The sequence below is a fragment of the Nocardia sp. PLKS1-43 genome, assembly GCF_059510335.1.
This window is the reverse complement of record NZ_JCAJZQ010000015.1, coordinates 114,939-172,346: the sequence shown is the minus strand read 5'-3', so window position 1 is coordinate 172,346 and position 57,408 is coordinate 114,939. Positions and strand designations below refer to the sequence as shown.

51 protein-coding genes and 2 pseudogenes (2 of these 53 running past the window's edge) are annotated in these 57,408 nt (G+C 68.6%); 38 read left to right on the top strand and 15 right to left on the bottom strand.

Annotated elements, in window-relative coordinates; genetic code table 11:
* Window positions 1-1,307: the 5' portion of an alpha/beta hydrolase family protein gene (locus tag AC5WS7_RS35405; RefSeq protein WP_495958989.1), read on the bottom strand. The gene continues 91 nt to the left of window position 1, outside the view; the window shows 1,307 of its 1,398 coding nt (coding positions 1-1,307); its start codon is at window positions 1,305-1,307; its stop codon lies off the left edge, out of view.
* A 53-nt stretch (window positions 1,308-1,360) separates the two neighbouring features.
* Between AC5WS7_RS35405 and AC5WS7_RS35400 the strand changes: the two genes are divergently transcribed.
* Window positions 1,361-2,611, top strand: coding sequence for a serine hydrolase domain-containing protein (locus tag AC5WS7_RS35400; RefSeq protein ID WP_495958988.1), 1,251 nt, complete (start codon window positions 1,361-1,363; stop codon window positions 2,609-2,611).
* A gap of 56 nt (window positions 2,612-2,667) precedes the next feature.
* On the opposite strand, the gene ilvA is transcribed toward AC5WS7_RS35400, so the two are convergent.
* Window positions 2,668-4,023 (bottom strand): threonine ammonia-lyase IlvA, encoded by a 1,356-nt coding sequence (ilvA, locus tag AC5WS7_RS35395; protein WP_495958987.1) that lies wholly within the window; start codon window positions 4,021-4,023, stop codon window positions 2,668-2,670.
* A 230-nt stretch (window positions 4,024-4,253) separates the two neighbouring features.
* On the opposite strand from ilvA, the gene AC5WS7_RS35390 reads away from it, so the two are divergent.
* Both AC5WS7_RS35390 and AC5WS7_RS35385 read left to right on the top strand, forming a co-directional pair.
* Window positions 4,254-4,487: a hypothetical protein gene (locus AC5WS7_RS35390; protein ID WP_495958986.1), complete on the top strand. Its 234-nt coding sequence runs from the start codon at window positions 4,254-4,256 to the stop codon at window positions 4,485-4,487.
* Window positions 4,488-4,964: 477 nt separating this feature from the next.
* Window positions 4,965-6,002 carry a LacI family DNA-binding transcriptional regulator gene (locus AC5WS7_RS35385; protein WP_495958985.1) on the top strand — a complete coding sequence of 346 codons (1,038 nt, stop codon included), beginning with the start codon at window positions 4,965-4,967 and terminating at the stop codon, window positions 6,000-6,002.
* A gap of 159 nt (window positions 6,003-6,161) precedes the next feature.
* On the opposite strand, the gene dnaE is transcribed toward AC5WS7_RS35385, so the two are convergent.
* Complete coding sequence (dnaE, locus tag AC5WS7_RS35380; protein ID WP_495958984.1) at window positions 6,162-9,707, bottom strand: DNA polymerase III subunit alpha; 3,546 nt, start codon at window positions 9,705-9,707, stop codon at window positions 6,162-6,164.
* A 242-nt stretch (window positions 9,708-9,949) separates the two neighbouring features.
* Between dnaE and AC5WS7_RS35375 the strand changes: the two genes are divergently transcribed.
* Window positions 9,950-11,107: a T6SS phospholipase effector Tle1-like catalytic domain-containing protein gene (locus AC5WS7_RS35375; protein ID WP_495958983.1), complete on the top strand. Its 1,158-nt coding sequence runs from the start codon at window positions 9,950-9,952 to the stop codon at window positions 11,105-11,107.
* A 30-nt stretch (window positions 11,108-11,137) separates the two neighbouring features.
* On the opposite strand, the gene treY is transcribed toward AC5WS7_RS35375, so the two are convergent.
* From treY to AC5WS7_RS35360, 3 genes are all read right to left on the bottom strand, one after another.
* Complete coding sequence (gene treY / locus AC5WS7_RS35370; protein ID WP_495958982.1) at window positions 11,138-13,564, bottom strand: malto-oligosyltrehalose synthase; 2,427 nt, start codon at window positions 13,562-13,564, stop codon at window positions 11,138-11,140.
* 35 nt (window positions 13,565-13,599) lie between these two features.
* Window positions 13,600-15,768, bottom strand: coding sequence for a glycogen debranching protein GlgX (gene glgX, locus AC5WS7_RS35365; protein ID WP_495958981.1), 2,169 nt, complete (start codon window positions 15,766-15,768; stop codon window positions 13,600-13,602).
* Between the two features lie 94 nt (window positions 15,769-15,862).
* A complete protein-coding gene (locus AC5WS7_RS35360) occupies window positions 15,863-16,801 on the bottom strand; it encodes a bifunctional helix-turn-helix transcriptional regulator/GNAT family N-acetyltransferase (RefSeq protein WP_495958980.1) in 939 nt (312 codons plus the stop codon).
* 172 nt (window positions 16,802-16,973) lie between these two features.
* Between AC5WS7_RS35360 and AC5WS7_RS35355 the strand changes: the two genes are divergently transcribed.
* From AC5WS7_RS35355 to bioD, 3 genes are all read left to right on the top strand, one after another.
* The gene (locus tag AC5WS7_RS35355) at window positions 16,974-18,242 is read left to right on the top strand and encodes an adenosylmethionine--8-amino-7-oxononanoate transaminase (protein ID WP_495958979.1); all 1,269 of its coding nucleotides are present in this window, start codon (window positions 16,974-16,976) and stop codon (window positions 18,240-18,242) included.
* A 285-nt stretch (window positions 18,243-18,527) separates the two neighbouring features.
* A complete protein-coding gene (locus AC5WS7_RS35350) occupies window positions 18,528-19,715 on the top strand; it encodes an 8-amino-7-oxononanoate synthase (protein ID WP_495958978.1) in 1,188 nt (395 codons plus the stop codon).
* A gap of 29 nt (window positions 19,716-19,744) precedes the next feature.
* Window positions 19,745-20,428, top strand: a complete 684-nt coding sequence (bioD, locus tag AC5WS7_RS35345; RefSeq protein WP_495958977.1) for a dethiobiotin synthase — start codon at window positions 19,745-19,747, stop codon at window positions 20,426-20,428.
* Between the two features lie 317 nt (window positions 20,429-20,745).
* Here bioD and AC5WS7_RS35340 read toward each other — a convergent pair whose 3' ends face one another.
* On the bottom strand, window positions 20,746-21,348 hold the full coding sequence (locus AC5WS7_RS35340) for a TetR/AcrR family transcriptional regulator C-terminal domain-containing protein (RefSeq protein ID WP_495958976.1): 603 nt from the start codon (window positions 21,346-21,348) through the stop codon (window positions 20,746-20,748).
* A 129-nt stretch (window positions 21,349-21,477) separates the two neighbouring features.
* Between AC5WS7_RS35340 and bioB the strand changes: the two genes are divergently transcribed.
* The 5 genes from bioB to AC5WS7_RS35315 all read left to right on the top strand — a co-directional run bounded on the left by bioB (window position 21,478) and on the right by AC5WS7_RS35315 (window position 25,524).
* Window positions 21,478-22,497 carry a biotin synthase BioB gene (bioB, locus tag AC5WS7_RS35335; RefSeq protein WP_495958975.1) on the top strand — a complete coding sequence of 340 codons (1,020 nt, stop codon included), beginning with the start codon at window positions 21,478-21,480 and terminating at the stop codon, window positions 22,495-22,497.
* A gap of 71 nt (window positions 22,498-22,568) precedes the next feature.
* Window positions 22,569-22,808, top strand: coding sequence for a biotin synthase auxiliary protein BsaP (bsaP, locus tag AC5WS7_RS35330; RefSeq protein WP_495958974.1), 240 nt, complete (start codon window positions 22,569-22,571; stop codon window positions 22,806-22,808).
* Complete coding sequence (locus AC5WS7_RS35325) at window positions 22,808-23,512, top strand: DUF2567 domain-containing protein (RefSeq protein ID WP_495958973.1); 705 nt, start codon at window positions 22,808-22,810, stop codon at window positions 23,510-23,512. The genes bsaP and AC5WS7_RS35325 overlap by 1 nt, the downstream gene beginning before the upstream one ends.
* Window positions 23,513-23,760: 248 nt before the next feature.
* A complete protein-coding gene (locus tag AC5WS7_RS35320) occupies window positions 23,761-23,946 on the top strand; it encodes a hypothetical protein (protein ID WP_495958972.1) in 186 nt (61 codons plus the stop codon).
* Between the two features lie 381 nt (window positions 23,947-24,327).
* A complete protein-coding gene (locus AC5WS7_RS35315; RefSeq protein WP_495958971.1) occupies window positions 24,328-25,524 on the top strand; it encodes a dipeptidase in 1,197 nt (398 codons plus the stop codon).
* A 45-nt stretch (window positions 25,525-25,569) separates the two neighbouring features.
* Here AC5WS7_RS35315 and AC5WS7_RS35310 read toward each other — a convergent pair whose 3' ends face one another.
* Window positions 25,570-26,229, bottom strand: a complete 660-nt coding sequence (locus tag AC5WS7_RS35310; protein WP_495958970.1) for a DedA family protein — start codon at window positions 26,227-26,229, stop codon at window positions 25,570-25,572.
* A 376-nt stretch (window positions 26,230-26,605) separates the two neighbouring features.
* Complete coding sequence (locus AC5WS7_RS35305) at window positions 26,606-27,364, bottom strand: NUDIX hydrolase (protein WP_495958969.1); 759 nt, start codon at window positions 27,362-27,364, stop codon at window positions 26,606-26,608.
* 79 nt (window positions 27,365-27,443) lie between these two features.
* Between AC5WS7_RS35305 and nadA the strand changes: the two genes are divergently transcribed.
* From nadA to nadC, 3 genes are all read left to right on the top strand, one after another.
* On the top strand, window positions 27,444-28,469 hold the full coding sequence (gene nadA, locus AC5WS7_RS35300) for a quinolinate synthase NadA (protein ID WP_495958968.1): 1,026 nt from the start codon (window positions 27,444-27,446) through the stop codon (window positions 28,467-28,469).
* A gap of 37 nt (window positions 28,470-28,506) precedes the next feature.
* A complete protein-coding gene (locus AC5WS7_RS35295; protein WP_495958967.1) occupies window positions 28,507-30,168 on the top strand; it encodes an L-aspartate oxidase in 1,662 nt (553 codons plus the stop codon).
* Window positions 30,169-30,262: 94 nt separating this feature from the next.
* A complete protein-coding gene (gene nadC, locus AC5WS7_RS35290; protein WP_495958966.1) occupies window positions 30,263-31,123 on the top strand; it encodes a carboxylating nicotinate-nucleotide diphosphorylase in 861 nt (286 codons plus the stop codon).
* A gap of 155 nt (window positions 31,124-31,278) precedes the next feature.
* Here the strand turns inward: nadC and AC5WS7_RS35285 are convergent, their stop codons facing one another.
* On the bottom strand, window positions 31,279-32,451 hold the full coding sequence (locus AC5WS7_RS35285) for a winged helix DNA-binding domain-containing protein (RefSeq protein ID WP_495958965.1): 1,173 nt from the start codon (window positions 32,449-32,451) through the stop codon (window positions 31,279-31,281).
* A gap of 310 nt (window positions 32,452-32,761) precedes the next feature.
* Between AC5WS7_RS35285 and AC5WS7_RS35280 the strand changes: the two genes are divergently transcribed.
* Together AC5WS7_RS35280 and AC5WS7_RS35275 are read left to right on the top strand one after the other, a co-directional pair.
* Complete coding sequence (locus AC5WS7_RS35280; protein WP_495958964.1) at window positions 32,762-34,321, top strand: protein kinase domain-containing protein; 1,560 nt, start codon at window positions 32,762-32,764, stop codon at window positions 34,319-34,321.
* A 367-nt stretch (window positions 34,322-34,688) separates the two neighbouring features.
* Window positions 34,689-35,276: a maleylpyruvate isomerase family mycothiol-dependent enzyme gene (locus AC5WS7_RS35275; protein WP_495959032.1), complete on the top strand. Its 588-nt coding sequence runs from the start codon at window positions 34,689-34,691 to the stop codon at window positions 35,274-35,276.
* Window positions 35,277-35,450: 174 nt separating this feature from the next.
* Here AC5WS7_RS35275 and AC5WS7_RS35270 read toward each other — a convergent pair whose 3' ends face one another.
* Window positions 35,451-35,852, bottom strand: coding sequence for a PPOX class F420-dependent oxidoreductase (locus tag AC5WS7_RS35270; protein WP_495958963.1), 402 nt, complete (start codon window positions 35,850-35,852; stop codon window positions 35,451-35,453).
* 193 nt (window positions 35,853-36,045) lie between these two features.
* On the opposite strand from AC5WS7_RS35270, the gene hisD reads away from it, so the two are divergent.
* From hisD to AC5WS7_RS35245, 5 genes are all read left to right on the top strand, one after another.
* On the top strand, window positions 36,046-37,383 hold the full coding sequence (gene hisD, locus AC5WS7_RS35265) for a histidinol dehydrogenase (RefSeq protein ID WP_495958962.1): 1,338 nt from the start codon (window positions 36,046-36,048) through the stop codon (window positions 37,381-37,383).
* Window positions 37,380-38,513, top strand: a complete 1,134-nt coding sequence (locus AC5WS7_RS35260) for a histidinol-phosphate transaminase (RefSeq protein WP_495958961.1) — start codon at window positions 37,380-37,382, stop codon at window positions 38,511-38,513. The genes hisD and AC5WS7_RS35260 overlap by 4 nt, the downstream gene beginning before the upstream one ends.
* Before the next feature lie 38 nt (window positions 38,514-38,551).
* Entirely contained in the window at window positions 38,552-39,196 is a 645-nt protein-coding gene (gene hisB, locus AC5WS7_RS35255) for an imidazoleglycerol-phosphate dehydratase HisB (protein ID WP_495959031.1), read from the top strand.
* Window positions 39,193-39,849 carry an imidazole glycerol phosphate synthase subunit HisH gene (gene hisH / locus AC5WS7_RS35250; RefSeq protein WP_495958960.1) on the top strand — a complete coding sequence of 219 codons (657 nt, stop codon included), beginning with the start codon at window positions 39,193-39,195 and terminating at the stop codon, window positions 39,847-39,849. Before hisB ends, hisH begins: the two co-directional genes overlap by 4 nt.
* 125 nt (window positions 39,850-39,974) lie before the next feature.
* On the top strand, window positions 39,975-40,097 hold the full coding sequence (locus AC5WS7_RS35245) for a hypothetical protein (RefSeq protein ID WP_495958959.1): 123 nt from the start codon (window positions 39,975-39,977) through the stop codon (window positions 40,095-40,097).
* 10 nt (window positions 40,098-40,107) lie between these two features.
* Here AC5WS7_RS35245 and AC5WS7_RS35240 read toward each other — a convergent pair whose 3' ends face one another.
* Complete coding sequence (locus AC5WS7_RS35240; RefSeq protein ID WP_495958958.1) at window positions 40,108-40,620, bottom strand: hypothetical protein; 513 nt, start codon at window positions 40,618-40,620, stop codon at window positions 40,108-40,110.
* Between the two features lie 332 nt (window positions 40,621-40,952).
* Here AC5WS7_RS35240 and priA point away from each other — a divergent pair.
* The 4 genes and pseudogenes from priA to hisI all read left to right on the top strand — a co-directional run.
* A pseudogene (gene priA, locus AC5WS7_RS35235) lies at window positions 40,953-41,678 on the top strand (bifunctional 1-(5-phosphoribosyl)-5-((5-phosphoribosylamino)methylideneamino)imidazole-4-carboxamide isomerase/phosphoribosylanthranilate isomerase PriA); the annotation flags it as partial.
* 70 nt (window positions 41,679-41,748) lie between these two features.
* Window positions 41,749-42,588, top strand: coding sequence for an inositol monophosphatase family protein (locus AC5WS7_RS35230; RefSeq protein WP_495958957.1), 840 nt, complete (start codon window positions 41,749-41,751; stop codon window positions 42,586-42,588).
* Complete coding sequence (gene hisF, locus AC5WS7_RS35225) at window positions 42,585-43,358, top strand: imidazole glycerol phosphate synthase subunit HisF (protein WP_495958956.1); 774 nt, start codon at window positions 42,585-42,587, stop codon at window positions 43,356-43,358. The genes AC5WS7_RS35230 and hisF overlap by 4 nt, the downstream gene beginning before the upstream one ends.
* Window positions 43,359-43,367: 9 nt before the next feature.
* Window positions 43,368-43,715 (top strand): phosphoribosyl-AMP cyclohydrolase, encoded by a 348-nt coding sequence (hisI, locus tag AC5WS7_RS35220; RefSeq protein ID WP_495958955.1) that lies wholly within the window; start codon window positions 43,368-43,370, stop codon window positions 43,713-43,715.
* Window positions 43,716-43,754: 39 nt separating this feature from the next.
* On the opposite strand, the gene AC5WS7_RS35215 is transcribed toward hisI, so the two are convergent.
* From AC5WS7_RS35215 to AC5WS7_RS35205, 3 genes are all read right to left on the bottom strand, one after another.
* Window positions 43,755-44,273 (bottom strand): MarR family winged helix-turn-helix transcriptional regulator, encoded by a 519-nt coding sequence (locus tag AC5WS7_RS35215; protein WP_495958954.1) that lies wholly within the window; start codon window positions 44,271-44,273, stop codon window positions 43,755-43,757.
* 145 nt (window positions 44,274-44,418) lie between these two features.
* A complete protein-coding gene (locus tag AC5WS7_RS35210) occupies window positions 44,419-44,997 on the bottom strand; it encodes a permease (protein ID WP_495958953.1) in 579 nt (192 codons plus the stop codon).
* Between the two features lie 66 nt (window positions 44,998-45,063).
* Window positions 45,064-45,372, bottom strand: a complete 309-nt coding sequence (locus AC5WS7_RS35205; RefSeq protein WP_495958952.1) for a hypothetical protein — start codon at window positions 45,370-45,372, stop codon at window positions 45,064-45,066.
* 383 nt (window positions 45,373-45,755) lie between these two features.
* Here AC5WS7_RS35205 and AC5WS7_RS35200 point away from each other — a divergent pair, with 383 nt between their 5' ends.
* The 12 genes and pseudogenes from AC5WS7_RS35200 to AC5WS7_RS35145 all read left to right on the top strand — a co-directional run.
* A complete protein-coding gene (locus AC5WS7_RS35200; RefSeq protein ID WP_495959030.1) occupies window positions 45,756-47,327 on the top strand; it encodes an anthranilate synthase component I in 1,572 nt (523 codons plus the stop codon).
* Window position 47,328: 1 nt separating this feature from the next.
* Window positions 47,329-48,363 (top strand): Trp biosynthesis-associated membrane protein, encoded by a 1,035-nt coding sequence (locus AC5WS7_RS35195; protein WP_495958951.1) that lies wholly within the window; start codon window positions 47,329-47,331, stop codon window positions 48,361-48,363.
* Window positions 48,364-48,510: 147 nt separating this feature from the next.
* Window positions 48,511-49,335, top strand: a complete 825-nt coding sequence (trpC, locus tag AC5WS7_RS35190; protein ID WP_495958950.1) for an indole-3-glycerol phosphate synthase TrpC — start codon at window positions 48,511-48,513, stop codon at window positions 49,333-49,335.
* On the top strand, window positions 49,332-50,591 hold the full coding sequence (gene trpB, locus AC5WS7_RS35185) for a tryptophan synthase subunit beta (RefSeq protein WP_495958949.1): 1,260 nt from the start codon (window positions 49,332-49,334) through the stop codon (window positions 50,589-50,591). Before trpC ends, trpB begins: the two co-directional genes overlap by 4 nt.
* 213 nt (window positions 50,592-50,804) lie before the next feature.
* Window positions 50,805-51,578 (top strand): tryptophan synthase subunit alpha, encoded by a 774-nt coding sequence (trpA, locus tag AC5WS7_RS35180; RefSeq protein WP_495959029.1) that lies wholly within the window; start codon window positions 50,805-50,807, stop codon window positions 51,576-51,578.
* A 61-nt stretch (window positions 51,579-51,639) separates the two neighbouring features.
* Window positions 51,640-52,863, top strand: a complete 1,224-nt coding sequence (gene lgt / locus AC5WS7_RS35175; RefSeq protein ID WP_495958948.1) for a prolipoprotein diacylglyceryl transferase — start codon at window positions 51,640-51,642, stop codon at window positions 52,861-52,863.
* Between the two features lie 109 nt (window positions 52,864-52,972).
* The gene (locus AC5WS7_RS35170) at window positions 52,973-53,470 is read left to right on the top strand and encodes a TM2 domain-containing protein (RefSeq protein ID WP_495958947.1); all 498 of its coding nucleotides are present in this window, start codon (window positions 52,973-52,975) and stop codon (window positions 53,468-53,470) included.
* Window positions 53,430-53,917 (top strand): annotated as a pseudogene (locus AC5WS7_RS35165) (transporter substrate-binding domain-containing protein); the annotation flags it as partial. The gene AC5WS7_RS35170 and the pseudogene AC5WS7_RS35165, both read left to right, overlap by 41 nt.
* A 60-nt stretch (window positions 53,918-53,977) precedes the next feature.
* Window positions 53,978-54,355 carry a transporter substrate-binding domain-containing protein gene (locus AC5WS7_RS35160; protein WP_495959028.1) on the top strand — a complete coding sequence of 126 codons (378 nt, stop codon included), beginning with the start codon at window positions 53,978-53,980 and terminating at the stop codon, window positions 54,353-54,355.
* A 16-nt stretch (window positions 54,356-54,371) separates the two neighbouring features.
* Window positions 54,372-55,040 carry an amino acid ABC transporter permease gene (locus AC5WS7_RS35155; protein ID WP_495958946.1) on the top strand — a complete coding sequence of 223 codons (669 nt, stop codon included), beginning with the start codon at window positions 54,372-54,374 and terminating at the stop codon, window positions 55,038-55,040.
* Window positions 55,041-55,121: 81 nt separating this feature from the next.
* On the top strand, window positions 55,122-56,543 hold the full coding sequence (gene pyk / locus AC5WS7_RS35150) for a pyruvate kinase (RefSeq protein ID WP_495958945.1): 1,422 nt from the start codon (window positions 55,122-55,124) through the stop codon (window positions 56,541-56,543).
* On the top strand, window positions 56,544-57,408 hold the 5' portion of the coding sequence (locus tag AC5WS7_RS35145) for an acyl-CoA thioesterase (RefSeq protein ID WP_495958944.1). Its footprint extends 32 nt past the window's final position; 865 of the gene's 897 nt are visible here — the first part of the coding sequence; its start codon is at window positions 56,544-56,546; its stop codon lies beyond the right edge, outside the window.

Below are 57,408 nucleotides of genomic sequence, written 5' to 3'. Positions count from 1 at the left end.
CCGTACTCGGCCGGGCTGCCCGTTGTGGCGGGTTGCATGAGGTGGTTGAGGCCGTCGAAGACGCGGACATCCGCATCGGGGTCCGAGGCCAGTAGCGTGCGAGCGAGCGGGGCGTTCTGGTCGACCGGTACCTGCAGATCCTTCGAGCCGAAGATCGCCGCGACGGGTATGCGCAGCGATTCCAGCGCCGCGGCCGGATCGTAGCCGAGGAACGAGGTGAAGTTCGTGGTGAGGAACCGGTCCAGTACGGACTCGGGTTGCCGTTGCTCGGCTGGGAGGGTGGCGTTGTGCTCGATCGCGTACCGCCGGGCCCGATCCGGATCGCCGTTGAGCAGCAGCGTGGCGAGGGTGTCGACGAAGCCGATCTGCGCGGCGACCTCGTCGGCGGATGCGTTGCGCGCGGCCAGCAGCGCCTGGTTCTGTGCCAGCAGAACCTCCTTACCGGACGCCGCGGGACCGGCCATCGTGATCACGAATGCGATCCGGTTCTCCGGCCGGGACGCGACCAGCGGTGCGATGTAGCCGCCCTCGCTGTGGCCGAGCAAACCGATGCGCTCGGGGTCGATGTTCCGGTCCGAACGCAGAAAATCCACTCCCGCGACGACGTCGCCGGCCAGATCCTCGTAGTCGGCGTCGGCCAGGATGCCGCCGGTGCCGCCGACACCGCGTTTATCGGTGCGCAGCACGGCATATCCGGCTCGGGTGAGCGCGTCGGCGAGTACCAGAAACGGCTTGTGTCCGAAGATCTCCTCGTTCCGGTCGCTCTTTCCGCTGCCGTTGAGCAGGATTACCGCTGGGTACGGGCCCGGGGTCGAGGGCCGGGTGAGCGTCCCGGCGATGGTGATATCCCCGCTGCGGTACGTCACGTCCTCGGACCGGTACGGCAGCGGAGGAACCGGCTCCTGCGGGCGCGGCGGCACCGGGACGGCTCCGCGATGCAGCGTCAACGGCAGGTCGTGCCCTGACTGGGTGAACGTCCCGGTGATAACCGCACGCACGGGGTCGTAGCGGCCGTCGAAGGCGGGTGCACCGGGTAGCCCGGGGACGATGAAGGCGACCTTGTCGGACGCGGCGTGCACCTGTGCGAGCGGGTGCGCGAACAAGCCCTGAACCGGAATCGAGAGACTGGCGCTGTCGCCGTCGAGAGTGATGCCCAGTGGCAGCGGCTGTCCGGGAATCTCCAGCGTGCCGGTCCAGTCACCCGCGAGCGTATCCCGGGTCTCCGCTGTTCCTGGCCGGCGCGGCGGAGGTGCGCACGCCGCCGCGATGATCAGCAGAATCAGCGCCATGACCCGCAACGATCGCATAACTCAGCGTAGCCGCCCGTACGGAGGACACCCACCGTCGATATGGTGGATATGTGAGCAATGACGCTTTCTCGTCCGGCCTCGCGGCGCTGCCCGAGGGGGTGCACGGATCCGCCGCCGCCGGATTCGCACCGCTGGTGCGCGCCTTCGCGACCTTCGTAGGCGGCCGCCCCGGTGCGGGAGGCGGTCTGACGGTCATGCGGCACGGCGAACCTCTCGTGGAAATCTGGACCGGGGAGGCATCGCCCGGCACCGATTGGTCACGCGATACCGGCGCCCTGGTCTTCTCGGCGACCAAAGGCGTCGCCGCAACGGTTGTGCACCGGCTCGCGGACCGCGGCCTGTTGGATTACGACGCGCCCGTCGCGGAATACTGGCCCGACTTCGGCGTCGCCGGTAAGGAACGAATTACGGTGCGGCACTTGCTGTCCCACCGTGCCGGGCTTTCCTCGCTGCCGCCGATAGCGGTCGGGATCGACGATGTGCTCGACCACGAGCTGATGGAACAGCGGCTGGCGGCGGCCTCGCCCGACCGGCTGCTGGGCGTCCCGGCGTACCACGCGCTCACCTTCGGCTGGCTGGTGGCCGGGCTGGCCCGCGCGGTCACCGGCCGCCGCATGTCCGAACTGTTCCGCACCGAGGTCGCCGAACCACTCGGCGTCGACGGCATCCATCTGGGCCGCCCTCCGCAAGGTTCGACGACGACCGTCGCGGCACTGCGTGGTTCGCTGCTGTCGGGAGTTCGGGCACCGCTCGGCGCGCTGTTCTTCGGCCATGCCCACGGGATCCCGGGCACCCTCGGCGCGGTAACGCGATCGCTGTTCCTGCCGGGTGTGGAAACCATTCTCGAAGGCGAGGATCCGCTGATCCTCGGCACGGAAATGGGTGCGGGCAACGGAATATGCACGGCGTCCGGGCTGGCCACGCTGTACGGCGCGCTCGGCGACGGCATGATCGACGGCCGCAGGTATCTGTCCGCGCGCACGGTTCGTGCGCTGCGCCAGGTGCAGACCTACCGCCTGGACCGCACGCTGTTCTACCTGCCGATGATGTGGCATCTGGGCTACCACTCCATGCCGACCACCGGCTCGCGCACCGGCTTCGGCCACATCGGCCTCGGCGGTTCGTTCGGCTGGACCGACCCGCAACAGGGCCTGTCTGTCGGTTTCGCGCACAACCGGCTGGACATGAGCCGCTTCGCCTGGGACCAGATCGCCTCCACCTGGATCCTTCCCCTGGTCGTCCGCGGTGCGCACGCCGTCCCGCGAGTACGTGAGGTCCGCGAATCCCGCGGAGCCGCATAGGCTCCGCGGGGATCGGTCGTTGTTCGTGCGGAACGTGTTGTCGCGCAGCGCCTGTGTCAGGTGAGGTAGCGGTAGGCGGGGGAGTTGGGGTCCAGGCGTTCGCATTGGAGGGGAGAGGCGTGCATGCGGACCAGGAGGGGTTGCAGGCCGTCCGGGGAGCCGAGCTGGACGCCGACCAGGGCCGCGCCGGTTTCGCGGTTGTTGCGTTTGACGTATTCGAACAGGGTGATGTCGTCCTCGGGGCCCAGGACCTGGTCCAGGAAGCGGCGCAGGGCGCCGGGCTCCTGGGGGAAATCCACCAGGAAATAGTGTTTCAGGCCCTGGTGGACGAGGGAACGTTCGATGACCTCGCCGTAGCGCGAGACGTCGTTGTTGCCGCCGGAGATCAGGCAGACCACGGTGGAGCCGGGGGTGATGTCGATCTCGGCGAGCCCGGCCACCGACAGCGCGCCCGCCGGTTCGGCGATGATGCCCTCGTTCTGGTACAGCTCCAGCATGGCCGTGCAGATCGCACCCTCGTCGACCAGCATCATCCGGAAAGAGCCTGCGCCCCTGGGGGATTCGGTCGCGGTGAGCAGCGGGAGGGAAGCGTGCGAGACGACCCGGCCGCCGAAACTGGTGACCGCGGCGTAGGGCAGATCGCCGATCCGCCGCACGGCCGCGCCGTCGACGAAGGGGTCCACCTCGGGCAGCGTGACCGGGCCACCGGCCACCAGCGCCGCGGTCATCGAGGCGGCTCCCGCCGGTTCGACCGCGAGAATCGCTGTGGCGGGCGAACGTTCGCGCAGATAGGTGCCGATTCCGGCCAGGCAGCCACCGCCGCCGACCGGAACGATCACCAGATCCGGTGTGCGGCCGAGCTGTTCGAGGATCTCGGCGGCGATGGTGCCCTGCCCGGCGGCGGTGCGGGGGTCGTCGAAGGGCGGCACCATCGTCGCGCCGGTGCGGGCGACGTCGGCGGCGGCCTCCGCGGCCGCCGCGTCGAAGGTGTCGCCGATGGCGAGCAGTTCCACGAACTCGCCGCCGTGCGCGCGGATTCGATCGCGCTTCTGCTTCGGGGTCGTCGTCGGGACGTAGATGCGGCCGGTGATACCCATCGCGCGGCAGGCGAACGCGACACCTTGGGCATGATTTCCGGCGCTGGCGGTCACCACGCCCGCCGCGCGCTCGGCGTCGGTGAGTTGCACGATCAGGTTGTAGGCGCCGCGCAGTTTGTAGGAGCGCACGGCCGTAAGGTCCTCGCGCTTGACGTAGATCTCCGCGCCGCACAGCGTCGAGAGCCGATCGATCCGTTGTAGCGGCGTGGGCTCGATGATGTCGGAAATTCGCTTGGCGGCAGCATCGATCTCGTCCGCGCTCAGTTCGGGCAGCGGACCGGACAACTTCTCTGCGACATCAAGCGGTTCGGACACCCGAACATGCTATCCGGGACCCGAACCGGTGTGACGTGCACCCGCCGGCTGTGTGCCGGTGGCGGGGCCCGTCCGCCGAAGTGACGGTGACCTGGGCGGATATTCGTGATTTTCGGGACTGCGAGTGCTGCGCGGGCCGGACCGTCCGGATCGGGGCGCATCGGTCGGGCAGTGTTGGGCGGAAGAGAAGTTCGGTGGACCGAACTTAGATATGCGTGTACCCTGACGAGATGGCAGTGGTGAACCCTGAGCGAACCGTCGCCCGCGGCGCGCGGACGGTCGATATCGCCGGTGCGCAGTGGCCGTTGTACAAGCTCGAGGCGCTGGCCCTGGGGTTGCTGGTCGGTCTCGTCCTGGGGCTGGTCACCGGATCCGTGCAGGTCGCCGTGCTCGTCGCCGCTGCGGTGGCCGCGCTGCGCTGGACGGTCGCCGCTGCCGGTCGGCTGGTTCGCCCGGTCTCCTGATCTCGGCTCGGCGGCCGGGCTCACTCCGGTCGACAGTACCGGCATGATGTTCCGGGCTGTGGCGATCGCGGATTATGGCCTCGGGGCGAGCTGTGAACAGGTCCGGACATGGGCGCTGGTTCCCGGCCCTGCTCGGGCCGGCTCGATGGGACCGAATGGTCGAGTGGGCGCCTCGTGGACATATCGTGCCGACCGGACGCGGCGGCCATTCATAGTTCCGAATGGGATCGTTTGGTGCGCAGCATCTTTCGAAATTTCTCCGATTTCGCGGCCGAGGTTCGCGACCAGTGCGTCTGTGAGCGCTAACATCCATACGTCCGAAATTCTCCCGCGCGGTGAAACGAGAATTGCCGCCTCCGGCATCGCTTGAGGCGCAGGGTGATTCACCCCCAGCCGGGCGGGCAGTGGCACGGATGGATGCGGGCGCTAACCTGAGTCATGGATCGACGCCGGTAGTCCGGCACGGAAGGTGGGGATGTGAAGGACCGGAACGGGCGCTCCCCGGGAAAGCCGGGCCGTCCGGCGGTGATGACGGACGTGGCCAAGCTGGCCGGTGTGTCACATCAGACCGTCTCGCGCGTGCTGAACGACAGCCCGCAGGTGCGCGCCGAAACGCGCGAGCGCGTTCTGGCCGCCGTCGAAACGCTGGGATATCGCCCCAATGCCATGGCCCGCGGTCTGGTCAGCCGGCGTTCGAAGGTCCTGGGCGTGGTCACCTTCGACACCGTGCTGTTCGGTCCGGCATCGATGATGCTGGGCATCGAAAGGGCCGCGCGCGCAGCCGGTTACGGCGTCAGTATCGCCACCCTGGAGACCGTGGACCGGCCCAGCGTGCTGGCCGCGGTGAACACCCTCGCCGATCAGGGCGTCGATGGGGTGATCGTCATCGCGCCGCAGCAGACCACCGCCGCCGCATTGCACTCGATGCCCCGCCAACTGGTCGTGGTCGCGGTCGAGGCCGGCCAGGACGCCGGACTGCCCGCCGCCGCCGTGGACCAGTTCGAAGGCACCCGGCTGGCCGTGCGACACCTGCTCGACCTGGGACATCGCACCGTATGGCACGTCTCCGGCCCGGCCGGTTGGCTCGAGGCGCGCGACCGCGCCGAGGGCTGGCGGCGCGCCCTGGAGGCGGCCGGTGCGGAGATCCCGCCGCTGATCGGCGGTGATTGGAGCGCCCGCTCGGGCTACGAGGCCGGTCTGGTGCTGGCCGCCCAATCCGGGGTCACCGCGGTCTTCGCCGCCAACGATCAGATGGCGCTGGGCCTGCTGCGTGCCTTCGCCGAACGCGGAATCCGTGTCCCCGAAGACGTTTCGGTGGTCGGCTTCGACGACATCCCCGAGGCCGCGTACCTGACCCCGCCCCTGACCACCATGCGACAGGACTTCGACGAGGTCGGCCGCCGCAGCATGCAACTGCTGCTGCAACTCCTGGAATCCGACACCGACGTCCCCGAACCGCCCCCGGTGGTCCCCACCCTCGTCGTCCGCGAAAGCACCGCCCCGCCCGCGCGGTAGCAGCGGCGATCCCGGCCGGTTCAGCGATCCTGTCGCCAAACCTGGGAACGAGCCGGAGTGGATCCACGGCGGCCGCACCTCAATCAGTGGTAGGGAGCGGTCGACGTGGAACTCCGGGCCGGACCGAGGCGGTGCGGCCCGGGTTACCTCGCCGCCTCCTCAGCCGGCCAGGCACCCCGGGCCGAGCAATGCCTTCAGGTCGCCCATGAGTGCCGAGGAGGGGGAGACGCGGAGGTTGTCCGCGACCTTGAGGACGGTGGTCTTCTCTCGGGAGCCGACGTGGCGGATGTGGACGTCCGCGGTGCCCGGGTGGCTGGACAGGACGCGTTTGAGGGCGCTGACCTTGTCGGGGGTGCACAGCCGGGTCGGGATGGTCACGGCGAGCGGTTTCTCCACGCCGATCGCGGACAGGTCCGGCACCACCAGATCGTTGGCGATCAGCGAGATCCGATCGTCGCGCATCGAGACGCGGGCCTTGACCAGCACGACCGCGTCGTCGACGACGTCCATGCCGTACACCGAATAGGACTGCGGGAAGAACAGCACCTCGATCCCACCGGTGAGATCCTCCAATTGCGCCGAGGCCCAGGGGAGTCCGTTCTTGTTGACGCGCCGGTTCACCGAGGCCAGGATGCCGCCGATGGTGACCTGGGCGCCGTCCTTCACATCGCCCTGCAGAATCGATGGGATGGGCGTATCCGCCTGTGCCGCAAGCACATGCTCGACCCCGTTGAGCGGATGCCCGGACACGTAGAGCCCCAGCATCTCTCGCTCCAGCGCGAGCTTGTGCTTGGACTCCCACTCCTCGTCGGGAACCTTCACATCGAAGACCGAGGCCATCGATTCATCGCCGTCGTCCAGCCCGCCGAACAGGTCGAACTGGCCGATCGCCTCGGCTTTCTTGGTGGACATCACCGCGTCGATGGCATCGGAGTGCACCAGCAGCAGACCCTTGCGGGGATGGCCGAGCGAGTCGAAAGCGCCTGCCTTGATGAGGGATTCGGTGACCTTCTTGGTGCAGGCGACGGTGTCGATCTTGTTCAGGTAGTCGGAGAAGTCGGTGAACTTCGACTTCTCCTTGCGGGCGGCGATGATCGAGGACACCACGTTCGCCCCGACGTTGCGCACCGCACCCAGCCCGAACCGGATGTCCGCGCCGACCGAGGCGAAGTTGTGCTCGGACTCGTTCACATCCGGCGGCAGCACCGTGATCCCCAGGCGGCGGCAGTCGGACAGGTAGACCGCGGCCTTGTCCTTGTCGTCGCCGACGCTGGTGAGCAGCGCGGCCATGTATTCGGCCGGATAGTTCGCCTTCAGATAGGCGGTCCAGTAGGACACCAGGCCGTAGGCGGCGGCGTGCGATTTGTTGAACGCGTATCCGGCGAAGGGAAGGATGGTGTCCCACAGCGCTTTGATCGAGGCCTTGGAGAATCCGTTCTCCAGCATGCCCTTCTCGAAGCCCTCGAATTCGGCCTCGAGGACCTCGGCCTTCTTCTTACCCATCGCGCGGCGCAGAATGTCCGCTCGGCCGAGCGAGTACCCGGCCACCTTCTGCGCGACGTGCATGATCTGCTCTTGGTAGACGATCAGGCCGAAGGTCTCGCCCAGGATGTCCTTCAGCGGCTCCTCGAGCTCGGGATGGATCGGTTTGACCTCTTGCCGGTTGTTCTTGCGGTCGGCGTAGTCGTTGTGCGCGTTCATGCCCATCGGGCCGGGGCGGTACAGCGCGCCGACCGCGACGATGTCCTCGAACGCGGTGGGCTGCATGCGGCGCAGCAGATCTCGCATGGGACCACCATCGAGCTGGAACACGCCGAGAGTGTCACCGCGCGAAAGCAATTCGAAGGTGGCCTTGTCGTCCAGCGGCAGCGTGTCCATGTCCAGGTCGATGCCGCGGTTGGCCTTGATGTTGTCCAGCGCGTCACCGATCACCGTCAGGTTGCGCAGGCCCAGGAAGTCCATCTTCAACAGGCCGATGGCCTCGCACGACGGATAGTCCCAGCCGGTGATGATCGCGCCGTCCTGCGCGCGCTTCCACACCGGGATCGCGTCGGTGAGCGGCTCACTGGACATGATGACCGCGCAGGCGTGCACGCCGGCGTTGCGGATCAGGCCCTCGAGACCCTTGGCCGTCTCGTAGATCTTGGCGATCTCCGGATTGGTCTCGATCAGCGTGCGGACCTCGGCGGCTTCCTTGTACCGCTCGTGCTCGGGATCGGTGATGCCCGAGACCGAGATGTCCTTGGCCATGATCGGCGGCGGCAGCGCCTTGGTGATCTGGTCGGCGATGGCGAAACCGGGCTGCCCGTGCAGAACTCGGGCCGAATCCTTCAGTGCGGCCTTGGTTTTGATGGTGCCGAAGGTGATGACCTGCGCGACGCGGTCGCTGCCCCACTTCTCCGAGGCGTAACGCACCATTTCACCGCGACGGCGATCGTCGAAGTCGATATCGATATCGGGCATCGACACGCGCTCGGGATTCAGGAACCGCTCGAACAGCAGACCGTGCGGCAGCGGGTCGATATTGGTGATGCCCAGCGCGTAGGCGACCAGCGAACCGGCCGCCGAACCACGGCCCGGACCGACCCGGATGCCGACCTCGCGGGCATGGTTGATCAGGTCGCCGACGACGAGGAAGTAGGCCGGGAAGCCCATCTCCAGGATGACGCCGATCTCGTACTCGACCTGGTCGATGTACTTCTGCGGCGGGCCGCCGGGGAACCGGCGGTCCAGGCCGCGGCGCACCTCCTCACGCAGCCAGCTGGCCTGGGTGTGCCCTTCGGGCACGGGGAAGATCGGCATCCGGTCCCGGTGGGTCCACACGTCCTCGTAGGACTGCACCCGCTCGCCGATCAGCACCGTGTTGTCACACGCCCCGGGCACCTCGGCATCCCAGATGGCACGCATCTCGTCGGCGGATTTGAGGTAGTAGCCGCTGCCGTCGAATTTGAAGCGGGTCGGGTCCGAGAGCGTCTTGCCGGTCTGAATGCACAGCAGCGCTTCGTGGTTCGTGGCGTCGGACTCGTGTACGTAGTGGCAGTCGTTGGTGGCCAGCGGGCGGATGCCGAGCTTCTTGCCGACCTCGAGCAGACCCTGGCGCACCCGCGTCTCGATGGACAGGCCGTGGTCCATCACCTCGAGGAAGAAATTGTCCTTGCCGAAGATCTCCTGCCACTTGGCCGCGGCCTCGAGCGCCTCGCGCTCGTGCCCCAGGCGCAGCCGGGTCTGCACCTCGCCCGAGGGACAGCCGGTGGTGGCGATGATGCCCTCGGCGTACTCGGCGATGATCTCGGCGTCCATCCGGGACCACTTGCCGAGCTGACCCTCGATCGAGGCCAGCGAGGAGAGCTTGAACAGGTTGCGCAGACCGGTCGCGTTCTCCGCGACCATCGTCATATGGGTGTACGCACCGGAACCGGAGACGTCGTCGCCCTTCTGGCTCGGATCACCCCACTGGACACGTTTGGTGTTGAACCGCGACTCGGGCGCGATGTACGCCTCGATGCCGATGATCGGCTTGATGCCCTGCTTCTTGGCCGAGTTGTAGAACTCCGAGGCGCCGAACATATTGCCGTGGTCGGTCATGCCGACGGCGGTCATGCCGAGCCGCTCGGCCTCCTTGAACAGCGGCGTTATCTTCGCCGCGCCGTCGAGCATCGAGTACTCGGTGTGGTTGTGGAGGTGAACGAATCCCGAGGCTGACACGGCTAGAGATTATGCCCCGGGTACGACAGGAATCGTGGAGGTGGGCCGAGGTCCGCGCGAAAGTGCATGTGGTAGCCGTTCGGTCGTGTCGACCGGGTCCGGATCCGAGTGCCCGGTGTGCGAAACCAGTGTGTGCGGGAGGTGTTTTCGGGGAATGATGAGGCTGTGCGCGGGACGCCCGGGACGATTCGGGTAGTCGGCTACGCGCGCGGGGCTCATGCGTGGGGCGGGAGGATCCAGTTATGAAACGTCTGGTTGTGTGCTGTGACGGCACGTGGGGAACGGCGAGCAATCCGTCGGTGTCCAATGTCGTCAAGATCGCGGAATCGGTGCGGCTGGACACCACGGCGGCAGCCGGGGGGTCGGTCGGGCAGCGGGTGTTCTATACCGACGGGCCCGGCTCGCGCGGCTACCTGCTGGACAAATACCTCGGCGGCGCGTTCGGGCTCGGCCTGGACGCCGGGTTGTCCACCATGTACTGGCAGCTGGCGCTGAACTGGGAGCCCGGCGACGAGATCTTCGTCTTCGGATTCAGTCGCGGCGCCTACACGGCCCGCAGTCTCACCGGCCTGATCGCCCGGATCGGTCTGCTGTCCGCCGAAGCGATGATCGAGGGCCGGTATCCCGAAGCGATGCGGATCTTCCGCCAGCGCAAGGATGATCCGGACGATCCCGATCCGCAGGAGTGGGTCGATTTCCGCGCTCGGCACTGTCAGTATCCGGTGCCGATCAAATTCGTGGGTGTCTTCGACACGGTCGGTGCGATGGGCGTTCCCGGAATCACCTCGTGGCGTTACCGATTCCACGATCTGCGGCTGTCGCCGGGCGTGCACACCGCGCGTCAGGCGCTGGCCGTCGACGAGCGCCGGCGCATCTACCAGCCCTGCCTGTGGGAGGTCACCGACGAGGAAGGCGTCACCCAGCAGCGGCCCGATCGCGTCAAACAGGTGTGGTTCGAGGGCTGCCACACCGATATCGGCGGCGGCATGCCCGACAGCCGGCTCTCGGATCGGACGCTGCGCTGGATGGTGCGCGAGGCGCGGGAACAGGGCCTGGAATTCGACGACGACCTGCTGGCCAAGATCTTCCAACGCGGCGAATCCGCCACCGGGCCGGTACATCCGAGCAATTCGCTGACCTGGGCCTACCGGGTGACGAATCTGATCGGGACGCTGCTGCGCCCGGGTAACCCGAGGTTCTACCGGGACGCCTGGCGGCGGCTGTGCGCACCCGATGACAAGCGCGTGTACCTGGCCTCCTGCGCGAAACCGCACGGCGACTACGACCCGCCCAACCTGCGCCGCTGGGCGCAGGAGTGCAGCGACAACGTCCCCGTCGAACAGACCGCAAACCCCGCCGCCCCAACCAATCCCACCGCAGCGGAACAAGCCCTGGCCTGACCGGCGAGCCTTGAAGCGCCGAAAGTACAACTAGCGCACCAGCAGTGCGACCGGTAGCCGGGTGAACAGCTTCTCCAGGCGGACGCGGGTGGTGAAGGTGTGTCCGGTGAGGCGGTCGGTCCAGGTGCCCTGGGGCAGGTCCAATGCCGCATCGCCCCAACCGGTTTCGCTCAGCCGGAGGCTGTGGCGGGTGGCGGCCACGATGACCTGCGGCGGCTCGTCCACCGGGCCGCGGGCATAGGCGATCAGGTGTCCGGCGCGGTCGCCCGCGGCGAACAGCGGCGTGTACGCGCCGCCGACGAAACATTCGGGACGTTCGCGCCGCAGCCACAGCGCATAGGCCACGATCCACATCTTGGCCGCACCGCTGGAATCCAGTTCCGGTGTGCCGGTGAGTGATTGCAGCATCGTCAGGCGATGGCCGAAATCGACCGGGCGGCGGTTGTCCGGATCGACGAGCGAATCCTCCCAGAGTTCACAGCCCTGGTAGATATCGGGGATGCCGGGACCGCAGAGCTGAAGCAGCTTTTGCGACAGCGCATCCGACCACGCGTGCGGCGCGAGCTTGATCACCGTCTCGGACAGCCCGCCGCCGACCTGGCCGTCGATCACCGCGTCGATCCACTGGTGCAGTGCGGACTCGAACTCGAGATCCGGTTCCTCCCAGGAGGTTTTGGTGCCCGCCTCGCGGGCGGCCTTCTCCGCGAACAGATGGAGACGCTCGCGCAGGCCCGCGACCGTCGCGGCGGGCCGCCCGTCGTTCGGCCACATCCCGAACATGTTCTGCAACAAGAACAGTGCCGTCGCCTCGTCCGGCGGCGGAGTGTTCTCGAACCAGCGGGGCACCGACTCGGCCCACAGCTCCGCGGCCTGGGACAGCACCCCGATCCGGGCGCGCACGTCCTCGCCGCGTTTGGTGTCGTGGGTGGTGAGCGTCGTCATCGTCGCCGGCCACCGTTGCGCGCGTTCGGAATTGGCCAGATGGAACTCCAGCACGGACCGGCCGAACCGGGCGGGATTGCCGCCCACCTCCTGCAGTGAGACCAGTCGCGCGCCCTGGTAGTACATGGTGTCCTCGACGGCCTTGGCGGTCACCGCCCCACACACCTGATGCAGGCGCACGGCTGCCTCTCCGTTCGCGGCCAGCGCGGTGACCAGCACCGATAGCGGCGCGGTCAGTTCGCTGTTGCGCTTGCACACCTTCTGCACCACCGCGGTGATCATGCCCGCCAGCGGTGCGTAGTCGGTGCGGTAGACGGGCATGAACGAGAGCACCTCGATCGTGGCGTTGGTCAGCGCCATATCGCTGATCGGCACGGTGTCGATGCCGCTGACTCCCGCGTCCCGCTTGATCGCGGCGACGAGCCTGCGGATCTCGGGAACGAGCATCGTCTCGGCCACAGCGCGCTTGATGCGATGTTCGTTGTTGCCGATCCACGCGCCGTTGCTGCCGTGCCCACAGTACTTGCGTGACAGTTCGGTGAGGACCTTCTCCCCGTCCGGATCGATGAGTACCCCGCCCAGATCCGCCAGCGCGTCGTAGCCGGTGGTGCCGTCGATGGGCAGCATCGCGTCCAGCGGCTCGCGATTGGACAGTACCTTCTCCACCACCAGCAACCGGCGCGGTCCGATCAGCCGGCGCAAACGGGCCAGATACGCGGCGGGATGGGCCAGCCCGTCCGGATGATCCACGCGCACACCGTCGATCAGATCGTGCTCACACCAGGCGGACAGTTCGCGGTGGGTGATCTCGAAGACCGCGGGATCCTCCTGCCGGATCGCCGCCAGGCTCGACACCGAGAAGAACCGGCGGTAGGTGCAGATCCCGGCCTTCCAGCTGACCAGGCGATAATGCTGCTTGTCGTGGATCCGAAGCGCGTTCTCCCCATCGGTACCGGCGGCGATGGGAAAGCGCAGATCGTGCAGTGCCAGCATCGGTTCCGGGCCGCTGCGATCGACGGTCAGCGCGGCCGGATCGTTCTCGTTCTGCAGCACCGGCAGCGCCAGTCGCCCGCCCGCGCCGTTGTTCGAACTCCAGTCGATGTCGAAGAAGTGCGCGAACTGGGATTTGCGGCCGTGGCACAACACGTCCCACCACCACGGGTTCTGTCGCGGATCGCTCACCCCGACGTGGTTCGGCACCAGATCGATGATCAAACCCATTCCGCGACTGCGTAACTCGTCCGAGAGCGCCTTGAGCCCGCCCGGACCGCCGAGCGCCGCGGACACCGTCGTCGGATCGGTGACGTCGTAGCCGTGCGTGGAGCCGCGCATCGCGCTCATGACCGGGGACAGATACAGATGCGAGATGCCCAGTTGCTGCAGGTATTCCGCGATCGCGCGGGCATCGGCGAAGGTCAGCGCGTCCGGTCGCAGCTGCAGCCGATAGGTGCTGCGGACGTTCGTCTGCCGGAGCACCGGTGTCGTGTGTGACTCGGGGGAAACGAATTCTGTCATCTCTGTCTTGATCTCATCATGGCGTTCGTGCGGCCCTACATCCTCGCCCACACCGGTTCCGGTGTATCGGGCCGGTCCGTCCGGCGCAATACCAGCAGGCAACGGTCCGGCACCTCGACCACGGCCGGCGCGTCGTAGTCGACCGGTGCGTGTCCGGTGGGGGTCGAACAATCCAGGGCCACGGACCACCGGGTGCCGAAATCCGGTCCCGGCAGGGTGAACTCGATGGGCGCGTCGTGAGCGTTGAAGCAGAGCAGGAACGAATCGTCCCGGATGCGCTCACCGCGCGGGCCCGGCTCGTTGATCCGCGCGCCGTTCAGGAAAACCGCCAGGGAGCGGCCGAATCCGGAATCCCAGTCCGCGGCGGTCATCTCGGCGCCGGACGGAGTCAGCCAGGCGATGTCGGGCGCGTCGAGGCGACCGTCGCGGTCGTCTCCGGCGCTGGGGCGGCCGTCGAAGAAGCGGCGGCGTCGGAACACCGGATGTGCCGCGCGCAGCGCCAAGGCGGCGCGGGTGAACTGGAGCAGCTCCGAGTTCTTCTGTGCCAGAGTCCAATCCACCCAGGACAAGGACGAGTCCTGGCAGTAGGCGTTGTTGTTGCCGTGCTGGGTACGGCCCATTTCGTCACCGTGCAGCAGCATCGGGGTGCCCTGGGAGAGAGCGAGGGTGGCGATCATATTGCGCGTCTGGCGATCTCGCAGGGCCAGAACGCGCGGGTCGTCGGTCGGGCCCTCGACGCCGCAGTTCCAGGACCGGTTGTAGTTCTCGCCGTCCTGGTTGTCCTCGCCGTTGTCCTGGTTGTGTTTGTCGTTGTACGACACCAGATCCCGCAGCGTGAACCCGTCGTGCGCGGTGACGAAGTTGATACTGGCCCCGGGGCGGCGGCCGGTGGCCTCGTACAGATCCGACGAGCCGGTGAGCCGGGAGGCGAACTCGCCCAGCGTCGCCGGTTCGCCGCGCCAGTAATCGCGAACCGTGTCCCGGTATTTGCCGTTCCACTCGGTCCACAGGCTGGGGAAGTTGCCGACCTGATAGCCGCCCTCCCCGACGTCCCAGGGTTCGGCGATGAGTTTGACCTGGCTGACCACCGGATCCTGCTGGACCAGATCGAAGAAGGTGGACAGCCGGTCGACATCGTGCAGTTCGCGGGCCAGGGTGGCCGCCAGATCGAAGCGGAACCCGTCGACGTGCATCTCCAGTACCCAGTAGCGCAGCGAATCCATGATCAACTGCAGGGTGTGCGGATGCCGGACGTTGAGGCTGTTGCCGGTGCCGGTGTAGTCGACGTAGCGCTGCGGATCTTCCTGTGCCAGACGGTAGTACGCCGCGTTGTCGATTCCGCGCAAGCACAGGGTCGGCCCCAGGTGATTGCCCTCGCCGGTGTGGTTGTAGACCACATCGAGAATCACCTCGATGCCCCCGGCGTGCAGGGCGCGCACCATGGCCTTGAATTCGGTGACCGCGGCGCCGGCGCGCGGATCGGCGGCGTATTCGTGATGCGGGGCCAGATAGCCGAAACTGTTGTAACCCCAGTAGTTTCGCAGCCCCTTGTCCAACAGCAGCCGGTCGTGCAGGAATTGGTGCACCGGCATCAGCTCGACCGCGGTCACGCCCAGTCCGATGAGGTGTTCGATGATCGCGGGATGCGCCATGCCGGCGTAGGTTCCGCGCAGTTCGGGCGGCACCTGCGGATGCGTCATCGTCATACCCTTGACGTGCGCCTCGTAGATGACCGTCTCGTGATAGGGCCGTCGCGGCGAGCGGTCGTCGGCCCAGTCGAAGTACGGGTTGATCACGACACCGGTCATGGTGTGCCCCAGCGAATCCCGGCCCGGTGTGTACAGCGAAGGATCGTTGCCGAACTCGCCGGTGAACGCCTTGCCGTACGGATCGAGCAACAACTTGCTCGAGTCGCAGCGCAGTCCGCGTTCGGGTTCGAACGGGCCGTGTACCCGGAAGCCGTAGCGTTGTCCGGGGCCGACCGTGGGCACGTACGCGTGCCACACGTAGCCGTCGACCTCCTCGAGCGGAATGCGGATCTCCGTCCCGTCCCGTCCGATCAGGCACAACTCCACCCGCTCGGCGACCTCGGAGAAGAGGGAGAAGTTGGTTCCGGCTCCGTCGTAGGTGGCGCCCAACGGGTAGGCGGTGCCGGGCCAGACGCCGAGCGGCGCGACCTCACCGAGTGCGTCGGGTGGAACCATGCCTCCGACAGTAACGGGCGTTCCTGTGGACCCGGCGCGGGTGGGCGTCGAGATGTGGCGTTCGGCGCATTTCTCGCACCGCGCCGGCGCGGACTCAGCGCAGCGCGCGACGCCAGGTCTGCCCGAGCAGATCCCTGCCGAAACTGTGGTGCGGCTCGGACTCGACCAGTTCGAATCCGGCCCGCTGGTAGATGTGCCGGGCCGAGGTCAGCACGTCGTTGGTCCACAACACCATCTCGCGGTATCCGGCGGCGGTGGCGAATTCCAGGCACTGCCCGACCAGTGCGGTGCCCACGCCCCGGCCCCGGGCGGACGGTTCCACCAGGAGCAACCGCAGGCGTGCGGTGTCGTCGTCCTCGCGCATGCAGAACACGGCCCCGAGTCGCTCGCCGCCCGCCTCGGCGATCCAGGCGCGTTCGGTGTGCGGATCGTGCGATTCCAGGAAGCCGGTCACGATCCGCGCGACGAGGGTTTCGTAACTGCCGTCCCAGCCGTATTCGGCGGCGTACAGCACGGCGTTGCGCGCGATCACCCAGCCGTAGTCCCCGGGGCGCGGGTCGCGGATGCGCACCGGTGCGTCGCGGCCGTCGAGGATGGTCTCGATGGTGTGCATGGCCTCGACCAGGCGGGTGTGGTCGGCGGCCGGCCGTTCCCCGAGCAGGCCGGCGATGCCGCGGCTGGAGCGCTCGTCCAGGTCGGCGAAGACGGTGCGGCCCCGGCCGGTCAGCCGCACCTGCTGGCGACGGGCGTCCTGCTCGCTGCGTCGTCGCTCGACCAGGCCGTCCTGCTCGAAGCGGGCCAGGATGCGGCTGAGATAGCCGGGGTCCAGGTCCAGGCTCCGGCGCAGTTCGACCACGTCCGCGGTGTCGGAGTGGGCCAGTTCGAACAGGATGCGCGCCTCGGTCAACGAATAGTCGGTGTCGACGAGGTGTTCGTGTAAGACGCCGATCAAACGGGTGTACCGGCGATTGAATTCGCGGACGGCGTGGATGTGCTCGATGGCGACGTCGGTACTCGTGAGGGCGGTGTTCATGGGCTCCGCTTCCGGTTCGCTTATCTTTGACACGGTCAGAATATTCTTTGACTCCGTCAAAAGATAGCGCGACGGCCTTCCGGTGTGGACGGTTTTCGCGTGCGGATGCCGAGGGGCGGGGCGCCGATGGTAACTTGAACGACGTTCAAGGACGCCCTCGCGAAGGATTGCCGTGGTACTGACCCCCGACGAGATCACCGCGCTGGATGCCGCCCACGTCTGGCATCCCTACGGCGGTTTTCCGGCTCCGACCGAACCGCTGGTCGTGGCCTCCGCCGCCGGAACCCGGCTCACCCTGGCCGACGGTCGCGAACTGGTCGACGGGATGAGTTCCTGGTGGGCCGCGGTGCACGGTTACCGGCATCCGGTGCTGGACGCCGCGCTGACCGAGCAGGCGCAGCGGATGAGCCACGTCATGTTCGGCGGTTTGACCCACGAACCCGCAGCGCGACTTTGCCAGTTGCTGGTCGAACACACCCCGGACGGGCTGGACAAGGTGTTCCTGTGCGATTCGGGGTCGGTGTCGGTCGAGGTGGCGGCCAAGATGTGCCTGCAGTACTGGCGGGCGCTGGGCAAGCCGGAAAAGCGCCGGCTGCTCACCTGGCGCGGCGGTTATCACGGCGACACCTTCACGCCGATGAGTGTGTGCGACCCCGAGGGGGGCATGCATTCGCTGTGGACCGATGTGCTCACCGAGCAGATCTTCGCCCCCGTGCCGCCGAAGGACTACGAGCCGGAGTACGTCCGCGAACTCGAGCGCCTGCTGGCCGAGCACGCCGCGGAGACCGCCGCGGTGATCGTCGAGCCGATCGTGCAGGGTGCGGGCGGTATGCGCTTCCATCATCCGGACTATCCGAAAGACCTGCGCCGCCTCTGCGACGAGTACGGCGTCCTGCTGGTATTCGACGAGATCGCCACCGGATTCGGCCGCACCGGAACGTTTTTCGCCGCGGACCGGGTCGGTGTGCGGCCCGACGTGATGTGCCTCGGCAAGGCCCTCACGGGCGGATACCTGACCCTGGCCGCGACCCTGTGCACGTCGCGGATCGCCGAGACGATCAGCGCCGGGCACGGCGGGCTCATGCACGGGCCGACCTTCATGGGCAATCCGCTGGCCTGCGCGGTCGCGGTCGCCTCGATCGAACTGCTGCTGGATCGCGACTGGTACGGCGAGGTCGCCGGGATCGAGGCCCGGCTCACCGCCGGACTGGCCGCGGCGCAAGAGGTTCCGGGCGTGGTGGAGGTGCGGGTGCGGGGTGCGATCGGCGTCGTCGAACTCGACCATCCGGTCGATATGCGCAAGGCCACGCACGCCGCCGTGGACGCCGGGGTCTGGCTGCGCCCGTTCCGCAACCTCGTCTACACGATGCCCCCGTTCATCAGCACTCCGGACGATATCGCCCGGATCACCGCCGGTGTGGTCGCGGCGGCCGCGAGCTGAATCCGTTCGGGCGCGGACCGGTCCGCGCGGCGGGGTGCGGATCGGTTCGTCGTGGAGGAGCCGGTGATCGCCGCGTCGCAAGCGGTTGCCGCCGGTCGTACCCCGGCGCCCGGCGGTATCGCCGGGCGCTTTCCTGATGTGTGGTGTGTGCACAGCTGGATCGGCAGCGACCGATGTCTGCCGCCGCCCCGGTCCAGAGGCCGGAGGTCCGCGTCGCGGCGTATCGACGGACCGTTGCTCGGGCGGGCCTTGCTCCTGAACGGCGTTCAAGTATGCTTCTCTGCTGTGAGTAGCGATCCGTTGAGCTGGTTGGACGAGCGGGCCACCGCGCGCGTGAGCGCCGGACTGCGGCGGGAACTGCGGGCGCGCCGGCCCCGCTCCGCGGCGATCGATCTGGCCTCCAACGACTATCTGGGCCTGTCCCGGCATCCCGAGGTGATCGCCGGCGCGGTCGATGCCGTGCGCACCTGGGGAACCGGATCGACCGGGTCGCGCCTGGTGACCGGGACGACGACCGCGCACGAGGATTTCGAGGCCGAATTGGCCGAATTCGTCGGCGCGGAAGCGGGATTGGTGTTCGCCACCGGATACGCCGCCAACCTCGGCGTGGTCACGGCACTGGCCGGGCGCGGCTCGCTGGTGGTGTCCGATGCGGGCAGTCACGCCTCGCTGGTGGACGCCTGCCGCCTCTCGCGGGCACGGGTCGAAATCGCCCCGCACTGCGATGTCGAGGCGGTGGACCGGCTGCTGGCCGAGCGCAGCGAGGAGCGGGCGCTGGTGCTCACCGATTCGGTGTTCAGTGCCGACGGTGATCTCGCGCCGCTGACCGATCTGCATCGGGTGGTCAACGCCAACGGCGCGGTGCTGATCGTCGACGAGGCGCACGGCATCGGCGTGCGCGGCGAGGGCGGGCGCGGGCTGGTGCACGAGCTGGGCCTGGCCGGACTGCCCGATCTGATCGTCACGGCGACACTGTCGAAAGCTTTTGCCGCCCAAGGCGGTGCGGTGCTGTCCAGCGAGCGTGTCCGGGCGCATCTGATCGATTCCGCGCGCACGTTCATCTTCGACACCGGACTGGCCCCGGCGGCTGTCGGCGCGGCCCGCGCGGCGCTGGGAGTGCTGCGGCGCGATCCGGGCATGGGCGGTCGGGTGCTGACCCGCGCGGCGCAGATCGCCCGCATCGCCGGTGTGCCACAGCCGGATTCGGCGGTGGTGTCGGTGGTGCTGGGCAAGGCGCAGGTCGCCTACGATGCCGCCGGCGCGTGCCGGGCGCGCGGACTGAACGTGGGATGCTTCCGTCCGCCGTCGGTGCCCGAGGGCACCTCGCGGCTGCGGCTGACTGCGCGCGCCGATCTCACCGACGCCGAGATGGACACCATCGCAACGGTTCTGGGCGAGGTGCTGGCGCAGGCGCGAGCCGGGGCGGCCGATCCGCGCCCGGAGGTGATTCCCGTCGGCGCGTCCGTGTCGTAACTGTTTTCTCTTGTGGGAGTGAGGATTTCGTGAGTGTACTGATCGTGACCGGCACGTCCACCGACGTGGGCAAGACGGTCGTCACCGCGGCGCTGGCGGCCGCGGCGCGTGCGGCCGGACGTTCGGTGGCGGTCTGCAAACCGGCCCAGACCGGCGTGCGGCCGGGTGAGCCGGGCGACCTCGCGGAGATCGTCCGGCTCGCCGGTGTCACGCGCACACTGGAATTGGCCCGCTACCCGGATCCGCTCGCCCCCGACACCGCCGCCCGCCGCTGCGGCAGCCCGCTGCTGACCCTGGCCGAAACGGCCGCGGGGGTGGAATCGCTCGCCGACGCCGATCTCACTCTGGTGGAGGGCGCCGGCGGATTGCTGGTCCGGATGGGCGATTTCACGCTGCTGGACTTGGCGCAGAAGATCAACGCGCCGGTGCTGGTGGTCGCGGCCGCGGGCCTGGGGACTCTCAACCACAGTGAGCTCACCACCCGCGCGCTGTCCGCCGCCGGGGTGCCCTGCGCCGGATTGGTCATCGGATCCTGGCCGGTGGCACCGGATCTGGCCTCGCAATGCAATCGCGGCGATCTGCCCGCGGTCACCGGCGTGGACCTGGTCGGCAGCATTCCCGAGGGTGCGGGCCGATGGGATCCGGAACGTTTCGCCCAGGCCGCCTCGGGCTGGTTCGCGCCGACCTGGTCCGCACGCTACCTCTCGGCGTGATCGCGGCCTGCGCATATGCCTGTGAGCGGATCCTCCATGACGTCGGGATAACGCTGCGTTTTAGGCGGTTTCGCGGCGGCTGATGGTAGACCGGGGCCGAGGGGGTTGGCTCGCGGTTGCGCATCGCGCCGCACTGCCCGAACCACACCACGCGGCCGTCGTCTTCCCAGCAGCTGTACCCGTCAGGGTGGAGTTGGTCGTCATCGTGGTGATGTCGGGGTGGGCGATGAGCCGTGGCGTGGTCGGTTTCCGCCTCGGCTGCGAGCGGCGCCGGATTCCAAGGTATCGCGTCCGTAGTGAATCGGACGGTCGGGTGCTCAGCGCACCCGGCTACCCAGCAGGTGCCGTACGCCGCCGAGGAAGAGTTGCAGGCCGAAGTTGAAACGATCGGTGGCACTGGGGGTTTCGCCACCGGTGAGGGATTCGTGCACGGGCGAGGACTGCTCGTCCAGCGCGCCCGCGGAATCCATCTGCATGCGCGACTGCTCGTCCACCGTCCCGCCCAGGATGTAGTAGAGCAGCGTGTACGCGGCCCGATCGGCCTCCTCGCGGGTCATCCCGCCGCGAATCAGCGCCCCGGCCAAGCGCTCCCGGCCCTTGCTGGTGGTCAGGCGGGAGGCGTAGGTGGCCGAGACGACCTCGGCCCCGTCGCGATAGGCCAGCAGGCACGAGCGCAGCCGATGGGCGAGTTCGGTGACCTGCCCGGACCAGTCGTCGGCTTCCACCGTGTCTTCCATCGGCGCGAGGATCCGGTCGGCCACCGCGCCGAGCAGGGCCTGTTTGTTGGGGAAGTGCCAGTACAGCGCGCCGGGTTGGACGTTGAGCGAGGTCGCCAGCCGGCGCATGGTCAGATCGGCCAGTCCGTACTGGTCGAGAATGGCGACGGCTCCGTCGACGACGTCGGTGCGGTGCAGCTGCACGGCTGGCCCTTTCTGACGACCTTCATTTTCCGGCTTTGACTTCCTGTCTTCAGGTACCTTAGCCTGAACACCGTTCAAGTACACCGTTCACGTTGCGCGGCCGCCCCGGCCGGACGAAGGGATTGCGCAGTGACCCAGGCACCCGTCAGGACCGATGTCGATATTCTGGCGACCGCTCGCGAGCAGGTGCTCGAGCGCGGCGTCGGGCTCACGCAGGAGCAGACCGAGCAGGTGCTGCGGCTCGGGGACGACCGGCTCGAGGAGTTGCTGAGCCTGGCGCACGATGTGCGGATGCGCTGGTGCGGTCCGGAGGTCGAGGTCGAGGGCATCATCTCGCTCAAGACCGGCGGCTGCCCCGAGGACTGCCACTTCTGCTCGCAGTCGGGTCTGTTCCAGTCCCCGGTGCGCGCGGCCTGGCTCGACATCCCTTCCCTGGTGGAGGCCGCCAAGCAGACCGCCAAGACCGGCGCCACCGAATTCTGCATCGTCGCGGCGGTGCGCGGACCGGACGAGCGGCTGATGGCGCAGGTCGCCGCCGGTGTCGAGGCCATCCGCAACGAGGTCGACATCCAGGTTGCCTGCTCACTGGGCATGCTGAACCAGGAGCAGGTCGACCAGCTCGCCGCGATGGGCGTGCACCGCTACAACCACAACCTGGAGACCTCCAAGTCGCACTTCCCGAACGTGGTCACCACGCACACCTGGGAAGAGCGCTGGGGCACCCTGCGCATGGTGCGCGAGGCCGGTATGGAGGTGTGCTGCGGCGGCATCCTGGGCATGGGCGAGACCATCGAGCAGCGGGCCGAATTCGCCGCGCAGCTGGCCGAATTGGAGCCCGACGAGGTGCCGCTGAACTTCTTGAACCCGCGTCCGGGCACCCCGTTCGGGGATCTCGAGGTGCTGCCCGCGGCCGAGGCGCTCAAGGCCGTGGCCGCGTTCCGGCTCGCCCTGCCGCGCACCATCCTGCGCTTCGCGGGCGGCCGTGAGATCACGCTCGGTGATCTGGGCGCCAAACAGGGCATCCTCGGCGGCATCAACGCGGTTATCGTCGGCAACTACCTGACCACGCTGGGCCGCCCCGCCGAGGCCGATCTAGACTTGCTGGGCGAGTTGAAGATGCCGATCAAGGCGCTCAACGAAACCCTGTAGAGCGCACCACCGCAGGCCCTTTCGGGCCTGCACTTCATCGAGGTTGTCGGGCAGCCCTGCCGCTGCACTTCATGGAGGGTTTCGCGAGAGTGGTCATCGATATGGAAGAACGCTACAACCCGTATACGGGTCAGCAGGTCGTCACAGGCGTTGACGACCCGCTGCCTGTTGCCGCCGCGTTGGGCCTCGAGCCGCCGCGATTCTGTGAGCAGTGCGGACGCCGGATGATCGTGCAGGTGCATCCCGAGGGCTGGTGGGCAAAGTGCTCCCGGCACGGTGTGATCGACTCGAAATCTCTGGACCATCGCTGATGATCCATCCGGGTGCCGCCGAACCGTCCACCTCGCGACGGCGTGAGGTGCGTGCCGCGCTCTGGGTCGTGCTCGCGGTATTGCTGGTCAGCGCGCTCGGCGGCGCGGTGTGGGCGGCGCTGGCCCCGGCCGAACGGGTTCTCGTGGTACAGCCCGGACGCGGTGCGGCGCTGACCGGGGAGAGCGGTCACCGCTTCGACGCGATCGCGCTGTTCGCCTGCATCGCCATGGTGGCCGGGGTGCTCACTGCCGCGGCGGTGTGGCGGTTGCGCCGGGTGCGCGGTCCGATCATGCAGTGCGCCTTGCTGTTCGGTTCGCTGGCAGGCGCGGAGCTGATGTCCTGGTTCGGTGAACTCGTGGCCCGGTGGATGTATCCGCACCCGTCGAATCCGCCTCTGCGCACCATCGTCGCGATGCCGCCCACGGTCGACGGCTGGCGCACCCTCGTCGACCACTGGATCCACGCCGACCTCTCCGCGGGCGCGTGGACCGTCGTCATGGTGCAGCCGTTGTTCGCGGCCCTGGTGATCCTGCTGCTGGCCGCGCTGAGCACCTCCGAGGATCTGGGTGTGGGCTTGGCCGATCATCCGGATGACCGGCCCTACACTTCCGAGATCTCCTACGGCCCCTATGGCACGCCGCTGTCCAACAACAGTGTCTCCCTGGGACACACCGGGCCGTTCGAGGGCGCCGACTCCCGCTGACTCATGTGCACAGACCCGCTCGATACTCGTGCGGCATCGCGCGGTTTCCGGTTCGCCGCTCGCGCGGTTTCTGACCAGCCGCTCGGTGATGGTTCCGTCGCGGTGACGCGCCGCGATGAACCCCTTTGTCGTGAAACCGGATCGTCCTCGGAACCTCCTGTGGCGCAGGAAATTCGGTGGCCGACCCAGCTGCCGACGGTTACCGTGGGAAACGAGCAACCGAGGCGACGAGCGGAAGGAGGTCGGCGATGAACAACACCCGGGACCGCGCCCGCCCGGCGGACCAGGCGGCCGAGCGCCCCGCCGAACGCGCCGACCTCACCGCGTGGCGTGCCCGTCACGAACTACGCAGATCCAATGCGGCACAACCGATTGCGAGCAAGCGCACCTACCGCCGCGCCAGTAAGCACCGCAAGCGGGACACCGAGCGCTGACCGCCACGCGCACGCCGGCTCGACGTCGGAGGTCTTCCGATCGCCTCCGAGCCCCCCACAGGCTCGCCGCATCGGTCCCGAGGTTCGCCGGCCGCGCAGAATGGGAAGTCCGCACTGTTCCCGCGGGGCGATCGACCTCGGTGCGAGCGGCCCACCGGTACCGAGCAGATGGATCGAATCGGGTGTAGGGGGCGTGGCCGGAGTTCATTCGCGTGTTCATGCTGGATCGGCAGGTCGCGCCACCGAGTAGGGGACGAGCGGGCAGCCCGCCGGTGCCGAGCGGATGGATCGAACCAGGTCTCGGGGGTGCGTGGCCGGAGTTTTTCGCGTGTCCATGCTGGATCAGCAGGTCGCGCCAGCGAGTAGGTATAGAACTGTGGGATGGCCGATGATCTGCTCGATCGTGCTCGTGCGCTGCTCCGGGACGCTCCGGTGGCCGACGGACACAACGACCTGCCGTGGGCGATGCGCTCGCATGTGCGCTACGACCTGGAGGCGCTGGACCTGGCGGCGGACCAGTCCGGGGTTCTGCACACCGATCTGAACAGACTGCGGGCCGGCGGGGTCGGTGCGCAGTTCTGGTCGGTGTACGTGCCGTCGAGCCTGGCGGGAGACCGGGCGGTCGGTGCGACGCTCGAGCAGATCGATTTCGTGCGGGCGATGATCGCCCGGTATCCGGATCGGCTGCGGGCGGCGTTCGGCGCCGGTGATATGGAAGCCGCACGGGCACAAGGGAAGGTCGCCTCGCTCATGGGCGCCGAAGGCGGGCACAGCATCGACTGTTCGCTGGCCGCGTTGCGGTCGCTGTATCTGCTGGGTGTGCGGTACCTGACGCTGACCCACAACGACAATGTGCCGTGGGCGGATTCGGCCACCGACGAGCCGAAGGCGCACGGGCTCACCCGATTCGGGCAGGAGGTGGTGCGCGAGATGAATCGGCTCGGCATGCTGGTCGACCTGTCCCACGTCTCGGACGACACCATGCGTGCCGCGCTCGCGGTGTCACGAGCGCCGGTGATCTTCTCCCATTCCTCGGTGCGGTCGCTGTGTGATCACCCCCGCAACGTTCCCGACGATGTGCTGAAGTCGTTGTCCGCCAACGGTGGTGTGGCGATGGTGACCTTCGTTCCGCAGTTCGTGCTGCCCGCCGCGGCCCGATGGGTCGTGGACGCCGACGCCAACATGCGTGAGCACGGTTTCCATCCGCTCGATACCGGCCCGGCCGCGATGGCATGCCAGCGGACGTTCGAGGCCGCGAACCCGCGCCCGGTGCCGACGGTCGCCGATGTGGCGAACCACGTCGATCACGTGCGCGAGGCGGCCGGGCTCGACCATATCGGCCTCGGCGGGGATTTCGACGGAATCGCCTTCGTCACCGCGGGTCTGGACGACGTCTCCGGATATCCGAATCTGATCGCCGAACTCCTCCGGCGCAGTTGGTCCACGTCCGAGCTGGCGAAACTCACCTGGCACAACGCCGTTCGCGTGTTACGCGATGCCGAGGACGTGGCCCGCGAGCTGCGCCGCACCCGCGCGCCGTCGATCGCGACCATCGATCAATTCGACGGAAACGACTGAGCGGCAAGCAGTTCGGTGCCCCGCGACCGGGGTGACCGCTGCTGCTCAATGCGTTTCGCGCGCGGTCCCCTCGTGGCTGGTCTCGTACTCCGCCTCGATCGTCTTGGCGTGGCGGCGCTCGCGCACCTTCCACACGATCAGGCCGATGATCACGATGGCCACCACCGCGATGGTCATACCGCGACCCACGGTCGAGGCGAGCTTTTCGTAGGACTGACCGGCGAGATATCCGAGCACGACGAACGTGGTGCCCCAGACGATGCCGCCGGTGGCGTTGTAGGCCAGGAACCGGCCGTAGGGCATCCGGGAGGTGCCCACCAGCGCGGGCATCACCGCGCGGAAGAACGCGGTGAACCGGCCCAGGAACACCGCCCAGCCGCCGCGGCGAGCCAGGAAGTCCTGGGCGCGGTCGAGTCGTCCCCGGTAGCGATCCAGCATCGACATGCCCAGCAGGCGCGTGCCGAAATGCTTGCCGACCTCGTACCCCACGCTGTCGCCGACGATCGCCGCCGCGATCACCAGCACGATCATCGCCCACAGCTGGACATGTCCCTGACTGGCCGCGACCCCGCCGAGCACCGCCGCCGTCTCGCCCGGAATGACGAAACCGACGAAGATCGCGTCCTCGGCGAACACCAGCAACCCGACGGTCAGATAGACCCAAACCGGTGCGATCTCGAGGATCCGCTGCATCAGCGAGTTCATGTCGGCAACGGTACCCGGCCGCGGGAGTGCGCCGTGCGCCGCGCAACCCGGCAATTCGCCCATCGGGTGATGGGTGCGCGACGTACTCGCGGTCGGGCGGATACGGGAGCGGGCGATCGGGTTGTGCCCCGGAAGGCTGCCCTCGGCGCCGGACCGGCGTGGTACGGCACAACGTGCGGGTCGCGCCCACGGTGGCGTGCCGATCGCGGGTGACGATGAGCGAGCGCTGCGGCAGGACTTCCGAGGCGCGCGTACGACGCGCGGGCGCGCACGGGACCCGCGAGGGGATGGCGATCCTGCGGGCGGGCCCGGGATGCGACGGACCGATAGCGGTGCGGCCGCCCCGAGGTTGCGGACCGCTCGATTCGAGGTTTGCTCAGGCGGGCGGGCGCAGGGCGGCGAACTCGTCGGTGACGCGCAGCCCGTCGTCGGTGAAGCGGTACAGGGCGGCCGGGCGGCCGCCGGATTTGCCGGGGGCGGCGGTGGCTCCGGTCGGCGTGATCACCTTGCGGCGACTGAGGACTCGCTGCAAATTCGTCGTATCGACGTCGTATCCCAGTGCCGCGCAATAGATCTCGCGCAGGGTGGACATGGTGAAACGTGACGGGGCAAGGGCGAAGGCGATATTGGTGTAGGACAGTTTGGCGGCCAGTCGAGTGCGCGCGTGGCGCGCGACGGTGCCGTGATCGAAGGACATCGCGGGCAGTGCGGAGACCGGATACCAGCGGGTGTCGTCCGGCAGCTGCGGGTCGGCGGTCAGTGGCACGAGGCCGAGATAGGCCGAGGCGATGCGCCGCGGCGGTGGCACCCGGTTCGGGTCGCTGAACACCCAGACCTGCTCGAGATGGGACACCTCGCGCACATCGACCTTCTCCGCGAGCTGGCGGCGGGCCGAGAAGTCCAGGTCCTCGTCGTCGCGCAACCGCCCGCCTGGCAGTGACCAGGTGCCGGTCTGCGGTTCCATCGCCCGCTGCCACAGCAGTACCCCGAGTTCGGTGTGCCAGCCGGATGCCGGTCGGGGCGCATCGGGGTCGACCGGCTCGTTGCTGGGTTGACCTGCGGCGACGGTGTCGCGGAAGCGACGAACTTGGAACACGGCGGTGAGCGATTCGTGAATGGTGCTACTATGGGGCACGTTTTCGATTATAAGTCGAAAACCTGTTGGATGCGAAATCGGCACGAACGCCGGTGACGCGAGAGTGAGGAGCCATGCCATGGCGACGATGACGTTGACCGGGCGGGTCACGGACGGCCCGTCGGGATTCACGGGTGTCGAGGCGACCCCGGAGTGGGCGGCGGAGATCAAGCGACTCGCACGCGAGCGCAACGCGACGATCCTGGCGCACAACTACCAGCTGCCCGAGATCCAGGACGTCGCCGATCACGTCGGTGACTCGCTGGCGCTGTCCCGCATCGCCGCCGAGGCCCCGGAGGACACGATCGTGTTCTGCGGCGTGCACTTCATGGCCGAGACCGCCAAGATCCTGAGCCCGGACAAGACCGTGCTGATCCCGGACCAGCGTGCGGGCTGCTCCCTGGCCGACTCCATTTCGGCCGACGAGCTGCGCGAGTGGAAGGCCGAACACCCTGGGGCGCTGGTGGTTTCGTATGTGAACACCACGGCCGCGGTGAAGGCGCTCACCGATATCTGCTGCACCTCGTCCAATGCCGTCGACGTGGTCGCCTCCATCGATCCGGACCGCGAGGTGCTGTTCCTGCCCGACCAGTTCCTCGGCGCGCATGTCAAGCGGGTGACCGGCCGGGAGAACATGCGGATCTGGGCGGGTGAATGTCACGTGCACGCGGGCATCAACGGTGACGAGCTGACCGAACAGGCCCGCACCCACCCCGATGCGGAACTGTTCGTACATCCCGAATGCGGTTGTGCCACATCGGCGTTGTATCTCGCGGGCGAGGGCGCCTTCCCGGCCGAGCGGGTGCACATCCTGTCCACCGGCGGGATGATCGATGCCGCGAAGGCCGCGACCTCGCGCGAAGTGCTGGTCGCCACCGAGATCGGCATGCTGCATCAGCTGCGCAAGGCCGCGCCCGGGGTCGACTTCCAGGCCGTGAACGATCGCGCCTCGTGCAAGTACATGAAGATGATCACCCCGGCGGCGCTGCTGCGCTGCCTGACCGAGAATCGTGACGAGGTGCACGTCGATCCGGAAACCGCCGCGGCGGGCCGTGATTCGGTGCTGCGCATGATCGCCATCGGCAATCCGGGCGGTGGCGAATGAGCGTCCCGGATCCCGATCCCGAGAGCGGTGAGCCCCGATGAGCGGGCCGGTGATCCGGTGGGAGGCCGAGGCGGATCTGGTGGTGGTCGGTGGCGGCGTCGCGGGACTGACCGCGGCGCGCACCGCCTCGCTGTGTGGACTGCGGGTGCTCACCCTGAGCAAGGGCGGCCCCTCGGACACCTCCACCCAGTACGCGCAGGGCGGTATCGCGGTCGTCGCGCCGCACGGGGATTCGGTGGACTCGCACGTCGAGGACACGGTCGTGGCCGGTGTGGGCCTGTGCGATCCCGAGGCGGTGCGGTCGATCGTCGAGGGTGGCCGCGGTGCCGTGGCGGTGTTGACCGATCTGGGGGCCGTCTTCGATCTGGGCCGGGACGGCGAGGTTTCGCGCACCCGCGAGGGCGGGCACAGCACCCGGCGCATCATTCACGCCGGTGGTGATGCCACCGGTGCGGAGGTGCAGCGCGCGTTGAACGCCGCGGGGCTGCCCGTGCTGTTCGGTGCCGCCGCGCTGCGGATCGTCACCGGTATGCGCGGGGTTCAGGGCGTTGTCGCGGTGTCGGACAAGGGCTTCGGCGTCGTGCACGCCCCCGCGGTGCTGCTGGCCACCGGCGGCCTCGGACAGCTGTACGCCTGCAGCACCAACCCGCCCGGCGCGACCGCGGACGGGATCGCCCTGGCGCTGCGAGCCGGTGCGACCGTCGCGGACCTGGAATTCGTCCAGTTCCATCCGACGGTTCTGTTCACCCCGGGCGGACTGGGACGGCGGCCGCTGATCAGCGAGGCCGTACGCGGCGAAGGCGCGAAACTCGTCGACTCGCACGGGGATTCGGTGACCGAAGGCGTGCATCCGCGCGGTGATCTCGCACCCCGGGATGTGGTCTCGCGGGCGGTCGCGGCGCGGTTGCGCGCCCTGGGAACCGACCACGTCTTCCTCGACGCCCGCGCGATCGACGGCTTCCCGCAACGGTTTCCGACGATCACGGCCTCGTGCCTGGCTGCCGGTATCGATCCGGGCACGGACCTGATTCCCGTCGCGCCGGCCGCGCACTACCAGTGCGGCGGGATCGTCACCGACGCGCACGGCCGCACCACGGTTCCCGGCCTCTACGCCGCGGGCGAGGTCGCGCGCACCGGCCTGCACGGGGCCAATCGGCTGGCCTCCAACAGTCTGCTGGAGGGGTTGGTCGTGGGCGAGCGCGCCGGCGCCGCGGCTTCGGAGCGGCTCGGCGAACCCGGGCGCGTCGGTGCGATCGGCGACTGGGAGCTTGCGCGTGCCGACCGGAAGTTGTTGCAGGAGTTGATGACCGAGAACGCCGGAGTCGTCCGCGACGGCGACGGGCTGCGCGGGGCCGTGCTGCGGCTGCTGCATCTGCTCAACGATCGCGACAGCGCGACTCGCGCCCTGCCCGCGGACCTTCCGGAGCCGGCCGGTTCGCCGGAGGCATACCAGGCGGGCGAGGTCGTCACGCATATCGAGGATGCCGCCCTGACCCTCACCGCCCGCGCCATGCTGCTGGCCGCGGGCGCGCGCACCGAGAGCCGCGGTTGCCACACTCGCTCCGACCACCCCGAAACGCGCGACGATCTGCGCCGCTGTATTCCGGTGCGACTGGGCCCGGACGGCCGTCCGCAGCTGGTCGCCGCCGGCGCCGAACGCGAGAGCGATTGGGGCGCACCGGTACCGAGAGCGTCGTGACACCGGCCGCGCGGACGCCGAGCCGGGGGATCGCCGCCCGGCTCGGCGGGCGTGCGGACGATCGACCATACGAGACGAATTCAGGAGTACACCGATGAGCTTGGACGCCGGACTCGATCGCGGGGAGATCCTCGCCCTGATCCGCACCGCGCTGGACGAGGATCTGCGGTATGGGCCCGATATCACCACGGCCGCAACGGTTCCCGAACAGGCCGTGGTGAAGGCGGCGATGTCCTCGCGTCAGCCGGGCACGGTCGCCGGTATCGATGTCGGGCTGCTGGTGCTGGACGAGGTGATCGGCGCGGGGAACTACGAGGTCACCGACCGGGTGCCGGACGGCACCCGGGTCGCGCCCGGTGACGCCGTGCTGAGCGTGCTCGCCCCGACCCGCGGACTGCTCACCGCCGAGCGCACCATGCTCAATCTGGTGACCCACCTGTCCGGCATCGCCACCGCGACCGCCGCCTGGGTGGACGCGGTCTCGGGCACCGAATGCCGCATCCGCGACAGCCGCAAGACATTGCCGGGCCTGCGTTCTCTGCAGAAGTACGCGGTTCGCGCCGGTGGCGGGGTCAACCACCGGATGGGCCTCGGTGACGCGGCGCTGATCAAGGACAATCACGTGGTCGCCGCCGGATCGGTGGTAGCGGCGCTGCAGGCGGTTCGCGCGCAGGCCCCCGGCATCACCTGCGAGGTCGAGGTGGACACGCTGGACCAACTCGACGCCGTCCTGGAACACGACGTGGAACTCGTTCTGCTGGACAACTTCCCGCTGTGGGCCACCCAGGCCGCCGTGCAGCGCCGCAACGAACGCGCCCCACGCACGAAACTCGAATCCTCGGGCGGACTTTCGCTCGACGTGGCCGCGGAATACGCGGCCACCGGCGTGGACTACCTCGCCGTGGGCGCGCTCACCCACTCCGTGCGTGTGCTGGACCTCGGCCTGGACATGTAGCGGTCCGGCGCGGCCGGACCTCGGCACGCCGCATGGGCATTCGGTCCCAGCGGCGGGTGCGGGTGTCCGGCGCGTCGGCGGACCGCGTCGGCTTCCGCTGGCCAGCACGGCGCCGCGTTGGTCCGCAGCTCCGATCGTGCACCGAAATCCCTGATCTATCCGGTGAGTTCGCGTTCCAGGGGTGTGCGGAAGCGTGGAATCGCGCGGACGTCGCCGTACCACGCCTCGATCCGAGCGGCCTCCGCGGCGATACTCTCGGTCGCCTCGCGGCCGACGTCCTCCAGTGCGCGCCAGACGATCTCGCCGCCGGCGCGCTGCGCCCAGCCGCCGACGACGCGCCCGCCCCACCAAACGGTCGGACCGACATTGCCGTTGCCGTCGAACAGTGCGTCGCGGTGCGGGCCGAGGAACCAGTCGCGGTCCTGCCAGCCCATCGGCGTCGGGTCGAGCGCGGGCAGCAGCGCCGGGCCGGGCTCGGGTTCGGGCACCGGGTCGAGATCCCCGGCGAGCGCGACGCCGACGCCGCCGTCGAGATCGACCTCGGCGATATCGAGTTGCGCCAACGTCTTTCGAACCTCGCCGAGCGTCCAGCCGGTCCACCACTTCAGGTCCGCGACCGGCGCCGGGCCGAACGCGTACAACCACCGGCGCACGATCTCGGCGCGGGCGGCCTCGGCCGACATCGCGGGCACGCCTGCGGGCAGCCAGGATTCGATCGGCTCCCAGACGTATTGCGTACTGGCCCAGCTGCCGTTGGGGCGGCCGCGCACGATCCGGCCCTCGCACCCCAGGATGAGCAGGATCCAGGTGGTGATGGCGGTGGGTTTGGAATACGGCTTGCCCGGCGCGGTGTCGACCTGCGTACGCAGCCGCGGCACCGCCGCGCCGAGCTGTGCGCCGGTCGCGCTGCCGCGGGTGAGCAGTTCGCGGTGGGTTTGCTCCTCGACCTCCGCGAGCCAGGCATCGATATCGCCGTCGACGACCTGGGCGAGATGACGCGCGTAGGTGCGGCGCTGTTTGATCGCCTGCGCCTGGGCGCACGCGGCCTGCAGCGCGGGTACCAGATCGATCGGCGCGACGAACATGGTCCGCCGCATCGCCAGCATCCGCAGCAGGGTCCGGTCGGTGTAGAGGGCCTTCTCGATCTGCCCGGGTTCGAGGTCGTGGCTGCGCGCGGCGACGGACAGGAACACCGTCGCGGGATCGGTGGCGTGCAGCACAACCAGCGAGCGGGTGATCGCGGCGGCGTCGTCCACCCGGGCCGAGGCGGCGAGCCGGTGCCGCACCGCCACGCGTGCGCGCCGCTGTGCGGCATCGATCGAACGCATGGGCGAATACTAGCGGGTGCGGTGCTGCGGGACCCGCGATATGTACCGCGTTGTGCGCGCCGCTGTGCCGGCGATCGCACGCGGCGCGACGACCAGCGCGGGTGAGCGGACGCGCCGACGATCTCGTTCCGGTCTCGGGCCGATCTCCTGCGCATTGCACAGCGGCTGCTCATATTTCTCCCGGATCACGCTCCGGCGTCGGCGTCGTCCGCGCGGCCCGCTACACTCGTGCGGGAACACGCGCGGGTGACTGCGCAAGGTAAGTCATGGATCGCGGAGAATTCGGAGTAGTGCCATCGAAACCGGCCAAGTGATCGCAGGGCATTACCGCCTGGTCGAGCGGATTGGTAGCGGCGGCACAGGCGTCGTGTGGCGCGCCGTCGACGAGCGGCTCGAACGGTCGGTGGCGATCAAGCAGATCCTCACCCAGCCCAGTCTGCCTCCGGGTGAGAAGGAGATCGTGCGGGCGCGTGCCTCGCGCGAGGCGCGTAACGCGGCCCGGTTCCAGCACCCGAACGCGATCGTGGTCTTCGACATCACCGACCACGAGGGCGATCCCTGCCTGGTCATGGAATATCTGCAGTCGCAGAGCCTGGCGATGGTGCTGTCCTCGCAGGGCACGCTGCCACTGGCGCAGGTGGCGCGGATCGGTGAGCAGGTGGCCTCGGCGCTGGTCGCCGCGCATCGGGCCGGGATCGTGCACCGCGACGTCAAGCCGGGCAACGTGCTGCTCGGTGAGAACGGCACGGTGAAGATCACCGACTTCGGCATCTCCAAGGCCAAGGGTGACGTAGCGCTGACCGCGACCGGCCTGATCTCGGGTACCGCCGCCTACCTCGCCCCCGAGGTGGCCCGCGGCACCGATCCGACCCCCGCCGCCGACGTCTTCGCCTTGGGCGCAACGCTTTTCCACGCCCTCGAGGGTGAGCCGCCCTACGGCAGCAACCCCAACCCGCTGGCCCTGCTGTACGCGGCGGCCAACGGTCAGCTCAGTCAGCCCCGTAACGCCGGACAGTTGACCGACCTGCTGCTGGATCTGCTCAGCTTCGAGCCCGAGGACCGGCCGAGCATGGTCGAGGTCCGCGATCAGCTCGCCGAATTCGCCGATATGGCCGACGACGCCGTGCCGACCCGGATGCTGGCCACGCATCGCCCCGCCTCGCGCCGCCAGGCCACCCGCACCCTGGATCGCCGTGCCGAGCAGGCCGAGATCTCCACCGCGGAGATGATGGCGCAGGAGGCTCCGTCGGAGCCGAGCCTGCCGCCCGTGCGCCCGGCCCGGAACAACGGACACCCCACGCGCTCGCACGCGGTGGCGGCCCCGCCGCCGGAGGAACCGGGCAATCGCCGGACCCTGCTGTTCGTCGGCGGTTTCGTGGCGGGCTTGGTGATCGTCGGAGTCGCGCTCTACCTGCTGTTCGGCGGCTCGCCGCCGAAATCCTCGTCCACCGAGGCGAATTCGACATCGACCAGTGCCGCCGCGCAGACCACCGCGCCTTCGACCGCGGCCCTGGGGGAGACCAAGAGCGCGGGTAAGGCCGACGTGGGATCCGCGGCGAGCGTGGTCGCCGACTTCTACAACGCCCTGGTCGCCGACAGCGGCAACCTCAGCACCGCGTGGAAGATGTTGACCCCTGCCGCCCAGCAGGTCTACGGCAGCGAATCGGCCTTCGAGACCTACTGGACGCAGAATCCGGTGACCAAGTGGAGTTCGGTCAAGGGCGCCGGCGGTTCGGGCACCAACTCGGACGGATCGGTCGACATGTCGGTCGGTAACGTGAGCAACGCCGGGCACTCTCGGTCGGTGTCGCTGCGCGTGGTCGTGGGCAGTAACGGTCATCTGCTGATCGACAGCGACACCAAGTCCTAGCCGGATCATTGCGAGCGGCACGTGGTCGCCGCGGTAGTCCGAGTCGCGATCGGGTGTAGTCGACCGCTGGCCGTGCCCGACTGCCGACGTTGGCGAGATGCTCGCAGCCGATCGCTCGCAAGCTCGGGTTCCGGCGCGCGTGACGACGGAACTGCTCGTTGTATTGCCCTGTGTCCCAGCAACTTTCGAGTGTCAGGCGGTCTTCGCGCCCCGGGTGGCGACGAGCATTCGTCCCGGGGCCGACAGCTTTGCCGGCGCCACGTGCGCTCGCCCTGTTGGCACGGCTACGCCCGATGGCGCATTCGCGCCCCCTCGGGTTTTCCGCATTCGTTGTCACGGTTAGCCTTCCACTGTGGATATACGGCAGATGCTCAGAGAGGAGCGCGCCGAATTGGTTGCGCTCCTGCATACGCTGAGTGAGCAGGAGTGGGAGTCGCCATCGCTGTGTGCGGGGTGGCGGGTGCGCGATGTGGTGGGGCATCTGCTGTACGACGCGACTCCGCTGCCGGAGTACGCGATGACGGGAGTGCGTTGCGGATTCTCCCCGGACCGGGTGAACAACACTCTGGTCGACCGGTCCAGGGCCCTGTCCACCGAGCAGTTGCTGGACCGGCTCGAGCACAACCGCGAACACATCACGCGGCTGGTCCCGAAGGTCGGGCTCGCGGATATGTTCGTGCACCAGCAGGACATTCGCCGGCCCCTCGGCTACGCCCGCACCGTGCCTCCCGAACGCCTGCGGGCGGTACTCGCTCACCCCGATCCCTTCGCCCGCCCCGGCCGCTTCACCAGCGGTCTGCGATTCGTCGCGACCGACGTGGAATGGTCCCGGGGCGTCGGGCCGGAGGTCAGCGGTCCGGGCGAAGCCCTGGCCCTGGCCATGGTGGGCCGCAGCGTCGCCCTGGACGAGCTGACCGGTGACGGAGTCCCGATTCTGCGCCTGCGCCACGGATGACCTGAGCGGCCGCCAACCTGCGTGCCGTTGCGCGTCCTCGCCCAGCGATTTAATCCGTGCGGTGCCGGTGCGCAGCCGGAGCCGATCGAGAATCGTTGCGGCCCAAGGCCTTCGGTCTACCGGCCGGATGCCGGGGCGGGCCTCGTCACGGGCGGCCCCGGCACCGGCGAACACTCAATCCCGGGTGAGCGCGTACCCCGACACGTGCGTCGGGCGAATCGCCAGTTTGACGCGATCCTTCGCGTCCGGCGGCACGACCGGCCCGCCGCCGTAACGCTGGGACAGGCTGCTGTACAGCGAACCGTCCGGATCGGGGTCGATATGGTCGACCACCCCGCGCACCTCGATGTACCGGTACGGCTTGTCCGGATCGAAGATCGAGACCGACACCCGCGGTTCGGCGGCGAGATTGCGGAACTTCTGCCGGGCGTTGGTGTGGGTGAACCAGATGAACTCGCCGTCCCAGACGAACCACATCGGGTTGACCTGCGGCGCTCCGTCTGGCCGGGTGGTGCCCAGACTCGCGAAGATCGGCCGCTCCAGCAGGTCGCGGGCCTTCTCGGGAATTTCGACCATCGTGACTCTCTCGTTCGGGGGGTATTCGGTGTACGTCCGAATCGAACCGCGCGGGGGGCTCGACTATGCCCGCGCGTCACCGGCCGGTCGGGCGGCGGATGGCTCGCGGGGCGGACCCGATAGTCTGGTATACGGTCCGGGGCCATCCTGCTCCGGGTGTGATGACCAGCACAGACAAGGATTCCACACCGCTATGACATCCCGCATCGAGCTCGCCCGCGTCGATCTGCGCGGTCGCACTCCCACCGCCGCCGAGCTGCGCACCGCGCTGCCGCGCGGGGGAGTCGACGTCGACTCGGTGCTGCATCATGTGCGGCCGGTCGTGGAGGCGATCCGCGATCGGGGTGTCGAAGCGGCACAGGAGTTCAGCGCGAAGTTCGACGGTGTCGCGCCCGCCTCGATCCGGGTGCCCGCCCGGGAACTGGACCGTGCGCTCGCCGAACTGGATCCGGCCGTGCGCGCCGCGCTGGAGGTCGCCATCGAGCGGACCCGCAAGGTGCACGCCGATCAGCGCCGCACCGACACCACAACCGAGGTGGTGCCCGGTGGCACCGTCACCGAGCGCTGGGTTCCGGTCGAGCGCGTCGGGCTGTATGTGCCCGGCGGGAACGCGGTCTATCCCTCCAGCGTCGTGATGAACGTGGTGCCCGCCCAGGCCGCCGGGGTCGGCTCCCTCGTGGTGGCCTCGCCGCCGCAGGCGCAGTTCGGCGGGCTGCCGCATCCGACCATCCTGGCCGCGGCGAAACTGCTCGGCGTGCAGGAGGTTTGGGCCGTGGGCGGTGCCCAGGCCGTGGCCCTGCTGTCCTACGGCGGCACCGATACCACCGGATCCGAGCTGGAACCGGTCGCTATGATCACCGGCCCCGGCAACATCTACGTCACCGCCGCCAAACGCCTGTGCCGCGGCCTGGTCGGCATCGACGCCGAGGCCGGGCCCACCGAGATCGCGATCCTGGCCGACGCCACCGCCGATCCGGTGCACGTGGCCGCGGATCTGATCAGCCAGGCCGAACACGACGTGCTCGCTGCCAGCGTCCTGGTCACCGACAGCGCCGCGCTGGCCGATGCGGTCGAGGCCGCGGTGAACGCGCAGCTCGAGGTCGTCAAACATCGCGAGCGGGTGGGAGAGGCGTTGTCGGGCACGCAATCCGGCATCGTCCTGGTCGACGATATCGATCAGGGCCTGCGCGTGGTGGACGCCTACGCCGCCGAACACCTCGAGATCCAGACCGCCGACGCGGCCGCGGTGGCGGCCCGAGTCCGCAGTGCCGGAGCGATTTTCGTCGGCGCGTGGTCGCCGGTGAGCCTGGGCGACTACTGCGCCGGATCCAATCACGTCCTGCCGACCGCCGGATGCGCCCGGCACTCCTCGGGATTGAGCGTGCAGACCTTCCTGCGCGGCATCCACGTCGTGGAGTACTCCGAGGCCGCGCTGAAAGATGTCGCCGGTCATGTGGTCGCGTTGTCCAAGGCCGAGGATCTGCCCGCACACGGACAGGCCGTGCAGGTTCGATTCGAGGCGTTGTCATGACGAGTGTGACGAACATCCCGGGTTCGGCGGTATCCCTGGACGATCTGCCGTTGCGGGAGAACCTGCGCGGTAAATCCCCTTACGGCGCACCGCAACTGACCGTTCCGGTGCAGCTGAACACCAACGAGAACCCGCATCCGCCCAGCCGGGCGCTGGTCGACGACGTGGCCGAATCGATCCGGGCCGCGGCGGCGGACCTGCATCGTTACCCGGACCGCGACGCGGTCGCGCTGCGCACCGACCTGGCCGCCTACCTGACCCGCCAGACCGGCGTCGCCCTGGACGTGTCGAACGTGTGGGCCGCCAACGGTTCCAACGAGGTCCTGCAGCAGTTGCTGCAGGCATTCGGCGGGCCCGGCCGCAGCGCCATGGGGTTCGTGCCGTCGTATTCGATGCACCCGATCATCTCCGAGGGCATCGACACCGAATGGGTGGAGGCCAAGCGCGACGCCGATTTCGGCCTCGACGCCGACTACGCGGTGGCGCACATCGCCGAACGTCGTCCCGATGTGGTGTTCGTGACCAGTCCGAACAATCCGACCGGGCACAGCATCGCCCAGGCGGATCTGGTCCGGATCCTGGAGGCGGCGCCGGGCATCGTCATCGTCGACGAGGCGTATGCCGAATTCTCCGGTGCCCCCAGCGCGATCGAGTTGATCGACCGGTTCCCGGCCAAGCTGGTGGTCAGCCGCACGATGTCCAAGGCGTTCGCCTTCGCTGGCGGCCGGCTCGGCTATCTGGCCGCCGCACCCGCGGTCATCGACGCCATGCTGCTGGTACGCCTGCCCTACCACCTGTCGGTGGTCACCCAGGCCGCGGCGCGGGCGGCGCTGCGGCATGCCGACGAAACCCTGGCCAGTGTCGCGGAATTGGCGGTGCAGCGCGATCGGGTCGCGAAAGCGCTGGGGGAGATGGGATTCCGGGTCGCGCCGAGCGATGCCAACTTCCTGCTGTTCGGAGCGTTCGCGGACGCGCCGCGCGCCTGGCAGCGATATCTGGACGAGGGCGTGCTGATTCGCGACGTCGGCATTCGGGGACATCTGCGCGTCACCATCGGCCTCACCGCCGAGAACGACGAATTCCTGCGCGTCAGTGCGATTCTGGCGGACACCGAGCGGGTGATCCGGTGACCGCGACTACCGATACGAGTCCCGAGGCGAGAGCGAGTATGCACCGAACCGCGCGGGTGGAGCGCACCACCAAGGAGTCCAGCATCGTGGTCGAGCTGGATCTGGACGGCACCGGCCGCACCGAGATCTCCACGGGCGTCCCCTTCTACGACCACATGCTCACCGCGCTGGGCGCGCACGCCAGTTTCGATCTGACCGTGCGCTCGCAGGGCGATATCGAGATCGAGGCGCACCACACCGTCGAGGACACCGCGATCGTGCTCGGGCAGGCGCTCGGGCAGGCGCTGGGCGACAAGAAGGGCATCCGGCGGTTCGGCGACGCGTTCATCCCCATGGACGAGACGCTGGCGCACGCGGTGGTGGACGTGTCCGGCCGGCCGTACTGCGTGCACACCGGGGAGCCGGATCACCTGCTGCACACGATCATTCCCGGTTCGGCGGCCTCCGGCTCGGCGAGTTCGGCGCTGCGCCCCGGGGCGCCCTACTCCACGGTGCTGAATCGTCACGTGTTCGAATCCATCGCGCTCAACGCGCGGATCGCACTGCACGTGCGGGTGCTGTACGGCCGCGATCAACATCACGTCACCGAGGCCGAATTCAAGGCCGTGGCACGGGCTCTGCGCGCCGCGGTCGAATTCGACGCGCGGGTCAGCGGCGTGCCCTCGACGAAGGGGACGCTGTGACGAGTTCTGCGGGCCGCTCGGCGCCCAGTGTCGCGCTGCTGGACTACGGTTCGGGCAATCTGCATTCGGCCAACCGCGCCCTGATCCGCGCCGGCGCGCAGGTCACCGTCACCGCCGATGCCGAAACCGCCTTGGCCGCGGACGGTTTGGTGGTGCCGGGAGTGGGAGCATTCGCCGCCTGCATGGCCGGACTGCGCGCGGTGCGCGGTGAACGCATCATCGGCAAGCGTCTCGCGGGCGGTCGTCCGGTGCTGGGTATCTGCGTCGGAATGCAGATCCTGTTCGAACGCGGCGTGGAATTCGGTGTGGAGACCGAGGGCTGCGCGGAATGGCCCGGCACGGTGGAGCGGTTGGCCGCGCCGGTGCTGCCGCACATGGGCTGGAACACCGTGCGCACCCCCGCGGACAGTGTCCTGTTCGCGGGGATGGACGAGCAGACCCGGTTCTACTTCGTGCACTCCTATGCCGCCCAGCGGTGGGCCTGGGACGACGCGGACAGCGCGATTCCCGCCGCGAAGCTCACCTGGGCCGACCACGGCGGGCCCTTCCTGGCCGCGGTCGAGAACGGTCCGCTCAGCGCGACGCAGTTCCATCCGGAAAAATCCGGTGACGCCGGTGCGCGACTGCTGCGCAACTGGGTGAACTCGCTGTAGTTCCCGGTTCGTTGCCGGGGTCGCCGACCGATTCCGGTTAGGGTCGGAACGGTCGGGGACCCGGTCGCGAAAGGGGCTGTTGTGAGTGATCTCGAGAGCGTTTCCGGCACGGGTGCGGTGCCGTCGTGAACATCCTGGCCACGGCATTCGACCTGCCGATGTGGCTGGCCTACATCAATACCGGCTCGACGGGGATTCCGCTGCTGAGCGGTTCGGCGTCGGGGTCGGCGGCGGCCGGCTCCGCTTAGCGGATCCGGCTCAGGCCGGTGGTACCGGATCGACGCGTTCGGCCAGCCAGCGGCCGCCGACGTTGTCCAGGCTCACGTGCATCACGGTGCGTCCGGGGCGAGGCAGGCCCAGGGTCGCGTCGCTGCGCGTGGTCTGGGCCACCGACACCACGATCTGCGCGTGGGCGGGGTCGGAGGTCTGCGTACTGCACTCGATGGACAGCACATCGGAGCTGGTGTGCGTCCCGAGCACGCGATTGCGCCGGTCCGCGCTGGAGTTCTGGAACTCGTCGTGGAACGCGCCGGTCGAGTTGTCCAGGACGCGCTGGTTGTACGCGTCGTAATCGGTGAAGGTGTAGGTCGTGAGCTGGCGGCCGAATTCGCAGGCGGCCATCTGCGCCGGATCGGTCGCGTCGGCGGCGGCGGGCCCGGCCAGCAGGCCGCCGACGGGAATCACGCCGATACCCGACGCGGCCAGCGCGACCATGCCGATACCCGTTGCCGGGCGTGGCAGGCACCTGTGTCGCAGCGTTTTCCGGGACATGACCGCACCCCTTGTGTTGCTCGACGATGCTATGCGAAACCCGTGTCCTCGCCCCCGGCGCACGGGATCCGACCGTCGGTGCGGATCTCGCGCATGCAATGACACGCGCCCATCTCATATTGCCCAGCGAACGGCTCCGCAAACCTGTTCACCGGTCCAGCTCGCCGCCCGGGCGTGTCGTCCGGTTCGCGGACGTCCGCCCGCCGAGCCGAGAACGCTGCGCCGTCGCGCGGGGCGTTCTCGGCCGGGCACGGAGTCCGTTCGACGTCGCGGGCCTGCTGCGGGCCCGGCCCGGAGCCGGGAGCGGCGTGGTTGCCCAGTAGGCTACTGCCGTGAATCTTGTGCTGCTCCCCGCCGTCGATGTCGCCAATGGTGAGGCCGTCCGCCTGGTCCAAGGGGAGGCGGGCAGTGAAACGAGTTACGGATCGCCGCGCGAGGCCGCGCTGTCCTGGCAGCAGGCCGGCGCCGAATGGGTCCATCTGGTCGATCTGGACGCGGCGTTCGGACGCGGCTCCAATCGCGATCTGATCGCCGAGGTGGTCGGCGAACTCGACGTGAAGGTCGAACTGTCCGGCGGCATCCGCGACGACGAATCGCTGAAGGCGGTCCTGGCGACCGGATGCGCCCGGGTGAACCTGGGCACCGCCGCGCTGGAGGATCCGGCGTGGGCAGCCCGCGCGATCGGCGAATACGGCGACCGGATCGCCGTCGGCCTGGATGTGCGGCTGACCGAGGGCGAATACCGGCTGCGCGGGCGCGGCTGGGTCAGCGACGGCGGCGATCTGTGGGAGGTGCTCGAGCGGCTCGAGCGGGACGGCTGCACACGCTACGTCGTCACCGACGTCACCAAGGACGGCACCCTCACCGGGCCGAATCTGGACCTGCTGCGCGAGGTCTGCCAGGCCACCGACGCACCGGTGATCGCTTCCGGCGGCGTGTCCACCCTGGACGATCTGCGTGCCATCGCCGGGTTGGTGCCCGAGGGCGTCGAGGGCGCGATCGTCGGAAAGGCCTTGTACGCCGGGCGCTTCACGCTGCCCGAGGCGTTGGACGCGGTGGGCGGCGTGATCGGCCGGGGACCGGAGGCGGCAGCGGAACGTAACCACGCAGGCACCACGAGCACGCCCGATGGACACTGAGGTGGTAACCGCTGAACCCGACCGCCAGGCGCTGCTCGCCATCGCGAGCGAGATATTGGATTCGGCCACAGCGCGTTTCGTCCAAGGGCTCGGCGCGCCCAGCGCGGTCGAGAAGGGACGCGGCGATTTCGCCACCGCCCTGGATCTGGAACTCGAGCGGACGCTGTCCGACGCACTGCTCGAGCGCACCGGAATCGGTGTGCACGGTGAGGAATTCGGCGGCCCCTCACTCGAGTCGGGTACCGCGTGGGTCCTGGACCCGATCGACGGGACGTTCAATTACTCGGCGGGACATCCGCTCTCGGGCATCCTGCTGGCACTGGTGCACGAGGGGACGCCGGTGCTCGGCCTGACCTGGCTGCCGCTGCTGGGCCGCCGCTATGCCGCCGCGGTCGACGGTCCGTTGCTGCTGGATGGAAAACCGATGCCGCCCTTGGCCTCTGGAACCCTCGCCGAATCGATGATCGGTTTCGGCGCGTTCAACGTGGACTCGCGCGGCCGCATTCCGGGCCGGTTCCGCTTCGACCTGCTGGGCGCGCTGAGCCGGCTGTCCGGCCGGGTGCGCATGCACGGCTCCACCGGAATCGATCTGGCCTTCACCGCTTCGGGCGTGCTGGGCGGCGCGGTCGTGTTCGGACATCACCCGTGGGACAACGCCGCCGGGGTCGCGCTGGTGCGCGCCGCGGGGGGAGTGGTGACCGACCTGCGCGGGCAGCCGTGGACCCTCACCTCGCGATCGGTGCTCGCGGCCGCGCCGGGAGTGCACGAGGAATTGCTGGAGATGATCAACACCGCGGTCGACGAGGCCGCCGGGGAGGCGAACCGATGACACTGGCCGTGCGAGTGATTCCGTGCCTGGATGTCGACGCCGGACGCGTCGTGAAGGGCGTGAACTTCGAGAACCTGCGCGACGCGGGCGATCCGGTGGAACTGGCCGCCGCCTACGACGCCCAGGGCGCGGACGAGCTGACCTTCCTGGACGTCACCGCCTCCACCGGCGACCGCGGCACCATGATCGATGTGGTGACCCGCACCGCGGAGCAGATCTTCATCCCGCTCACCGTGGGCGGCGGCGTGCGCACCGTCGACGATGTGGACCGGCTGCTGCGTGCCGGCGCGGACAAGGTGTCGGTGAACACCGCCGCCATCGCGAATCCGGAGATCCTGCGGCAGATGTCCGAACGGTTCGGCTCGCAGTGCATCGTGCTGTCCGTGGACGCCCGCACCGTGCCCGAAGGCACCGAACGCACCCCCTCGGGCTGGGAGGTCACCACGCACGGCGGTAAGCGCGGCACCGGGATCGACGCGGTCGAGTGGGCCGTGCGCGGTGCGGAACTGGGCGTCGGGGAGATCCTGCTGAACTCGATGGACGCCGACGGCACCAAGGCGGGTTTCGATCTGCGGATGCTGCGGGCCGTGCGCGCCGCGGTCTCGGTCCCGGTCATCGCCAGCGGCGGTGCGGGCAAGGTGGCGGATTTCGCGCCGGCGGTAGAGGCCGGCGCCGACGCGGTGTTGGCGGCGAGCGTATTCCACTTCGGGGATCTGACCATCGGACAGGTCAAGGACGCCATGCGCGGCGAGGGCATCACCGTCCGCTAGCGTGGTGGTGTGAGTCTGGATCCCGCCATCGCCGCCCGCCTCAAACGCAACGAGGCCGGACTGGTCGCCGCCGTAGCGCAGGAGCGGGGCAGCGGTGACGTGCTGATGATGGCCTGGATGGACGACGAGGCACTGGCCCGCACTCTGGCGACGCGCAAGGCCACCTACTATTCGCGCTCGCGTCAGCAGTACTGGGTCAAGGGCGAGACTTCCGGGCACACCCAGTATGTGCACGAGGTGCGTCTGGATTGCGACGGCGACACCGTGCTGCTGATCGTCGATCAGGAGGGCGCGGCCTGCCACACCGGTACGCACACCTGCTGGGATTCCGACATCCTGCTCAGTGATCGGAGCTGAGCCGGTCGCGGGTACGCCGCCGCGGGTGAACCGGGGGCCTCACTCCGAAGCTGATTCGCTGGGCTGAGCCGCAGACGGGCGTCCGTTGGTACGCCCGAGCCCGCGGGTGAGCCCGGCCTCGAGTTGCGCGACCATGGCCTGGCCGAGTTCCGCGAGCTGTTCGGTCTGCTGCTCGTCGAGTCCGTCCAGGACCAGCCCGCGCACGGCCTCGAGATAGCCGGGGGTGGCCTGCTGCACCTTCAGATACCCGGTTTCGGTGAGTACCGCGTCCGCGCCCCGGCGACCCGTGGACATCTCCCGCTCGGCCCAGCCGAGCCGCTCCAATTTGGTCACCACATGGGACAGGCGAGATAGCGAAGCGTTTGCCCGAGAGGCCAGTTCGCTGAGCTGAAGTCGGCGTTCGGGTTCGGCGGCCAGTAGCTCGAGGACGAGGTACTCGAAGTGGGTGACACCCGATTCGCGCTGCATCTGCGTATCCATGGCGGCGGGCAGCCGGGTCGTGAGCGCGACAAGAATTCGCCACGCTCGCTGTTCGGTGGGGTTCAGCCACTTCGTCACTTCGAGCCTCTCTTACAGCCAAGTGACGTGATCTGGTTAGCGAAACTGGTTGGTCTTGAACGGTCAATCCACGGTCACCTGCAGACACGTAGTTTGCCATGATTTCGCTCGATGGTCACGGATGTTGTGAATGACGTGACATCTCTCACCCGTTGCGCTCCACGTCGGCGGGCTGGACCGACGGCGGCGGTGAGCTGGGGTCCTTGCGATGCCGCCCGGCGTGCCGCGTGCGCCAGCGCCCGCGCATCCGCAGGAACAACGCGAGAAGAAAAAGAATGGCGGCGACTATGGCGCCGGTCAACGTCGCGCCGCGAAAACCCGGCGCCTGGACGTCCAGCACGCGCTCCCCGGCATGGGCCGCGCCGCTGCCGCCCCAGACGATGGTGAGCGTCATCAGGTTCGGCAGGGCGATCACCAGTGCGAGCACGGCCGCGCATCCGGCCATGAACCGCCCGCCCCTACGCCGCCAGACCGCGACGACGGCCATCAGCAGGAAAAGCGGGATCGCCGTGCAGAAGAATCCGAACCCCAGACCCGACCAGATTCCCTTGGCGAAACTGCCGTGCCCGGACATGCTCGCGATGCGCTGTGCCCACCAGCGCGGAATGAACGAGGCCAGGATGAAATAGGCGACGACCAGCGCCACGATCACGGCGGCAATGCCGATGATCCGATTCCGCCACGTATTGGTGCTGGATGATTGCTCCGCACTTTGCGAGGTCATGTGACCAGCGTAGGCGGAATTTGCCGAAGTACCGGGCGCGGCACACGCCCGGTATCGGAAAGCCGGTCAGACTCCCAGCAGTGTGGCCACTTCCGGATTCTTGATCTGCATGACGTCCAGGATGCCGTGCGCCTTCAGGAACGGCCTGAGCTCCTTGATGCGATCGGCGTGCTCGGCGTACTCGTCCGGGAATTTGCGCCGGTCCAGGCTCTCCAGAGCCTTGGCGTAGGTGACGAAGGACGCCAGGGCATCGGACCGGGTACCGCCGGTCTGCGGGCTGCGCGGCATCGTCCGGGGCGCCTGACCGGGCATCGCGCCCAGCGGCTGCGACGGGAACCGGGGGGCCTCGGGTGCGATCGGTTGCGAGGGGTACATCGGTCTACGAACTCCGCTCTGTCTCGTGTGCCCTGCCGCCGCGCTGATCAGGCTCGCGCGTCGCGCAGGGCATGAAATATCCGCTTGGTCTAGCTGCTGGTGGAACGGGGACCGGTACCCCTCGGCATCGATCGCCGATCGGCCCGGTCCGGTAGAGCATTTCCTGGAACTCGGTGCTGCCCAGGGTTCGACTGCGTCCGATGGCCCGCCCGGAAGAGCTCGGCGAGCGGACTTCGTCGGGTGCGGGTTCGGCGCATCCGCCGCCGATGACCTCGTTCGGCCGCGAACGGCGTTCGTAAGGGTAGCGCCCGGGACGCCCGCGCATGGTGCGAACCGGGCAGCCCGGATATGGGCCGCGGGAATCTCGGTTGCCCGTTGCTGAAATGATGGGCGGTATGCACGGCGCAACCGATCGTCCGGGGACATCGACCACCACCACCCGCGAACACTTCCGTGCTCTCGCGGCCGAGCACCGTGTGGTACCGGTGACTCGAAAGGTGCTGGCGGACTCCGAAACTCCGCTTTCGGCCTACCGTAAGCTGGCCGGCGACCGGGCGGGCACCTTCCTGCTCGAGTCGGCCGAGAACGGCAGATCGTGGTCGCGATGGTCGTTCATCGGCGCGGGCAGTCCGGCCGCGCTGACGGTGGTGGACGGGGCGGCGGCGTGGTACGGCGCGACCCCCGCCGACGCCCCGTCCGGCGGTGATCCGCTGCGCGCCCTGCGGGACACGCTCGAGCTGCTGCGCACCGAGCGGTTCCCGGATCTGCCGCCGCTGACCGGCGGGCTGGTCGGTTACCTGGGCTACGACATCGTGCGCCGGCTGGAGCGGCTGCCCTCGCTGGCGCAGGACGATCTGCACGTTCCCGAGATGGTGATGTTGCTGGCCACCGACCTGGCGGCCTTCGACCACCACGAGGGCGCGATCACCCTCATCGCCAACGCGGTCAACTGGAACGGCACCGACGAGCGCGTCGACGAGGCGTACGACGACGCGGTCGCGCGTCTGGACCGGATGACCGTCGCCCTGGCCGCACCGGCCGAGTCCACGGTTTCGGTGTTCGACCGGCCCGAACCGGAGTACCGGCGGCAGCGCAGCAGCCAGGAGCACCACGCGGGCGTGCGCCGGCTGGTCAAGGAGATCGAGGCCGGTGAGGCGTTCCAGGTGGTGCTCTCGCAGCGATTCGAGATGGACTACGACGGCAGCCCGCTGGATCTGTATCGGATGCTGCGGGCGTCGAATCCGAGTCCGTACATGTACCTGATGCACGTTCCGGACGCGGCGGGACAGACCGCGTTCACGATCGTCGGCTCGAGCCCGGAAGCGCTGGTGACCGTCAAGGACGGCGTCGCGACCACCCACCCGATCGCGGGTACCCGGTGGCGCGGGGCCACCACCGAGGAAGATCTGCTGCTCGAGAAGGACCTGCTGGCCGACGAGAAGGAGAATGCGGAGCATCTCATGCTCGTCGACCTGGGCCGCAACGATCTGGGCCGGGTGTGCCGCCCCGGGACGGTCCGAGTCACCGACTATCGCCACGTCGAGCGGTACAGCCATGTGATGCATCTGGTCTCCACCGTCTCCGCGCAGCTGGCCGAGGACCGCATCGCCCTGGACGCGGTGCAGGCGTGCTTCCCGGCGGGCACGCTGTCCGGTGCGCCCAAGGTCCGGGCGATGGAGCTGATCGAGGAGTTGGAGCCGACGCGTCGCGGGGTGTACGCCGGAGTGGTGGGGTATCTCGACTTCGCCGGTGACGCCGATACCGCGATCGCCATCCGCACCGCGGTGCTCAAGGACGGCATCGCCTATGTGCAGGCCGGCGGCGGCATCGTCGCGGACTCCGAACCCGAATACGAGGACACCGAGTCCCGCAACAAGGCGATGGCGGTGCTCAAGGCCGTCGCGGCAGCACGCACGGTCCGCGCCTTCGCCCCCGAACAGGGCACGGCGAGCTGAGGTGAGTTCCGCGGATTCCGAACCGGCCCAGTCGAATTCGGCCCCCGAGAACTCTGCGTCGGCCTCCGGTGCGGATGGCGTGAACACCGACGCGGCGCGGGCGCGGACCGATGCGGTGCAGGCCAGGCCCGACGCGGCGCAGGCCGGAACCGATGGCGAGCAGGCCCGAGCCGACGCGGCCGTGGTGCGAGGGGACGCCGCGCGGGCCCGTGCGGAGGGTGTGTCGCCCGAGGCCGGTCAGGCCCGCGTCGAGCCGGCCCCGCCCGGCGTCGAGCACGCCGCCCGCACCGACGACGACGCTCCCGAGCGGCCGCAAGCCCCCGGGCGGCGAAAGAACCCGATCGGGCCGGTGGTGTTGCTCGTTTCGGCGGCGGCGGCGCTGTGGGCCGCGTCGCGCATGACCTGGGTGACGATCGTGTCCTCCGACGGGCTCACCGAACCGGCCACCCATCGGCTCGACGGCGGCGTGTGGTTCGGCGCGCTGACCCCGGTGGCTCTCGTCCTGCTGGCCGGTGTCGCGGCCGTCTTCGCGACCCGCGGCTGGCTGCGGCGGCTGGTCGGGGTGGTGGTCGCCCTGCTGGCCGCGGTGGCCGCGGTGCCGGGATTCGCATTGCTGACCCATCACGGCAGAACGGCCGAACGCGCCGCCACGCTGGCTCAGCTACCGGCCCGCGCGCACGTGGATCATGTCACCACCGCGGCATTTCCCGCGGCGCTGAGCCTGATCGGCGCGCTGCTGGCCTTCGTCGCGGGTGTGCTGCTCGCCCGAATGCCCGAGGCCACGGCGAGAATGTCGGGCAAGTACGACAATCCGGTGTTCCGGCGAGCGGCCGCGGCCGAGCAGGTCGCGCGGCAGCGCGACGCCGTGCCGGACTCGGCTTCCGCAACCTCCGGGCACACACCGGCCGGCGCGGTAGAATCCGATGCCGCGCAAGCGGGTTCGGCAGCGAAGGAACCCCTGTCCGAACGTGTGCTGTGGGATGCGCTGGATGCGGGAGCGGACCCCACCGACGATGGGGCCGAACGTGACCGGTGAGTCATATCCGCCCAGGTGCGACGCGGAACACCCCGCCGTCGGCGTCGGGAACATAGCCATTTACTCTTTATCAAGTTCGGTGAGAGACAACGGCCTGGGGGGACTCTCAGGCATCAACTCCGTCTCCCCAGAAAGGATTCGAGCCAGATGACGGTACTCGACTCGATTCTCGACGGGGTCCGCGCGGATGTCGCCGCACGGGAAGCCCACCTGGATTTCCAGGCCGTCAAGAAGGCCGCCGCGGCGGCCCCGTCCCCGCGCAACGCGCTGGCCGCATTGCACCAGGACGGTGTCGGAGTGATCGCCGAGGTGAAGCGGTCCAGCCCCTCCAAGGGCGAGCTGGCCGACATCCCGGATCCCGCCAGCCTGGCCAAGTCGTACGAGGACGGTGGCGCGCGGATCATCAGCGTGCTCACCGAGGGCCGCCGGTTCAACGGCTCCCTGGACGATCTCGACGCGGTGCGCGCGGTCGTCGACGTGCCCATCCTGCGCAAGGATTTCGTGGTCGGTCCGTATCAGATCCACGAGGCCCGCGCGCACGGCGCGGACGTGATCCTGCTGATTGTGGCCGCTCTGGAACAGGACGTGCTGTCCTCGCTCATCGATCGCACCGAATCGTTGGGGATGACCGCGCTGGTCGAGGTGCACACCGAGGAGGAGGCGGACCGCGCGCTCGAGGCGGGAGCCTCGGTCATCGGCGTGAACGCCCGCAACCTCAAAACGCTCGAGGTGGATCGCGACGTATTCGCGCGGATCGCGCCCGGCCTGCCCACCGAGGTGATCCGCGTCGCGGAGTCCGGTGTCAGCGGTACCGCCGATCTGCTCGCCTACGCCGGTGCGGGCGCGGATGCCGTCCTGGTCGGCGAGAGCCTGGTGACCAGCGGTGATCCGCGCGCGGCGGTATCCGAGCTGGCGACCGCCGGAACCCACCCGTCGTGCCCGCGTCCGCTGCGCCGGGGTGCGGCACGATGAACCGGACCCAGGAACCGGTACTGCCCCAGGCCAGCGAGGGCGTGACGCAGCGCAGCCACGAACCCGATGCGAGCGGGCATTTCGGGGTCTATGGCGGTCGGCACGTCCCCGAGGCGCTGATGGCCGTGATCGAGGAGGTCACCGCCCAGTACGACAAGTGCCGCGTCGATCCGGACTTCCTCGCCGAGCTGGACCGGCTGCAGCGCGACTACGCCGGACGTCCCTCACCGCTGTTCGAATGTGTGCGCCTGGCCGAATTCGCCGGCGGAGCGCGCATCTTCCTCAAGCGCGAGGATCTGAACCACACCGGCTCGCACAAGATCAACAATGTGCTGGGCCAGGCGCTGCTCGCCCAGCGAATGGGCAAGACCCGGGTCATCGCCGAGACCGGCGCGGGACAGCACGGCGTCGCCACCGCGACCGCCTGCGCTCTGCTCGGGCTGGACTGCGTGGTCTACATGGGCGCGGTGGACACCGCCCGCCAGGCGCTCAACGTCGCGCGGATGCGGCTGCTCGGCGCGAAGGTCGTCTCGGTGACCACCGGTTCGCAGACCCTCAAGGACGCCATCAACGAGGCGTTGCGCGACTGGGTCACCAACGCGGACGAGACCTACTACGCGTTCGGCACCGCCGCGGGGCCGCATCCGTTCCCGCTGCTGGTGCGCGATTTCCAACGCGTGGTCGGGCTGGAGGCGCGGGCGCAGATCCAGGCGCAGGCCGGGCGGCTGCCCGACGCGGTCGCGGCCTGTGTGGGCGGCGGATCCAATGCGATCGGCATCTTCCACCCCTTCATCGACGATCCGGGCGTGCGGCTGATCGGGTACGAGGCCGCTGGTGACGGAGTCGAAACCGGAAGGCACGCAGCCACATTCACCGGTGGAACGCCGGGCGCGTTCCAGGGCGCATACTCGTATCTGCTGCAGGACGAGGACGGGCAGACGATCGAGTCGCACTCCATCTCCGCCGGGCTGGACTATCCGGGCGTCGGCCCGGAGCACGCCTACCTCAAGGACATCGGTCGCGCCGAGTACCGCCCGATCACCGACACCGAGGCGATGGACGCGCTGCTGCTGCTGTCCCGCCGCGAGGGCATCATCCCGGCCGTCGAATCCGCGCACGCCGTGGCCGGTGCGCTGACCCTGGGGCGCGAGTTGGGCGAGGGCGCGATCATCCTGGTGAACCTGTCCGGTCGCGGCGACAAGGATATGGATACCGCGGCCAAGTGGTTCAACCTGTTCGATGAGGACGCGCGATGAGTGGGCATGCTGGTCGCGGCGATAAGGACGCGGCTGTGATATGCAAAAGCGCGGCGGCCGAGTGGTGCGACTTGTTCGATGAGGACGCGCGATGAACGGGCATGGCGGTCGCGGCGACAAGGACACGGCAGTGACATCGAAAAGCGCGGCGGCCGAGTCGTTCGGCCGGTTCGACGAGCCGCAGGAGGAGCAGAAGTGAGCCGGTTGGCGGAGATGTTCGCGGCGTGCCGGGCCGAGGACCGGGCCGCGTTGATCGGCTACCTGCCCGCCGGTTATCCGGATCTGGCCGGTTCCATCGCCGCGTGCCGGGCGATGGTCGAGTCCGGTTGCGATGTCATCGAGGTCGGCGTCGCGTATTCCGACCCGGTGATGGACGGGCCCACCATCCAGGCCGCCGCCGAGCAGGCGTTGCGCGCCGGGGTGCGGGTGCGGGACGTGTTCGCCGTCGTCGAGGCGATCACGGCGGCCGGTGGTAAGGCCGTGGTGATGACGTACTGGAACCCGGTGCTCCAGTATGGCGTCGACCGGTTCGCCCGGGATCTGTCCGCCGCGGGCGGCCTGGGTATGATCACCCCGAATCTGATTCCGGAGGAGGCGCAGGACTGGTTCGCGGCCTCCCGGGCGCATGGTCTGGACCGGATCTTCCTGGTCGCGCCGTCCTCCACCGAGGAGCGTCTGGTCAAGACCATCGAGGCCAGCAGCGGTTTCGTCTATGCCGCCTCGACGATGGGCGTGACCGGCGCGCGCGCCGCGGTGTCCTCGATGGCGCCGCAATTGTGCGCACGGATCCGGACCCACTCCGATATCGCGATCGGCGTGGGCCTGGGTGTGCGCAGCGGCGCGCAGGCCGCGGAGATCGCCGCCTACGCCGACGGGGTGATCGTCGGGTCGGCCCTGGTCACCGCCGCCGGTCAGGGGCTCGACGAGGTTCGCGCGCTGACCGCGGAACTCGCCGAGGGCGTACGTTCGGCGGCCGTCACCACCTAGCGCGCGATCTCCGGCCGACCGCGCCTGATGCGGCGCGAGCGGTTTCCGTTACGGTGGGCGCGTGACCTACCGACTCCTGGCCGAGAGTGTTGTCGCCAACAGTGCCGTGCACGGTTCCGTGCTGGCCTATATTCCGAGTCCGCCACGCGGGGTCTGGAATCTCGGGCCGCTACCCCTGCGGGCGTACGCAGTGTGCATCATCATCGGCATCATCGTCGCGATCTGGTGGGGCGAGCGGCGTTGGCAGCAGCGCGGCGGCCGCGCGGGCGCGGTGCTGGACGTGGCGATGTTCGCGGTGCCGTTCGGCCTGGTCGGCGGGCGGCTCTACCACGTGTGCACCGACTGGTACCGGTATTTCGACACCGGCAAGGATCCCTGGGACGCGCTGAGGGTCTGGGACGGCGGCCTCGGCATCTGGGGTGCGGTGCTGCTCGGCGGCGTGGGCGCCTGGATCGGTTGCCGGGTGTACCGAATTCCGTTGCCCGCCTTCGGTGACGCCATCGCGCCGGGCATTCTGCTGGCCCAGGCGATCGGCCGGTTGGGCAATTACTTCAACCAGGAGCTGTACGGCCACGACACCACCAAGCCGTGGGGCCTGGAAATCTATCTGCGCTTCGACCACAACGGCCAGCTGGACATGATGAACGGTGTGTCCACCGGCGTTGTCCAGCGCATCGTGCAACCGACCTTCCTGTACGAGCTGGTGTGGAATCTGATCGGCGTGGTGTTGCTGATCCTGGCGGACCGGCGCTGGCGGATCGGCCACGGACGGCTTTTCGCGCTGTACGTCGCGATCTACACCTTCGGCCGATTCTGGGTGGAGCTGCTGCGCGACGACGACGCCACGCACATCTTCGGCATCCGGATCAACTCGTTCACCTCGACGATCGTATTCGTCTGTGCCATCGCCTATTTCGTGCTCGCCACCAAGGGGCGCGAGGCCGCCGCGACGCTGCGGCCCGGCGGCCACCGGCCGTGGCCGTGGCAGTTCGGCGCCTTGCGCGAGCACGGCGCGCAATCGGCGGAGCGAGAAGGGGATTCGACGCAGGCCACGGACTCCGACGACATCCCGTCCGCGTCCGGTGCCGAGGATTCCGCTGCGGACGGCGGGAAATCGGGTGCGCCGTCGCGAGAATCGGGGCAAGCTGAGCCCGCCGGTTCGGCGCCCGAATCCGAAACCGAGGAGCGGAGTCCCGGTAGCGAAAACGACACCGCCGACGATGAGGAATCGACGGTTTCCGCGGCGGCGGAGTCGTCGGGCACCACGGCGAAACGCGGCGAGTAGGACCGGGATCGATATCCGATCCGCCACGACGCGGCGGGCGGGGTGAGGCGGGTCGCGATGGTGCGGCCCGCGGACGAGGAGGACAGATGACCGAGCACGAGGTGCACCAGTGACCGACCCCTATCAGCAGCCCGGTTACGGGCCGCAGTACGGCGCGCCGGGCACCGGCCCGGGTATCGGCGGGCAGCCGTACGGGCAACCGCAGTACCCGCAGGACGCGTACGGACAGCCGCAGGACGCGTACGGGCAATCCAACCCCTACAACCAGCAGGTGTACGGACAGCAGCCGGGCGGGTACCCGCAACCCGGCTATCCGGCCGGTCCGTACGGCCAGCCCGGAATGGATCCGCAGGCACCGTTCGGCCGCGATATGTACGGCATGCCGTACTCGGACAAGTCGAAGCTGGTAGCGGGCCTGCTGCAACTGTTCCTCGGCGGTTTCGGAGCCGGGCGATTTTATCTGGGCTACAACGGGATTGCCGTCGCGCAGCTGCTGGTCACCATCTTCACCTGCGGTCTGGGCGGCATCTGGCCGCTGATCGACGCGATCATGATCTTCCTGGGCAATGTGCCCGACACCTACGGACGGCCGTTGCAGGAGAGCTGATTCGCCGATCGCCGGAATTCGGCTCATTGCGAGCGAAAGCCTGCGGCCGACGGGCGCGCATGCCGTAGGCTGTGCCGGTTCTGTCTCTCGGGCCCGCTCGACGGGCCCGCCTGCCGGAGAGGTAAATCCGTTGCGCCGCAAGCTGTTCGCCGCCGTGCTCGCGTTCATCGTCGTTGCCGGGACGGCCGCCGGGTGCGGTAGCGGCGATCCGAACGTATTGAAGGTCGGAACCGAGGGCACCTACGCACCGTTCAGCTATCAGGGCAGCGACGGCAAGCTCACCGGATACGACATCGAGGTCGCGCAGGCGGTGGCCGGCAAGCTGGGCAAGAGGTCGAATTCACCCAGACCCCTTGGGATTCGATCTTCGCCGGTCTGGCTTCCAAGCGATTCGACCTGGTCGCCAACCAGGTGACGGTGAATCCGGAGCGGCAGCAGAAATACGCTCTGTCCCAGCCGTACACGACGTCCGAGGGCGTCATTGTCACTCGCGCCGACGACCACTCGGTGCTCGCCCCGGCCGATCTGCGCGGTAAGACCTGCGCCCAGTCCTCGACGAGCAACTGGAGTCAGGTCGCCGCCGCGGCGGGCTGCAAGGTCGAGGCCGTGGAGGGGTTCGTGCAGGCGATCCAGTTGCTGAAGCAGGGGCGCGTGGACGCCACGATCAACGACACCCTCGCGGTGGGGGAGTACAGCAAGAAGACCGGCGACACCGCCGTGCGGATCGCGGTCCACACCGGTGATACCAGTAAGCAGGCATTCGCCGCGCGCAAGGATTCCGGCGCTCTGATCGGCCGAATCGACGACGCGCTCAACACGTTACGCGCGGACGGCACCCTGGCGCGGATCTCCGCGAAGTACTTCGGCGCCGACGTGAGCAAATAGGCCGGTCGGGCGATCCATGGACTCCCCGACCTGGGAGCTGATCCGGCACAACCTGGAGCCGATGCTCGTCGCGACGGTCACCAAGACGTTGCCGCTGACCGCGATCAGCTTCGGTATCGGCCTGGTGCTCGCGTTGTTCGTGGCACTGGCCCGGATGTCGTCGGTGCGTCCGGTCGCCGCGGTGGCGCGGTTCTATATTTCGCTCATCCGCGGTACGCCGTTGCTGGTCCAGTTGTTCATCGTGTTCTACGCACTGCCCGAGTTGAATATCGTCATCGACCCGTTCCCGGCGGCGGTGATCGCGTTCAGCCTGAACGTGGGTGGCTATGCGGCGGAGGTGATTCGCGCGGCGATCCTGTCGGTCGAGCGCGGACAGTGGGAGGCGGCGGAGGCGCTGGGCCTGTCGTATCCGCAGACGCTGCGGTTGATCGTGCTGCCGCAGGCCGCGCGAATCGCGTTGCCGCCGTTGTCCAACACCCTCATCTCGTTGGTGAAGGACACTTCGCTGGCCTCCACCATTCTGGTAACCGAATTGTTGCGAGTGGCGCAATTGGCGGCTGCCCCGACTTTCGATTTCTTCGCGCTCTACGGTGTGGCCGCCCTCTATTACTGGGTGCTCTGTCTGGTGCTCGGATTTGCGCAAACTCGTCTCGAGACCCGGCTGGCCAGACATCTCGCGGGGTGAGCCGGGCCATAGGCTCGGCCTATTGATAGCGAAGGGTGTGCCCACTCGGCGAAGCCGACCGGGCAGGACTAGGCTCGAGCCGTGATGCGACGGACAAAGATTGTGTGCACCCTCGGGCCGGCCACAGCCTCCGAGGACCGGATCCGCGAACTTGTCGAAAGCGGCATGGACGTGGCCCGGCTTAACTTCAGTCACGGCGAACACGCCGATCACGCTGAGAACTACGAGAAGGTGCGGAAGGCCGCGGATCACCTGGGTCGCGCCGTCGGCATCCTGGCCGATCTACAGGGCCCCAAGATCCGGCTCGGCCGGTTCGTGGACGGCCGCACCACCTGGGCCACCGGCGAGGAGGTGCGCATCACGGTCGAGGACGTGGAGGGCACCCACGACCGGGTGTCCACCACGTACAAGGAACTGGCCGCCGACGCCAAGGCGGGCGATCGGCTGCTGGTCGACGACGGCAAGGTCGGGCTGACCGTGCTGCGCGTCGAGGCCAACGACGTCGTCTGCCGGGTGACCGAGGGCGGACCGGTGTCGAACAACAAGGGCGTGTCGCTGCCCGGTATGGATGTCTCGGTTCCGGCCTTGTCCGAGAAGGACATCGCCGATCTCGAGTTCGCGCTGAAGCTGGGCGTGGACTTCATCGCGCTCTCGTTCGTGCGCTCCCCGGCGGATGTGGAACTGGTGCACGACGTGATGGATCGCGTGGGCCGCCGGGTCCCGGTGATCGGCAAACTGGAGAAGCCCGAGGCGATCGACAATCTCGAGGCGATCGTGCTGGCCTTCGACGCGATCATGGTTGCGCGCGGTGACCTGGGCGTCGAGCTGCCGCTCGAGCAGGTGCCGCTGGTGCAGAAGCGCGCCATCCAGATGGCAAGGGAGAACGCCAAACCCGTGATCGTGGCGACCCAGATGCTGGAGTCGATGATCACCAATTCCCGCCCGACCCGCGCCGAGGCCTCCGATGTCGCCAACGCGGTGCTGGACGGCGCGGACGCGGTGATGCTCTCGGGCGAGACCTCGGTCGGCGAGTACCCGATCGAGACGGTCCGTACGATGGCGCGCATCGTGCATGCCGTGGAATCCGAAACCTCCACGCGGGTACCGCCGTTGACCCATGTGCCGCGCACCAAGCGCGGTGTCATCTCCTACGGGGCCCGCGATATCGGCGAGCGGCTCAACGCCAAGGCGCTGGTGGCGTTCACCCAGTCCGGCGATACCGTGCGCCGCCTGGCCCGCCTGCACACCCCGCTGCCGCTGCTGGCCTTCACCCCGCTGCCGGAGGTGCGCAGCCAGCTGTCGCTGAGCTGGGGCGTGGAGACGTTCATCGTGCCGACCGTGCGCACCACCGATGAGATGATCGGTCAGGTGGACAAGGAACTGCTGTCGCTGAACCGGTACGCCAAGGGGGATCTGGTCGTCATCGTGGCCGGTTCCCCGCCGGGAACGATCGGTTCCACCAACCTGATCCACGTGCATCGCATAGGCGAGGAGGACCACTAGTTGAGTACGTCACTGGGCGAATCGGTGTCTACGGGAACGGGCGATCTGGACGTTCTGCTCGGTCTGCTCGACCTCGAGCAGACCGGTGTGGACACGTTCCTCGGCCAGCACCCGGAGAAGGTGTGGAGCCGGACCTTCGGCGGTCAGCTGGTCGCGCAGGCGATCATCGCCGCCGGGCGTACCGTGGGCCCCGAACGTCCGGTGCACGCGGTCAACGCGCATTTCGTGCGCGGCGGCGATGTGAAGAAGCCGATCGAATACCGCGTCGAGCGGCACCGGGACGGCCGCGCGTTCGCCAATCGAACCGTCACCGCCTATCAGGACGACCAGGAGCTGTTCGTCATGCTGGCGGCCTTCCAGGACTACGGCAAGGGTCTCGAGCACGCCACCCCGCAGCCCCAGGTGCCCGATCCGGACGGTCTGCCGCGGGTCGAGGAGTCGTTCGAGGGGCTCGAGGACCGGCTGCAGATGTTCGTCCAGGCTCCGCATCCGATCGATATGCGGTACACCAACGATCCCGCGTGGATCCTGAAGGGCACCGGCGAAACCCTGAACCACAATCGCGTGTGGATGAAGGCCGACGGCACTCTGCCCGACGATCCGCTGATTCACGTTGCGACGCTGGGCTATTCGTCGGATACCACGGTGCTGGATTCGATCATCACCACGCACGGTCTGTCCTGGGGCTTCGACCGGATCGTCGCGGCGACGGTGAATCACTCCATCTGGTTCCACCGCCCGTTCCGCTTCGACGACTGGGCCCTGTACGCCACCCAGTCACCCGTGGCCGCCGGTCAGCGTGGTCTGGCCATGGGGCACTTCTATTCTCGCGCAGGCGAATTGCTCGCCACGGTCGTCCAGGAAG

What these genes read in the sequence shown, in the direction of transcription:
- AC5WS7_RS35390 (WP_495958986.1), top strand. Translation starts at nt 4,254, where the DNA reads ATGGCAGTGGTGAACCCTGAGCGAACCGTCGCCCGCGGCGCGCGGACG.
- AC5WS7_RS35375 (WP_495958983.1), top strand. Translation starts at nt 9,950, where the DNA reads ATGAAACGTCTGGTTGTGTGCTGTGACGGCACGTGGGGAACGGCGAGC.
- treY (WP_495958982.1), bottom strand. Translation starts at nt 13,564, where the DNA reads ATGACAGAATTCGTTTCCCCCGAGTCACACACGACACCGGTGCTCCGG.
- glgX (WP_495958981.1), bottom strand. Translation starts at nt 15,768, where the DNA reads ATGGTTCCACCCGACGCACTCGGTGAGGTCGCGCCGCTCGGCGTCTGG.
- AC5WS7_RS35360 (WP_495958980.1), bottom strand. Translation starts at nt 16,801, where the DNA reads ATGAACACCGCCCTCACGAGTACCGACGTCGCCATCGAGCACATCCAC.
- bsaP (WP_495958974.1), top strand. Translation starts at nt 22,569, where the DNA reads ATGGAGGGTTTCGCGAGAGTGGTCATCGATATGGAAGAACGCTACAAC.
- AC5WS7_RS35325 (WP_495958973.1), top strand. Translation starts at nt 22,808, where the DNA reads ATGATCCATCCGGGTGCCGCCGAACCGTCCACCTCGCGACGGCGTGAG.
- AC5WS7_RS35320 (WP_495958972.1), top strand. Translation starts at nt 23,761, where the DNA reads ATGAACAACACCCGGGACCGCGCCCGCCCGGCGGACCAGGCGGCCGAG.
- AC5WS7_RS35315 (WP_495958971.1), top strand. Translation starts at nt 24,328, where the DNA reads ATGGCCGATGATCTGCTCGATCGTGCTCGTGCGCTGCTCCGGGACGCT.
- AC5WS7_RS35310 (WP_495958970.1), bottom strand. Translation starts at nt 26,229, where the DNA reads ATGAACTCGCTGATGCAGCGGATCCTCGAGATCGCACCGGTTTGGGTC.
- nadA (WP_495958968.1), top strand. Translation starts at nt 27,444, where the DNA reads ATGGCGACGATGACGTTGACCGGGCGGGTCACGGACGGCCCGTCGGGA.
- AC5WS7_RS35295 (WP_495958967.1), top strand. Translation starts at nt 28,507, where the DNA reads ATGAGCGGGCCGGTGATCCGGTGGGAGGCCGAGGCGGATCTGGTGGTG.
- nadC (WP_495958966.1), top strand. Translation starts at nt 30,263, where the DNA reads ATGAGCTTGGACGCCGGACTCGATCGCGGGGAGATCCTCGCCCTGATC.
- AC5WS7_RS35285 (WP_495958965.1), bottom strand. Translation starts at nt 32,451, where the DNA reads ATGCGTTCGATCGATGCCGCACAGCGGCGCGCACGCGTGGCGGTGCGG.
- AC5WS7_RS35275 (WP_495959032.1), top strand. Translation starts at nt 34,689, where the DNA reads ATGCTCAGAGAGGAGCGCGCCGAATTGGTTGCGCTCCTGCATACGCTG.
- AC5WS7_RS35270 (WP_495958963.1), bottom strand. Translation starts at nt 35,852, where the DNA reads ATGGTCGAAATTCCCGAGAAGGCCCGCGACCTGCTGGAGCGGCCGATC.
- hisD (WP_495958962.1), top strand. Translation starts at nt 36,046, where the DNA reads ATGACATCCCGCATCGAGCTCGCCCGCGTCGATCTGCGCGGTCGCACT.
- AC5WS7_RS35260 (WP_495958961.1), top strand. Translation starts at nt 37,380, where the DNA reads ATGACGAGTGTGACGAACATCCCGGGTTCGGCGGTATCCCTGGACGAT.
- hisB (WP_495959031.1), top strand. Translation starts at nt 38,552, where the DNA reads ATGCACCGAACCGCGCGGGTGGAGCGCACCACCAAGGAGTCCAGCATC.
- AC5WS7_RS35240 (WP_495958958.1), bottom strand. Translation starts at nt 40,620, where the DNA reads ATGTCCCGGAAAACGCTGCGACACAGGTGCCTGCCACGCCCGGCAACG.
- AC5WS7_RS35230 (WP_495958957.1), top strand. Translation starts at nt 41,749, where the DNA reads ATGGACACTGAGGTGGTAACCGCTGAACCCGACCGCCAGGCGCTGCTC.
- hisF (WP_495958956.1), top strand. Translation starts at nt 42,585, where the DNA reads ATGACACTGGCCGTGCGAGTGATTCCGTGCCTGGATGTCGACGCCGGA.
- AC5WS7_RS35210 (WP_495958953.1), bottom strand. Translation starts at nt 44,997, where the DNA reads ATGACCTCGCAAAGTGCGGAGCAATCATCCAGCACCAATACGTGGCGG.
- AC5WS7_RS35205 (WP_495958952.1), bottom strand. Translation starts at nt 45,372, where the DNA reads ATGTACCCCTCGCAACCGATCGCACCCGAGGCCCCCCGGTTCCCGTCG.
- AC5WS7_RS35200 (WP_495959030.1), top strand. Translation starts at nt 45,756, where the DNA reads ATGATGGGCGGTATGCACGGCGCAACCGATCGTCCGGGGACATCGACC.
- trpC (WP_495958950.1), top strand. Translation starts at nt 48,511, where the DNA reads ATGACGGTACTCGACTCGATTCTCGACGGGGTCCGCGCGGATGTCGCC.
- trpB (WP_495958949.1), top strand. Translation starts at nt 49,332, where the DNA reads ATGAACCGGACCCAGGAACCGGTACTGCCCCAGGCCAGCGAGGGCGTG.
- trpA (WP_495959029.1), top strand. Translation starts at nt 50,805, where the DNA reads ATGTTCGCGGCGTGCCGGGCCGAGGACCGGGCCGCGTTGATCGGCTAC.
- AC5WS7_RS35155 (WP_495958946.1), top strand. Translation starts at nt 54,372, where the DNA reads ATGGACTCCCCGACCTGGGAGCTGATCCGGCACAACCTGGAGCCGATG.